The sequence below is a fragment of the Streptomyces sp. NBC_01003 genome, assembly GCF_045162695.1.
Lineage (GTDB): Bacteria > Actinomycetota > Actinomycetes > Streptomycetales > Streptomycetaceae > Streptomyces.
In genome coordinates, this window is record NZ_CP108707.1 from 1 (window position 1) to 57,671 (window position 57,671).

37 protein-coding genes, 8 pseudogenes and 1 riboswitch (1 of these 46 running past the window's edge) are annotated in these 57,671 nt (G+C 67.9%); of the genes and pseudogenes, 23 read left to right on the top strand and 22 right to left on the bottom strand.

Features of this window, described 5'->3' with window-relative positions:
• Positions 1 to 456: 456 nt before the first annotated feature.
• On the top strand, positions 457 to 3,000 hold the full coding sequence (locus OG698_RS00005; RefSeq protein ID WP_406100604.1) for a Helicase associated domain protein: 2,544 nt from the start codon (positions 457 to 459) through the stop codon (positions 2,998 to 3,000).
• 188 nt (positions 3,001 to 3,188) lie between these two features.
• Positions 3,189 to 4,742, top strand: a complete 1,554-nt coding sequence (locus OG698_RS00010; RefSeq protein WP_406100605.1) for an oxidoreductase — start codon at positions 3,189 to 3,191, stop codon at positions 4,740 to 4,742.
• Here OG698_RS00010 and OG698_RS00015 read toward each other — a convergent pair.
• Positions 4,739 to 5,008: pseudogene (locus OG698_RS00015) on the bottom strand (transposase); the annotation flags it as partial. The gene OG698_RS00010 and the pseudogene OG698_RS00015 sit on opposite strands and share 4 nt — an antisense overlap.
• A 343-nt stretch (positions 5,009 to 5,351) precedes the next feature.
• On the opposite strand from OG698_RS00015, the gene OG698_RS00020 reads away from it, so the two are divergent.
• Together OG698_RS00020 and OG698_RS00025 are read left to right on the top strand one after the other, a co-directional pair.
• Positions 5,352 to 6,764, top strand: coding sequence for a hypothetical protein (locus OG698_RS00020; protein ID WP_406100606.1), 1,413 nt, complete (start codon positions 5,352 to 5,354; stop codon positions 6,762 to 6,764).
• Between the two features lie 538 nt (positions 6,765 to 7,302).
• Entirely contained in the window at positions 7,303 to 7,965 is a 663-nt protein-coding gene (locus OG698_RS00025) for a hypothetical protein (protein ID WP_406100607.1), read from the top strand.
• 303 nt (positions 7,966 to 8,268) lie between these two features.
• On the opposite strand, the gene OG698_RS00030 is transcribed toward OG698_RS00025, so the two are convergent.
• On the bottom strand, positions 8,269 to 8,472 hold the full coding sequence (locus OG698_RS00030; protein ID WP_406100608.1) for a hypothetical protein: 204 nt from the start codon (positions 8,470 to 8,472) through the stop codon (positions 8,269 to 8,271).
• The gene (locus tag OG698_RS00035) at positions 8,469 to 8,831 is read right to left on the bottom strand and encodes a hypothetical protein (protein ID WP_406100610.1); all 363 of its coding nucleotides are present in this window, start codon (positions 8,829 to 8,831) and stop codon (positions 8,469 to 8,471) included. The genes OG698_RS00030 and OG698_RS00035 overlap by 4 nt, the downstream gene beginning before the upstream one ends.
• Positions 8,832 to 9,012: 181 nt before the next feature.
• Between OG698_RS00035 and OG698_RS00040 the strand changes: the two genes are divergently transcribed.
• The 4 genes and pseudogenes from OG698_RS00040 to OG698_RS00055 all read left to right on the top strand — a co-directional run bounded on the left by OG698_RS00040 (position 9,013) and on the right by OG698_RS00055 (position 14,272).
• Positions 9,013 to 9,753, top strand: a complete 741-nt coding sequence (locus OG698_RS00040) for an XRE family transcriptional regulator (RefSeq protein WP_406100611.1) — start codon at positions 9,013 to 9,015, stop codon at positions 9,751 to 9,753.
• A 3-nt stretch (positions 9,754 to 9,756) separates the two neighbouring features.
• Positions 9,757 to 10,227: an NUDIX domain-containing protein gene (locus OG698_RS00045; RefSeq protein ID WP_406100612.1), complete on the top strand. Its 471-nt coding sequence runs from the start codon at positions 9,757 to 9,759 to the stop codon at positions 10,225 to 10,227.
• Between the two features lie 1,423 nt (positions 10,228 to 11,650).
• Positions 11,651 to 13,125 (top strand): annotated as a pseudogene (locus tag OG698_RS00050) (ISAzo13 family transposase); the annotation flags it as partial.
• A 556-nt stretch (positions 13,126 to 13,681) separates the two neighbouring features.
• Positions 13,682 to 14,272, top strand: a complete 591-nt coding sequence (locus OG698_RS00055; RefSeq protein ID WP_406100613.1) for a recombinase family protein — start codon at positions 13,682 to 13,684, stop codon at positions 14,270 to 14,272.
• Positions 14,273 to 14,374: 102 nt separating this feature from the next.
• Here OG698_RS00055 and OG698_RS00060 read toward each other — a convergent pair whose 3' ends face one another.
• Genes OG698_RS00060 through OG698_RS00070 form a run of 3 tightly spaced genes read right to left on the bottom strand, consistent with a single transcriptional unit; the run spans position 14,375 to position 17,738 of the window.
• Positions 14,375 to 15,211, bottom strand: coding sequence for an ABC transporter permease subunit (locus OG698_RS00060; RefSeq protein WP_406100614.1), 837 nt, complete (start codon positions 15,209 to 15,211; stop codon positions 14,375 to 14,377).
• Positions 15,208 to 16,770 carry an ABC transporter permease subunit gene (locus tag OG698_RS00065; protein WP_406100616.1) on the bottom strand — a complete coding sequence of 521 codons (1,563 nt, stop codon included), beginning with the start codon at positions 16,768 to 16,770 and terminating at the stop codon, positions 15,208 to 15,210. Before OG698_RS00065 ends, OG698_RS00060 begins: the two co-directional genes overlap by 4 nt.
• Entirely contained in the window at positions 16,767 to 17,738 is a 972-nt protein-coding gene (locus OG698_RS00070) for an ABC transporter ATP-binding protein (protein WP_406100617.1), read from the bottom strand. Before OG698_RS00070 ends, OG698_RS00065 begins: the two co-directional genes overlap by 4 nt.
• A 139-nt stretch (positions 17,739 to 17,877) precedes the next feature.
• Between OG698_RS00070 and OG698_RS00075 the strand changes: the two genes are divergently transcribed.
• From OG698_RS00075 to OG698_RS00090, 4 genes are all read left to right on the top strand, one after another.
• Entirely contained in the window at positions 17,878 to 19,137 is a 1,260-nt protein-coding gene (locus OG698_RS00075) for a sensor histidine kinase (RefSeq protein ID WP_406100619.1), read from the top strand.
• The gene (locus tag OG698_RS00080; RefSeq protein ID WP_406100621.1) at positions 19,134 to 19,811 is read left to right on the top strand and encodes a response regulator transcription factor; all 678 of its coding nucleotides are present in this window, start codon (positions 19,134 to 19,136) and stop codon (positions 19,809 to 19,811) included. Before OG698_RS00075 ends, OG698_RS00080 begins: the two co-directional genes overlap by 4 nt.
• Before the next feature lie 228 nt (positions 19,812 to 20,039).
• Positions 20,040 to 20,693, top strand: a complete 654-nt coding sequence (locus OG698_RS00085) for a recombinase family protein (RefSeq protein ID WP_406110732.1) — start codon at positions 20,040 to 20,042, stop codon at positions 20,691 to 20,693.
• Positions 20,671 to 20,813: riboswitch (cobalamin riboswitch) on the top strand. (Overlaps the previous gene by 23 nt.)
• Before the next feature lie 175 nt (positions 20,814 to 20,988).
• The gene (locus tag OG698_RS00090) at positions 20,989 to 21,273 is read left to right on the top strand and encodes a hypothetical protein (protein WP_406100623.1); all 285 of its coding nucleotides are present in this window, start codon (positions 20,989 to 20,991) and stop codon (positions 21,271 to 21,273) included.
• Positions 21,274 to 21,529: 256 nt separating this feature from the next.
• Here OG698_RS00090 and OG698_RS00095 read toward each other — a convergent pair whose 3' ends face one another.
• On the bottom strand, positions 21,530 to 22,888 hold the full coding sequence (locus tag OG698_RS00095; protein ID WP_406100624.1) for an NAD(P)-binding domain-containing protein: 1,359 nt from the start codon (positions 22,886 to 22,888) through the stop codon (positions 21,530 to 21,532).
• Positions 22,889 to 22,989: 101 nt separating this feature from the next.
• Between OG698_RS00095 and OG698_RS00100 the strand changes: the two genes are divergently transcribed.
• On the top strand, positions 22,990 to 23,364 hold the full coding sequence (locus OG698_RS00100) for an ArsR/SmtB family transcription factor (RefSeq protein ID WP_406100625.1): 375 nt from the start codon (positions 22,990 to 22,992) through the stop codon (positions 23,362 to 23,364).
• A 66-nt stretch (positions 23,365 to 23,430) separates the two neighbouring features.
• On the opposite strand, the pseudogene arsB reads toward OG698_RS00100, so the two are convergent.
• Positions 23,431 to 24,523, bottom strand: a pseudogene (gene arsB / locus OG698_RS00105) (ACR3 family arsenite efflux transporter).
• Positions 24,523 to 24,801, bottom strand: a complete 279-nt coding sequence (locus OG698_RS00110; protein ID WP_406100627.1) for an ArsR/SmtB family transcription factor — start codon at positions 24,799 to 24,801, stop codon at positions 24,523 to 24,525. Before OG698_RS00110 ends, arsB begins: the two are co-directional and overlap by 1 nt.
• On the opposite strand from OG698_RS00110, the pseudogene OG698_RS00115 reads away from it, so the two are divergent.
• Positions 24,799 to 24,900: pseudogene (locus tag OG698_RS00115) on the top strand (IS5/IS1182 family transposase); the annotation flags it as partial. The gene OG698_RS00110 and the pseudogene OG698_RS00115 sit on opposite strands and share 3 nt — an antisense overlap.
• A 42-nt stretch (positions 24,901 to 24,942) precedes the next feature.
• Here OG698_RS00115 and OG698_RS00120 read toward each other — a convergent pair.
• Positions 24,943 to 25,629 carry an alpha/beta fold hydrolase gene (locus OG698_RS00120; protein ID WP_406100628.1) on the bottom strand — a complete coding sequence of 229 codons (687 nt, stop codon included), beginning with the start codon at positions 25,627 to 25,629 and terminating at the stop codon, positions 24,943 to 24,945.
• 218 nt (positions 25,630 to 25,847) lie between these two features.
• Between OG698_RS00120 and OG698_RS00125 the strand changes: the two genes are divergently transcribed.
• Positions 25,848 to 26,810 (top strand): helix-turn-helix transcriptional regulator, encoded by a 963-nt coding sequence (locus OG698_RS00125; RefSeq protein WP_406100629.1) that lies wholly within the window; start codon positions 25,848 to 25,850, stop codon positions 26,808 to 26,810.
• Positions 26,811 to 27,173: 363 nt separating this feature from the next.
• Here OG698_RS00125 and OG698_RS00130 read toward each other — a convergent pair whose 3' ends face one another.
• Positions 27,174 to 28,079: an RNA polymerase sigma-70 factor gene (locus OG698_RS00130; protein WP_406100630.1), complete on the bottom strand. Its 906-nt coding sequence runs from the start codon at positions 28,077 to 28,079 to the stop codon at positions 27,174 to 27,176.
• Positions 28,076 to 29,284, bottom strand: a complete 1,209-nt coding sequence (locus OG698_RS00135) for an NAD(P)/FAD-dependent oxidoreductase (RefSeq protein WP_406100631.1) — start codon at positions 29,282 to 29,284, stop codon at positions 28,076 to 28,078. The genes OG698_RS00130 and OG698_RS00135 overlap by 4 nt, the downstream gene beginning before the upstream one ends.
• A 153-nt stretch (positions 29,285 to 29,437) precedes the next feature.
• Here OG698_RS00135 and OG698_RS00140 point away from each other — a divergent pair, with 153 nt between their 5' ends.
• Positions 29,438 to 29,791, top strand: a complete 354-nt coding sequence (locus OG698_RS00140; protein WP_406100633.1) for a hypothetical protein — start codon at positions 29,438 to 29,440, stop codon at positions 29,789 to 29,791.
• Between the two features lie 136 nt (positions 29,792 to 29,927).
• Here the strand turns inward: OG698_RS00140 and OG698_RS00145 are convergent, their stop codons facing one another.
• The 4 genes and pseudogenes from OG698_RS00145 to OG698_RS00160 all read right to left on the bottom strand — a co-directional run bounded on the left by OG698_RS00145 (position 29,928) and on the right by OG698_RS00160 (position 35,680).
• A complete protein-coding gene (locus OG698_RS00145) occupies positions 29,928 to 32,087 on the bottom strand; it encodes a PQQ-binding-like beta-propeller repeat protein (RefSeq protein ID WP_406100634.1) in 2,160 nt (719 codons plus the stop codon).
• A 170-nt stretch (positions 32,088 to 32,257) separates the two neighbouring features.
• Positions 32,258 to 34,369 (bottom strand): serine/threonine-protein kinase, encoded by a 2,112-nt coding sequence (locus OG698_RS00150; RefSeq protein ID WP_406100635.1) that lies wholly within the window; start codon positions 34,367 to 34,369, stop codon positions 32,258 to 32,260.
• A gap of 275 nt (positions 34,370 to 34,644) precedes the next feature.
• Positions 34,645 to 34,959, bottom strand: a pseudogene (locus OG698_RS00155) (transposase); the annotation flags it as partial.
• 271 nt (positions 34,960 to 35,230) lie between these two features.
• The gene (locus tag OG698_RS00160) at positions 35,231 to 35,680 is read right to left on the bottom strand and encodes a hypothetical protein (RefSeq protein WP_406100636.1); all 450 of its coding nucleotides are present in this window, start codon (positions 35,678 to 35,680) and stop codon (positions 35,231 to 35,233) included.
• 971 nt (positions 35,681 to 36,651) lie between these two features.
• Between OG698_RS00160 and OG698_RS00165 the strand changes: the two genes are divergently transcribed.
• Together OG698_RS00165 and OG698_RS00170 are read left to right on the top strand one after the other, a co-directional pair.
• A complete protein-coding gene (locus OG698_RS00165; RefSeq protein WP_406110734.1) occupies positions 36,652 to 37,938 on the top strand; it encodes an IS110 family transposase in 1,287 nt (428 codons plus the stop codon).
• A gap of 51 nt (positions 37,939 to 37,989) precedes the next feature.
• Positions 37,990 to 38,391 (top strand): hypothetical protein, encoded by a 402-nt coding sequence (locus OG698_RS00170; RefSeq protein ID WP_406100638.1) that lies wholly within the window; start codon positions 37,990 to 37,992, stop codon positions 38,389 to 38,391.
• Here the strand turns inward: OG698_RS00170 and OG698_RS00175 are convergent.
• Positions 38,348 to 39,475, bottom strand: coding sequence for a hypothetical protein (locus OG698_RS00175; protein WP_406100639.1), 1,128 nt, complete (start codon positions 39,473 to 39,475; stop codon positions 38,348 to 38,350). The genes OG698_RS00170 and OG698_RS00175 overlap by 44 nt on opposite strands.
• Before the next feature lie 326 nt (positions 39,476 to 39,801).
• Between OG698_RS00175 and OG698_RS00180 the strand changes: the two genes are divergently transcribed.
• Positions 39,802 to 43,272, top strand: coding sequence for a DNA polymerase III subunit alpha (locus tag OG698_RS00180; protein WP_406100641.1), 3,471 nt, complete (start codon positions 39,802 to 39,804; stop codon positions 43,270 to 43,272).
• 143 nt (positions 43,273 to 43,415) lie between these two features.
• Here OG698_RS00180 and OG698_RS00185 read toward each other — a convergent pair whose 3' ends face one another.
• The 3 genes from OG698_RS00185 to OG698_RS00195 all read right to left on the bottom strand — a co-directional run bounded on the left by OG698_RS00185 (position 43,416) and on the right by OG698_RS00195 (position 45,545).
• The gene (locus OG698_RS00185) at positions 43,416 to 44,123 is read right to left on the bottom strand and encodes a cation transporter (protein WP_406100643.1); all 708 of its coding nucleotides are present in this window, start codon (positions 44,121 to 44,123) and stop codon (positions 43,416 to 43,418) included.
• Entirely contained in the window at positions 44,124 to 44,459 is a 336-nt protein-coding gene (locus OG698_RS00190; RefSeq protein ID WP_406100644.1) for an ArsR/SmtB family transcription factor, read from the bottom strand.
• Between the two features lie 183 nt (positions 44,460 to 44,642).
• Complete coding sequence (locus tag OG698_RS00195; RefSeq protein WP_406100646.1) at positions 44,643 to 45,545, bottom strand: hypothetical protein; 903 nt, start codon at positions 45,543 to 45,545, stop codon at positions 44,643 to 44,645.
• 294 nt (positions 45,546 to 45,839) lie between these two features.
• Between OG698_RS00195 and OG698_RS00200 the strand changes: the two are divergent.
• The 3 pseudogenes from OG698_RS00200 to OG698_RS00210 all read left to right on the top strand — a co-directional run.
• Positions 45,840 to 46,556 (top strand): annotated as a pseudogene (locus OG698_RS00200) (transposase); the annotation flags it as partial.
• A gap of 70 nt (positions 46,557 to 46,626) precedes the next feature.
• Positions 46,627 to 48,131 (top strand): annotated as a pseudogene (locus tag OG698_RS00205) (ISL3 family transposase).
• A 136-nt stretch (positions 48,132 to 48,267) separates the two neighbouring features.
• Positions 48,268 to 49,159, top strand: a pseudogene (locus OG698_RS00210) (IS5 family transposase).
• Here OG698_RS00210 and OG698_RS00215 read toward each other — a convergent pair.
• Together OG698_RS00215 and OG698_RS00220 are read right to left on the bottom strand one after the other, a co-directional pair.
• The gene (locus OG698_RS00215; RefSeq protein WP_406100648.1) at positions 49,156 to 50,022 is read right to left on the bottom strand and encodes a peptidoglycan-binding protein; all 867 of its coding nucleotides are present in this window, start codon (positions 50,020 to 50,022) and stop codon (positions 49,156 to 49,158) included. The pseudogene OG698_RS00210 and the gene OG698_RS00215 sit on opposite strands and share 4 nt — an antisense overlap.
• Before the next feature lie 389 nt (positions 50,023 to 50,411).
• Complete coding sequence (locus OG698_RS00220) at positions 50,412 to 50,915, bottom strand: hypothetical protein (protein WP_406100649.1); 504 nt, start codon at positions 50,913 to 50,915, stop codon at positions 50,412 to 50,414.
• Positions 50,916 to 52,125: 1,210 nt separating this feature from the next.
• On the opposite strand from OG698_RS00220, the gene OG698_RS00225 reads away from it, so the two are divergent.
• On the top strand, positions 52,126 to 57,671 hold the 5' portion of the coding sequence (locus OG698_RS00225) for a hypothetical protein (RefSeq protein WP_406100650.1). 2,431 nt of this gene lie beyond the right edge of the window; the window shows 5,546 of its 7,977 coding nt (coding positions 1–5,546); it begins with the start codon at positions 52,126 to 52,128; its stop codon lies beyond the right edge, outside the window.

The following is a 57,671-nucleotide window of genomic DNA, read 5'->3' on the forward strand; positions in this document are numbered from 1 at the left end:
GCAGACACGACGCGCCGCCGCTACGCGAGCGGTTCCCGCGCTTCGCGCGGAAGAACTCCCCGACTTCGTCGGGGAGTTGGCGTCACTCCGTGACGCCATGTCAGCACCGCTTCGCGCTGCTGACGGCTCGGATCGCTCCGCGATCCTGCCTGGCAGGCCCACGCTCCGCGCGGTCCCACCAAAAGCAGCTGGCTACGCGGGCGGATCGGTGGGTGTGACGGCGTCTGGTGGTGGTGCAGGCTCTTGACAATCCGTCATGCTTCTGGTCGGAATCGGACAGGGGGAATCTCCCAAGTCGCGTGTGTGTCATCATGGAGAGTGGGCTAAATTATGGCCTGGATGCTTACCACCGACTGCCCCTGCTGGCCCTGATATACGTCGCTAATTCTTCACTCATCGGCGACACCATTTCAGTGGCCTTGACCCCTACCGAACATATCTATCACGGAGCCCGTAATGGCGGCAATGAAACTGCTTCCGCATCAGGTTGAAGCTGTCGATGGGATTCTGAGGACCCTTCAGACCCCGGCCGATGGCTGTATGCCTGCGCACGGACTGCGGGCACAGGTCGTCTCTGCGACCGGGTCGGGCAAGACATTGATGGCGGTGGAGGCAGCTCGCCGTCTGAAGGCGCGGCGGGTGTTGGTGTTGGTGCCGACGTTGGATCTGCTGATGCAGACGGCGGCCGCGTGGCGGGCCGGCGGCCGTGGTGGGGCCATGGTGGGGGTGTGCTCGCTCAGTGCCGCGGACAGTCAGGGCGTGCCGTGCACGACCAGTCCGGATGAGCTGCGGTTGTGGCTGCGGGGCCTGGAGCAGGTCACCGTGTTCGCTACCTACGCCTCGCTGGGGCTGCGGACGCTGCAGCGGGCCCATGGAGCCGGAGTTGGGGTCTGGGACCTGGTCGTGGTCGACGAGGCGCACCGGACGTCCGGGGACGCGGGCAAGGCATGGGCGGCGGTGCATGACCAGCAACAGATTCCGGCTCTTCGGCGGTTGTATATGACGGCGACGCCGCGGGTGTGGGAGGCCGGTGGTGAGATGCCGCGCATGGTTGCTTCGATGGACCGGGACAGCGAGATCTTCGGCCCTGTCGCGTTCGAGTTGAAGCTGTCGGAGGCGATCCGGCGGGGCATCGTGGCCCCCTACCAGGTCGTATGCCTTGATATCCGTGATGAGGACGTCTACCGGGCGCTGCAGGATGCGCCGTTGGGTGCTGACCACGTACGGGGAGCGCGCCTGGCGGCGTTGCAGACCGGGCTGTTGACGGCGGCCGCTGAGGAGAAGCTGCGCAGGATCTTGACCTTTCACAGTCGAGTTGCGGAGGCGGAGGCGATGGCGGTGGGGTTGCCGGCCGTTGCAGAGGAGTTGCACGCCGATGACCCTGAGCGGTTCCCGACGGCGGGGCGGGTGTGGGCGCGGTGGCTGTATGGCGAGCATCCTCCTTCCCACCGGCAGGCCGTGCTGGGGGAGTTCGCGTCCGACTTCTTCTCGGGCGAGGACGGGCGGGGGGTGAAGGCGGCCGTGCAGGTTCTGGCGTCTGTGAAGGTGCTCGGGGAGGGTGTGGATACGGCCCGGTGTGATGCTGTGGCGTTTTGTGATGCGCGGGGTTCGATGGTGGAAATCGTGCAAATGGTCGGCCGGGCTTTGCGGATCAAGCCGGGTGGGGGAAAGCTCGCCACATTGGTGGTTCCGGTATTCCTCGGAGCTGGTGAAGAGAGCAGCGAAATACTGGTCTCGAATTCCTACGACACTCTCAGCAAGGTCCTCGGGGCCCTGCGGGCACACGACACGGAGACTATCGAAGCCCTCGCCGATCCCCGTGTACGCAGCGGGAGTTGGGAGCCCGATGACGCACCGGAGATGGTGGCCGACGCTGACATCGATGACGCACACGACGAGGTGGACTCGGAGAGCGCTGATGAGCGGGTGGTGAGTGCGCCGGCCGCGGAGCTCCTGCGGTTCAGCACACCACGCGATCCCGCGCTCATCGCACAGTTCATCCGCCTGCGGATCATCGATCCGGAGAACGCGTACTGGCGGCGCGGTATCCAGGCTGCGATCCAGTTCCTCAAGGAGACCGGCGCGCAGGCCCTGCAGGCGCCGCAGCGGTACGTGACGCCGGATGACTGGTCGCCTGCGCGGTTTCCGCTGGGGGTGTGGCTGGCGGACCAGCGCAAGTACTACAACGCGGAGCTGCTCGAGGGCGAGCGGGTGCGGCAGTTGGACAAGCTGGGCATGGTGTGGAGCGCGCACGACAATGCCTTCGATGAAGGCCTCGCCGTCGCCCGCGCGTGGGCGGAAGAACACGGGCACCTGCTGGCGCCGGTCAGTGCCGTCAGTGAGGGCGGGTTCCCGGTCGGAGTGTGGCTGAAGAACCAGCGAGCAGCCGCCCGGCAGGCCGTGGAGGCCGCTCTCGCGCACGAACAGGGTTTGCCGGTCCCACCGGGAGGGTGGGGGCTCTCCGAGAGCCGCCAGGACGCGTTGGACGCTATCGACCCGGGCTGGTGCCCGGCCTGGGATACGTCGTGGCAGCGCTGCTATCGCCTCGCCAAGAACCATCTCGACGCCGCCGGTACGCTCCCCCGTGAGGCGGGTGTCCTGGTCGTGCAGGGCGAAGACCTCGGCGCGTGGGTGCAGGCGCAGCGGTTGGGGTGGGTCAGGCTCGGGGCGGCTCAGCAGTGGCTGCTGGAGAGCGTGCTGGGCGTGGAAGAGGCGGCGGAGGCGGAGCGGGTGGTACGCCGGACACAGGACGATAAATGGAACCTCAACCTGGCGGCTGCCCGCCGCTTCCATGCCCGGGAGGGGCATCTGCAGGTGCCCCGCAAGCACGTCGAGCTCGTACCAGTCGCGGAAGCCGGCCGTGCGGCGGACGGCTCGGAGAGCGATGGTGACGGGGTGCCTGTGGTGCTGGGGATGTTCCTCGCCAACACCCGTCGCAGGGCTGACAAACTCACCCCCCAACGCCGGATGGATTTGGATGCCCTCGACATGCGCTGGTAGAGGCTACGAGGCAGCACGAACAGGGGGTCGGCCCCTTCCACAGTCCGTCGGTGCTGCCGCCTCACCCCAACCGTGCCGTGTTCAAGGCGGCTCGCCAGGCGCTTAGAACTCCTACCAGAATGGGCCGCCCTCCGGTCCTGTGGCGGCAGGGCAAGGCGAGCACGAAGGAAGATCACTACTCTGCATGAGTGCTCTCATACGACGAGTTGACTTCACCAGAGCGTGAGCTGTGGGATGCGTTCCCCGAGGGACGCTGCGTGGATCTGCGCACGGGTGTGCTTGAGGACGACCGTGTCGCCGAGGGTGGGCAGTGGGGTCCTGGGCGGACGGTTCGGGCCGCCGTGATCGTGGCGCTCCTCCAGGGAGCGAGCACCACACCGTCGGGCGCGGTCCCGTGCCTGAGGCTCGCAGGGGCGCGGATATCCGGGCACCTCTACCTGGCCAGCGCACAGATCGCTCACGCCTTCTGGCTTGAGGACTGCTGGTTCGAGGAGCGCGTGGACCTCTCCGGAGCGTCGACCCAGTCGATTGCGGTGGTGGGCAGCCGGGTCCCGGGCGTGGAAGCAGGTTTGATCCGCATCGAGGGACGCCTCGACCTGCGGCGCTCTCGCCTGGAAAGCGGCTCTGCCTCGTCCTTCCACCGCAGGGTCACCGCCTTGTCGCTCATCAACGCCCACGTGAGCGGGGCCGTGAACCTCAACGGCGCCGAGATCACCGCACCCGGGGAATGGGCAGTGTCCGCTGGCGGACTGGTCGCGGAGGGCGGCGTCTACTGCCAGGACGGGTTCGTTGCGCACGGTGAGGTCCGTCTCATGGGGGCACAGCTGCCAGGCGGACTGCACATGCGGGGCGCACTACTGGAACGCCCCGGCCAGCGCGGGGTGACGCTCGCCCTGGACAACGCCGTGGCCTCGACGCTCGACTTCTCCGACGGGTTCACCGCTCACGGGACCGTACGGCTGCGGGGTGCCCGGATCTCGGACCTGACCTTTGAAGGAGCCGTCCTGAATGGGCCGCCCGGCGGCCGCGGCCCGTCTTTGGTCGCCCTACTGATGCAGGCCGTCGACTTCGACTTCATCCTCGCCCGGCCACCGTCCGGCACCGTGGACCTGCGGGGCGCGCAGGTGTCCTACCTCCACGACAGCGAGCACAGTTGGCCGGATGTGGTGGAGCTGGACGGCTTCGTCTACGGCTCCATCAAGGTGGACGAGGCAGGCGAACGGCGGGAGGCAGTGGGGCGGCGGGACTCCGTGGCTCACCGGGTGGCGTGGATACGACGCAGCCCGGGCTACAACCCCCAGCCCTATGAGCAGTTGGCGAGCTGGTACAGGAAGGCCGGCCACGACGACGACGCCCGCCGCGTACTCCTGGCCAGACAGCGCCACCGGCGCCAAACTCTGCCCCCGGCCGCGCGTGCGTGGGGGCACCTGCTCGACGTGACCGTCGGCTACGGCTACCGCCCCTGGCTGGCCGGCATCTGGCTCCTCGTGCTGACCCTGCTGGGCACGCTGTCCTTCAGCACTCACGCCCCCACTCCGGTCCACCGAGGCGAAGGCGCCGCGTTCCAGCCCCTCGTCTACACGCTCGACCTCTTGATCCCCATCGGTGGTCTGGGACAGCGCACGGCCTGGTACTGGCCGAACGACAACCTCCAGTGGCTGGCCTACCTGCTGATCGCCTTCGGCTGGGTGCTGACGACCGCCGTCATCACGGGTGTCACCCGCACCCTGCAGAAAAACTAGCGGGCGACAGCTGAGCTCAGGCGTCGCCAGCAGATGAGTGCGCATCCGAGGGCGAAGAGGGCTTCGTGGATGTCGTCGCGTATCTCCCAGCGGATCCGCAGGCGGCGGAACCAGTGCAGGTGAGCGAACGCGCACTCGACGACCCAGCGTTGGGCGCCAAGTCCGGAGCCGTGCTCGGTGCCCCGGCGGGCGATCAGCGGCTCCACGCCGAGTTACCAGACCAGACGGCGGTACTTGTCGTGGTCGTAGCCGCGGTCGGCCAGGACCAGGGGCATCAGCGGCTCGATCACCGCCCACAGCTCGTCGTCGACTTCCCACGACTTCGGCCGAGCCACCCAGCACCCCCGGAGCATCAGTCCCGGAGTGATCCAACCACCTTGAAGATCATTTCGTTAGGAGTTCTGAGCCCAGTACGCAGTAGGCGGCACGTGTCCAGGGGCTTGCATCGCTGCCTTGACGCTTTGGCGAGTGTCGCGCGCAGCCGGGCGGGGCCTCAGAGGCGAAACGCCAGGTGTAGCCCAGCCCGGCCGGGTACTGTCCTGCCGGTATCGGTCGGTGAGGGCTCTCGACTCACCGCCAGGGTCCCCCATCTCTCGATGAGGAGGAGAATTGGCACGAAACGCCCGCCCTCCGGCCCGATGGAACAGAGCAGAACAAGCGCTGTGGCATGCATATCGTCGTGGTAGCGCGCTGGATCTCGCCGCTTCGGACCATCGGCAGATACGGGCGGGAACCATCGTCCAGCTCCTCTCGGAGACATCGCCGATCGAGCCCGGCCGTGCACCGAAGCTGTCGCTGTCCGGAGCCCGTATCAGCGGGTTTCTGGACCTCTCTGCAGCACACGTACAAGCGCCTTTGAGGTTTCACCGCTGTCACTTTGAAGAGCGGCTCGTACTCGACAGCGCCCGGTTCGCGTACCTGAGTCTGGGCGGGTGTCAGTTGCCTGAAATAAGCGGCTTATCCGTCCAGGTGGACCAATGGCTGGGCCTCCCCGACTCGCACGTGGCCGGCGAAGTACAGCTCTTCAATGCTCGGATCGGCGGCACTGCAGAATTCGATGGGACCACCATCGACGGCGCACTCACGCTCGGCCGCGTCGTGGTCGAAGGCAGCCTTCACCTTCGCCGACGGTGCGAGATCAACGGCAAGCTTCGACTCAAAGGAGCCAGGATCGGTGGAGCCCTCCTGGCCCACGGCCTCGCCGTGCACGGCGTCATCAACGCGATCGGCGCACACGTCGAAGATGGCCTCTCACTCATCGACGTCACCCTCGATCATCCCGGTGACTGGGGTCTTATCTTGACCGAAGCGCAGACCCCCAAAGCGGTGCTGCGACTGAATCGATCTTCTGCGGGTGCGGTCAGCCTCCGAGATGCACACGTCGGGCGATGGGACACCAACATCCGGGGGTGGCCTGAGGCGTGCCCGGTCGATCTCACCGGGTTCACCTATGACCGGCTGAGCGAACAAACTGGAGGTGACGCCCGGCCCACCGTCGAGGAGCGGCTGGCCTGGATTCAAAGTTACGGAGTCCTGGACGGCTATCCCCGTCCCACCCAGAGCCCCTCCTTCACGCCCCGCCCGTACGAACAGCTCGCCCGTGCCCTCCGAGCTGACGGCCATGAACAAGAAGCCCGAAGGGCCCTGAGGAGCAAGGAACGACTCCGGCACAGAGCCATGGGGCCCTTGGGATCCATCTGGGGGGTGATCCAAGACGTCACTGTCGGCTTCGGATATCGCCCTGGCCATGCGCTTGCATGGCTGGCTGCAGTTCTCACTGCCGCCACCGTGTACTTCGACCAAGTGGGGCCTCTCCCCCGTACAACGCCGAGTGCAGGTCCCACCTGGGATCCGTTCCTTTACACCCTCGATATCCTCATCCCCTTGCTGAGCCTGGGACACGACACCGCTTGGAACCCCAGCGGCTGGGCAAAGGCCGGCACCGTCTTGCTCATGGTGACCGGCTGGGTGCTGGTTACGACAGTGATTGCCGGAGTGGGGAGGGCGCTCAAACGGCAGTGAGCTCGGGTCGGTAACAGCATGGCCAGATAGCCAGACCTTCCCGTCAGGCCGTGTCAGCTCCTCGTGGATTGCGCGAGCCCACCAGTATCGAGGCCGGATCGCCGAACCAGACTTCGCCGTAGAAGGCCGCGTCACTGCGATACGTGCACACCGCCGGAGCCAAAGCCGCTGCGCCGCACTTCGCCCAGGCCACACGGGCCCCGTACAGCGCTAGGACGGCCTCTCGCTCATTATGCCCGCCGCGCCCCGGCCCTGCGGGTGGCGGCGCCAAACAGTGGCGGACTTGGCGCAAGCAGTTCAAGGCCCGATGCCATCCCGAGAGTTGAGCCCAACGTTGGTGGGTGGGTCGTACGCTTGGTCCGCTGCGGACTGCCTCACCTGCGACTTACGGCATCGCCGAGCACGCCAGCGTGTCCCGCGCCCTCTGGTCAGGCGATCTCGAACAGGCGGACTGCTGGTCGGGCAGGTCGGGAAGAGTTGCCGCCAAGGCCCGGTCATACCTTCGCCCTTCCCTCCCGACTGCCGATCGGAGCTGCACATGACCGAGTCTTCAGAAGATGGCCGCATAGCAGCCGTGCCCACCGAGTACGGTGGCATCACCTTTCGCTCCCGCCTCGAAGCCGACTGGGCTCAGACCCTGAACGGCGCCCGTATCAAGTGGCGGTACGAGCCGGTGACGATCACCCTTCCCTCCGAGTGTGTCTATATTCCCGACTTCTGGCTTCCGGAGATCGGCGTGTGGCTGGAGGTCAAGGGACCGAACGTGCCGCGGATCGAGAAGGCCGCCGAACTCGCCCGGGTGCGAACCTGCTGCTGTGAGCGCGAGTGCACGTGCCGCTGGCCCGGCGGGGAACTCGTGATCGCAGGACGGCAGTCCTTTCCCAGTGATGGCCTGGAACCCGGTCGGCGCCCGCCTGCCGGGTACGTCGCCTGGGACACTCCAGTCGGCCCGTCCGCCTACTACATGACGTGCCCCAGCTGCGACCGTGCCCAGTGGATCACCATGAGACGCCCCTGGCGCTGCCGAGCCTGCCGTGCCGTGGTGGAGGGGCGGACCGTCCTCTACCGCAGCGCGGACCGGCCACTGCGGTTCGTCGAGGGGCTGCCTACCGGCTGGGAACCTCCGCATATGTACGCCCAGCGCGATGTGGAGGAGGACCAGGAATACGACCCCGCGGGACCGGACGACTGGAGAGCCTAGGAGCCGTCGGCTGGTATAGGCCAATCCCTGAACTCGAGGACCTGCATGACGCCTTGGTGAACGCGGCGACGTTCCTCGCGGGTTGATCACCGCCGTTTGCGGCTGGTGACACGGGCACCGCCGGCGAACCCGCGGCGGTCGACCGCGGACTGACCTCAGTCCGCGTGCCGCATTTCGTCGGCTACCCACCGTTGGGCCGGACAGCTCGGCAAGCGTGTAGGGCGGGCCACCCCCACTGCTCGCCATCGGGCGGCCCGCCCTGTCCCGCCGCCGGCCACCTCCAAGCACCCAGCGGCGGGGGTCTCAGTCGGCTTGCGTCTCGCCCTCTCTGCGCGGCCAAGCCGTGCCGACGCGGAAGCCGTTGCGGAGTTCGCCGCTGTAGATGTGCTGGTGATCCCTGTAGTGACCGGCGGACAGGGTGCAGCGCAGCGCGCTCTCGGGCTGACGGATGAAGCAGATGCCGGGAATCTCCACGTGCTCCTGCAACGTCTTCCGCCTGGCGCTCATCGCCGTGCCTGCCGCATCACGAGTCGCAGCCACGTGCCGTGCGCGCAGACCGTCGGGTCGTCGGTGCACTGTTCGCAGTTCTGTGTGTGGTCGAGCTGTGCGGGATAGACGTGCCGGAGAGCGCAGGGCCGGCAGCCGCGGGGAAACCAGCGGGCCACCGTGCCGCGAAAGGAGGCCACGCGTTCACCGAGGTCGATGGCCGAGCCGGCGCCGAGGGTGACGGCGCACCATACGCAGTCCCGCCCCCGGATCTGGGGTTCGGTGAGCGCTTCGGTGTCGGGCAGCAGAGGCGAAAGCGGATCCTCGACGAGGACTGTTCCGCCTTTTGCCGAAAGGGTGTGGCCCGTACTCTCGTCCATGTCGACGCTCCCAGGGTGTCGGCCGACCCCGGGGCCGTTCGCGCGGCTGCCGGGGTGCTTTCTTCGCGTGGCTACGCGATCGTCACGCCGGTCCCCAGGACGTAGGAACCTCACGCAACGGGCACTTAGGGACGTCCCAAGAGGGGTAGAACGTCCCTTAGCGATTCGAGTTGGGGGCGGTATGGCGAACGAGAGACTACGAGCAGCCATGACGGCTGGAGGCTGGACCCACGAGACGCTCGCGGAGAAGGTCGAGGTCGACCCCAAGTCCGTTGAGCGGTGGGTCAACTTGGGGCGTGTTCCTCGCCAGGCGACCGCCCTGCGCGCGGCGGAGGCCGTGGGGGAAGACGTCTACGCCCTGTGGCCGGCGCTTCGGCAGCCCCGTAAGGCGCGCAGCATGAGCCCCGAACTCGTGGCTCTCTATCCTCAGCGCGCCGACCTCCCCGTGTCCGCGTTCGTGGACCTGTTCCGGCAGGCACGCGAGCGTATCGACGTCCTCGTGTACGCCGCGGTCTTCCTCCATGAGGCGTATCCCCGGTTCAACGAGCTGCTGGAGGAACGAGTGGCGGACGGCTGCCGAGTCCGGATCGCGCTTGGCGACACCGACAGTGCGAACGTTCAGGCGCGTGGCCGCGAGGAGAGGTTCGGCCACGGCATCGAGTCACGCTGCCGCCTCGCCCTCCTGCACTACCGCAGTTTGGCGAAGTCGCCGGGCGTTGAGCTCCGCACTCATGGCACGACGTTGTACAACTCGCTTTACCGGGCGGATGACCAGCTCCTTGTGAACGCGCACGTCTGGGGCATGAACGCCTACGGCGCCCCGGTGTGGCATCTTCGGCGCACCGAGAACGGCGGCATGTTCGACACCTACGCGGACAGCTTCAACGCCGTGTGGGACACGGCCCGCCCGGTGGAGGAGTAAGCGATGGCACGCACTGAGTACTACGACGATCCGGAAGCGCCCAAGCCCAACAGCCTTGTCGTTGCGGCCTCTGCCGTAGTGACCGATGCGCAGGGACGCATCCTGCTGCAGCGGCGCCGCGACAACGATCTGTGGGCGCTGCCGGGCGGCGGCATGGACATGAGCGACTCCCTGCCAGGCACCGCCGTGCGGGAGGTGAAGGAGGAGACCGGCCTCGACGTCGAGATCACGGGACTCGTCGGCACGTACACCGACCCGCGGCACGTGATCGCCTACTCGGACGGCGAAGTGCGCCGGCAGTTCAACGTCTGCTTCACGGCCCGCGTCACCGGCGGGCACCTGGCCATCTCCGACGAGTCGACAGAGCTGCGGTTCGTAGCCACCGGAGAACTGGAGTCGCTGCCGATGCACCACACCCAACGCCTCCGGCTGCAGCACTTCCTGGAGAAGCGGCCGACGCCATACCTCGGGTAGATCCGGACATGACGAAACGCTCCTGCAATGGCCGCGAGGACCACACAGGTGGCCATGTACACGAGAACGGGAGTTGGTTGTCGACTCCTTACGCCCGCAGCGGCCACCTGGCCTCTGGCGATGGGGCGGTCCGGCGGCGCACCTTCGCACCGCCACGCACGTGGCCAACAAGGAACGGGACGCTGCAGGGAACAGGCAACCCCGACCGCGTAGCTAAGGATTCACTGCGCGCCGCAGCATCCCAGGCACCGCCAACCCAACCGGCAAAGTAGCCCAGGCCCTGCGCCACGGCCGGTCAGGCTCCGGCCGCACGCAGGGCCAGCACGCTCGTGCGTATCCCTTGCCCGGCCAGCTACAGCAAGCAGCGCGAACGCGCCATGCACCATGCGCCAGCAGCGTGTGGCCAACGCAGGTGCGGACAGGGCGCCCCCAGACGACCACTCGTAGCTCGACCGGACGTTGAGAAATCACTCAAGTGTCCGTCCAGGCTCCACTCCGGTGGCGGCATCCCCTCACTCATCCAGACCCCCAAGACTGCGCCAGAAGCCGGGACTTCACCGGACAACGACCACTACGCCCCACCGGCCCCACCGGCCCCACCGGCCAGGACACAGCCAGCGCTTCGCGAGGAGGGGCTGCGCACCGGCCGTTCGAGGACCGCTGAGGAGAACCCAACCGCAGGTGGCGTCCGGGTGCCCAGAAGTACCAGGCCGCCGGACCCAGCTCGCACCCCGCACCCTCGTGGCAGAGCCCGCCCTGCCCACCTGAACACCGCACATGGCGCCAGGCGGGACAGCCACACATGGGCAGACCGCCCGCCATCACCCACACATCCCAGAACATCACGGCCCATCACCTTCGAAACGAAGACGCCAACCCGCACACAAGCCTTCATATCCCACGTCAGATACACAGGTGAGACCTCGCGCCGAATACGTAGTACAGCGGGGTGGGGGCATGGGCCGCGGTGAAAAGGAGGGCGTTGACGGGGTCAGTGCTGGACATACGTTCCTTGGCGTCGACAGTGACGAGGTCGGCCCCGCGGACGGCTATCAGGTCGGGGAACTCCCGCAGCGCGGTGCGGTTCGGCGCAAGGCATCCTGCACGGCGGGCGGGTAGCTGCCATGCCCGCAAAAGCGAACGCTCCAGCCACGCGCCCGCAGAGCGGCTGCCACCCGCCGCTCATGCGCGTCGCCCACTGCCTTGCGGTCCTGGCGCTGCATCACCATGGTGGAGTCGGCCTACGCGCCGCCCGTTGGTGACGCCGCCGTGAGGGCGAGGTGGACTTCGAAGCCGTCATCAGGCCGCCCGATGTCCTCGCGCACGGTACAAGGTCGCAGGCGGCTCTGACAGTGCCCGGTGCCGCGGGGGGCCTGTATTTCAATTACTGCTCGGTGCGCGGGTGTTGGCGGGACAATGAGCTGTGACTGCGCGTACGGCCGCTCGGGCTTCGGTTGTGGCTCTGCGGGTGAAGTTCGATCAGTTCCTTCCCCATCTCGATGAGCGGCGCCGTCGGATCTACCTGGCCAGCGAGGCCGCTGCGCTTGGTCACGGCGGGATCACGCTGGTGGCGGCCGCTTCTGGCGCCAGTGCGGCCACCATCGCACGCGGAATCGCCGAGCTGTCCAGGCACCCTTTGCCCGCCGGGCGGATCCGGGCTCCGGGAGCCGGCCGCAAGCCAGTGACGGTCACCGATCCCGGTCTGCTGCCCGCTCTCGAAGCCATGATCGAGCCACACACCCGGGGCGATCCGGTCTCACCGCTGCGCTGGACCACGCTCTCGCTGCGGTCCCTGGCCTTGGCACTGACCACTCAGGGCCACCCGGTCAGCGCGGCGACCGTCGGACGCCTGCTGCAGGCCCAGGGATACAGCCTGCAGGGCACCGCCAAGACAACGGAAGGCGCCAGTCATCCGGACCGGGATGCCCAGTTCACGCACATCAACTCCACTGCCGCGGCCTTCCTCAAAGACAACCAGCCGGTGATCAGCGTGGACACCAAGGCCAAGGAGTGGTTGGGCAACCGCGACCGTCCCGGCCGCACCTGGCGTCCGGGCAAGAACCCCATCCGTGTGGACTGCCACACCTTCATCACCGGCGACCAGCCCGTGGTCATCCCCTATGGGATCTACGACATCGCCCGCAACACCGGCTGGGTCAACGTCGGGACCGACCACGACACGGGCGAGTTCGCGGTGGAATCCATCCGCCGCTGGTGGCAGCAGCGCGGATGCGACGACCACCCGGACGCCCGCCGACTGCTGATCACCGCCGACTGCGGCGGTTCCAACGACCCCCGCCGCTGGACATGGAAGAAACACCTCGCCGCCTTCGCCCTGGAAAGCGGACTCGAGATCACCGTCAGCCACTTTCCACCCGGAACATCGAAGTGGAACAAGATCGAACACCGGATGTTCTGCCACATCACGGCAAACTGGCGCGGCAGGCCCCTGACCAGCTACCAGACCGTCATCGAGACCATCGCCGCCACGACCACCCGCACCGGGCTCACCATCGGCGCCGAACTCGACACCGGCCGATATGACCTGGGCATCACAGTCCCACCCGCCGAGTTCCACTCCCTGCCGATCACACACCACACCTTTCACGGCGACTGGAACTACACCCTGGCATCGGTCGCACCCCGGCTCCCCGACCCGGCACCGGGCCGGCGGCGGATCGATCCCGCCCTGACCACGATGCTCACCAACCCGGCCCTGACCGGCATGTCACGCTCCGCCTTCGAGCAGCTGGTCGCCGCCTCGGAACCATACTGGGACGCCCTGGCCGAGGCAGCATTCCAGCGGCGCTTCCACCGCCCACGCAGCTACCTCCACCCGCAGACCAGCAGCCTCGACCACTACCACCGCCTGCTGACCGCCCTGTTACGCCGCCGCAATGCCGTCACCAGCACACTTCTGGCTCAGCCCGGCTTGGCGACCACCACGCGGATCGGACCGGCTGCCACACCTGCGCCTGGTCGCCGATGGGACCATCATCGCTTTCGGCTGCCTCGCCTCCACGCTCCGGCCGGAGCACCGGCACATCTACGACGGCGACAGACACGCCCCTCACCGCAGCTCCTGGCAGGAGGCCATGGATCAGATCGAGGCGGCGCTCGCCCTGGCGCGTACCGACCGCGACGCCGCCCCGGCAGCTCCTGGTCCTGCTCACCCTCGGCTGCCGCACCCTCGACCGGTTCGAAGAAGAGCGCGCCTTCCTGTTCGGCGTCGGCGTCCCCGCCGACTTCCTGCCAGGCGCCCGCGATCTCGGCCGCGTCGATCTTGCCTGACCCCGTGTTCCACATCCTTGGAAGTGGAACGGGGCTCCCGACGCTCCGTCAGAAGACATGCGTCCTGGGGCGATCAATCCGCCGACCGTTCCACAAGTCGTTCCACAAGAAGCGTTCCGGAAAGCCCGCACAGAGGCGACTTCCGGTACGGTCCGGTCCGGTCATGGGAACCGACAACCACCCCGTCGGCGGACTCGAACTCGGGTACGCCCGGGTCTCCACCACCAAACAGAGCCTGGAACGCCAACTCGACGCCCTCGGCGGGGCGGGCATTCCCGAGAAGCAGATCTACGTGGACAAGAAGAGCGGAGCCACCGTCGAGCGCCCCGGCCTGACCGACCTGCTCGGCTACGCCCGCCCCGGCGACACCATCGTGGTGCACACCCTCGACCGGCTCGGTCGCAATCTGCGCGAAGTCCTCAACCTTGTCCACGACCTCAACGACAAGCAGATCGGCGTGCGCTCACTGGCCGACCCGCTGCCGATCAACACCGCCGAGGAGGGCATGGGCCACATCGCCTTCCTGCTGCTGGCCCTGTTCGCCGAGATGGAACGTACCTTTACCGCCGAGCGGGCCGCCCACGCCCGCGCTGTCGCAGAGGCAGCTGGCCGCCGCATCGGCCGGCCCGTCGCCCACCCCGCCGACAAGATTGAGTACGCGCGTCTACTCAAAGGCCAAGGCGCCAGCTACGGGGAGATCAGCACCAAGACCGGCATCCCGAAAACCTCCTTGCACCGCTATCTGCAGGGGTAGCGGCGCAAGGAGCCATATGGGTCGTCACGTGCCCTGCTATCGGTCCGTTCTCAGGACCGTTGGCTGGCCCGAAGCCACCGCGCTCGTGGCCGCTTGAGGCGGCTACGCGTCGCGCCTCTGCAGCAGCAGGCCGCCGACCAGCAGCGCGGCCGCGGCCCACGCGGCGAGCACGCCCAGGCCGTCCCACGGGCCAATGGGCATCCCGGGCAGATTGACGGTGGCCTGGACCGCGAGTCCGGCGGTCATCGGCGCGATCTGCTGGAGGTGGCGCTGCCATTCCGGATCGTGGACCACCTGGGTGACGACCGGGAAGAGGTAGAGCAGCCCGAACACGATCCCGATGGCGGTCGCCGCCTCGCGTACCGCCATCGCCACGCCGAGGCCGATCAGGGCGATCAGGGCGAAGTAGAGGACCGAGCCCGCAGCCGCGCGCAGGGTCGGGCCGTCAGCCAGGGACAGCGGGGCGTAGCCGTGCGCCTCGGTGAATCCGTTGCCGGGCAGGATGTAGCGGCCGGCGAGGAGGGAGGCCAGGACGGCGACCGTCCCGAAGGCCAGGACGACCGTGGTGAGGACCATCGCCTTGGCGATGAGGACGGTGAGCCGGTTTGGCACCGCCGTGAGCGTGGTGCGGATCATCCCGGTGCCGTACTCGCCGCTGACGGCCAGCACGGCGAAGACGGCGATGACCGCCTGCCCGACGGTGATGCCGGTCAGGGCGAGCTTGACGGCGTCCTGGCCGCACTCTGTGTCCGGGCACTTCACGGCCTTGGCGGTGCCGCAGCCGACGGCCACGGTCAGAGTGACGGCGAGCAGGAGCAGCCAGCCCGTTCCCCCTGCGGTGTGCAGCTTCGTCCACTCCGCGCGCAGGGCGCGACCGAAGCCCCCATGCCCCGTGCCGTCCGCCTTGCTCATGAGTCGTGCGTCGCTCAGGAGACTCATACATCCCTCCTGCGCAGCCGCACCACGGCCAGACCGAAGGCGAGCACGGCGTAGCCGCACAGCACGGCAAAGCCGGCCCACGGAGCCAGCGGGTAGTACCCGGTCGACGGCTCGTACACGCTGAGCACCTGCGCGTAGTACGGCAGGGTCTGCTGGACGGCGAAGCCCGCCGCCGGAGTCACCCGCAGCAGCCACTCCGAAACGCCCGGGGGCAACACGCCGGAGGTGGCAAGCAGGAAAGGCAGCACGATCGACGCGATGACCAGGGCAACCGCCGCGGCGCTGCGCCGCAGCAGGGTTCCGGCGCCGAGGGCGAGCACGGCGGCGGCCGCGCAGAGCAGTCCGGTGCCGGCCACGACGCGCAGTTCGGTCGCCGACGTGACGGGAAAGACATGGAAGCCTCTGCCGAGCGCGCCGCGTTCCCCGATGGGGATGGTGATCGCGGCGGCGACCAGGCCGATGGCGAACGCGACGCCCCCGGCCACCAGGGCCTTGGCGCCAAGTACCGGGCCCCGTAGCGGGATTGCCGTCATGGTCGTACGCAGCAGACCGTTCCGGTACTCGCCGGTGATGAACACCGTGCCCACAGCGATCACCACGATGAGCCCGGCGAACGTTCCGACAAGGAAGTTCTCGACGGAGTAGCCGCCGCCCATGACGGGCCCGCCGACGACCGGCGCGATGTCACCGGCCCCGGTCACGATGAACCCGCTGGCGGTCTGGGTGAAGCCGCCCTTGGTGGTGTTCGAGTAGCTGCCGGAGGTGCCCGCGTCGCCGCCCACCTGTGTGCCGCTCCACGCGCCCTGGGACCAGTCTCCCTTGAGGCCCGGGGCACCGAAGGTGCCGGTGGCCACGGCGGGGCTGAAGCCCGTGCCTGCTGCGGTGTCCTGCTTCGCCTCCGGTGACGCCGTGAAGAACCCGGCCTGCACGGTGTGCGTGAGGCTGGGCAGCTTCACGCTGTCGACCTTGGTCCAGCGGGAGCCGTCCGTGGAGGCGTAGCCGGTGAGACTGTCGCCGGAGCGGACCAGGCGCAGCCAGTGTGAGGAGTCCTTGGGGACCTTGCCGGAAGGGCCCGCCGTGTCGTGGGTGTAGTCGTACTGCATGCGCACGCCGTGGCCGCCGGTGGCCATGACCGCCGCATACGGGGATCCCTGGGTGAGGCTCTCCTTCATGATGATCCCGGCCTTTGCCCAGGGTTGGGCGCCCTTGGCCGGCTTGTCGCCGATCCCGGTGTCGGCCACTTCGGTCAGGGATCGCAGATCGACGGTGAGGCTGCCGTCGCCGGTCAGCTTCTTGTGGACGAGGTAGAAGTTGTCGTTGACGGCCTCGCCGCCGGGGCCCTTCGGGTAGGAGGCGGAGCCGGTGCCGGGGCCGGTGGAGCCCGGCGCGGCCGTGCCAAGCAGGCCGACCACGATTGTCACCAGGAGCGCCGCCGCCATGGCGAGGACCCAGCCCCGTACAGTACGGAACTTCGTCCACTCGGCGTGCAGCGTCGCGAGGAATCCACCTCGCTCAGCGCGTCGCGTGGCCGGGGGGCGTGGGGTGAGAGTGGTTGTCATCGCGTGGCCTCCCCCGCCGGAATGCCCCGGTATTCCACCGCGTCCCGGGTGAGCTCCATATACGCCTCTTCGAGCGTCGCCCGGTGTGCGGATACCTGCGAGAACGGCACCTCGTTCCGGGCGAGCAGGGCAACGATCTCCTCGTCGGGCAGGCCCGTGACGCCGAGGGTGTCGGGGCCGGTGGCGACCACGGTGGCGCCCGCACTGTGCAGCACCTGGGCGGCCTGCGGGGATGCGGAGGTACGCAGGATGACCCGGCCGCCGGACGCCTCGGCGAGCAGCTCGGACACGCTGGTGTCCGCGACGACCCGGCCGCGCCCGATCACCACGAGATGGTCCGCAGTGTCTTCCAGTTCGCTCATCAGGTGACTGGAGACCAGGACGGCGCGACCCTGCCGGGCAAGCGTGGCCAGGAAGCCGCGCATCCACACGATGCCGTCGGGGTCCAGGCCGTTGAACGGCTCGTCCAGCATGACGACCGGCGGGTCCCCGAGCAGCGCCGCCGCGATCCCCAGGCGCTGGCGCATACCCAAGGAGAAGCCGCCCGCCTTGCGCCGGGCCGCCGAGCCCAGACCCGCCTGCTCGATGACCTCGTCCACCCGCCCGGCGGGCAGCCCTTGTGAATGGGCCAGCCACAGCAGATGGTTGCGGGCGGTGCGGCTGGGCTGCAGTGCGGAGGCGTCGAGCAGTGCCCCCAGGTGCCGCAGCGGGCGACGCAGGCTCCGATACGGCACCCCGCCGACCAGTGCCTCCCCTTCCTCGGCCGCGTCCAGGCCCAGGATCACGCGCATGGTGGTGGACTTTCCCGCACCATTCGGGCCCACGAAGGCGGTCACCCGTCCCGGGCGCACGCTGAACGTCATCCCGTCCAGGGCCAGCTGCGGCCCGAAGCGTTTGCGTAGACCGATGACCTCGATTGTCGCCTTCGTGGCGTAGCTGCCGCCGTCGACAGCGCTCTCATTGCTCATAGGCCCCAACCCTGTGACGGCACGGGTTACAGGGGCCGAACGGGCGCTGTCATCTCGCTGTTAGGCGCCGCCGCTTAGCCTGGTCACGGAACCTTGGCCGGGAGGTCCCTGGTTCAGACCGTGAGAAGGGAGCAGGCGGATGAAGTGGGGTCCGCCCCGACGGCTCACGGGCCTGACCGCCCGGCTCGGACTGCGCCGTGGCACCGCCCGCGCCCGCTTCACCGCCTTGTACGTCACTCTCTTCCTGCTGTCCGGAACGGCACTGCTCGCCATCACTGCCGTGGTGGCATCCGGCGGATCGAGCGACAGCCAGGCCGCGCCCGACAACGGCATCGGTCAGCCCGCCACGGCGGCACAGGCCCAGGGCCGCATCGAGGACCTGGAACAGCAGCTGGCCCAGGCGCACGACACCCAGTCCCAGCAGATCCTGATCGGGTCCGCCATAGCGCTCGGCGTCATGGCGGTGATCTCGGTCGGCCTCGGCTGGCTCGTCGCCGGCCGGGTGCTGCGCCCGCTGCGCGTGATGACGGCGGCCACCCGCCGGATCACCGCCGACAGCCTGCACGAACGCCTGGCGATCGGTGGCCCCGGCGACGAAGTGAAGGACCTCGCCGACACCATCGACGACCTCCTCGGCCGCCTGGAAGGCTCCTTCGACGCCCAGCGCCTCTTCGTTGCCAACGCCTCCCACGAACTGCGCACCCCGCTCACCACGATGCGGGCCTCCCTGGACGTGGCCCTCGCCAAACCGGGTCCGGTACCTGAGACCACGGCCACCCTGGCGGCCCGGATGCGCGTCGAACTCGACCAGGTGGACCGGCTGTTGGAGAGCTTCCTTGTCCTGGCGCGCACCCAGCACGGCGAGTTCACCGACTCGGGATTGCTCGCCCTCGGCCAGCTCACACTGACCGCCCTGGCCGGACGGGCCGAGGACATCGCGGCCAAGGGCCTGACGGTGCGCGAGAACACGGTCGACGACTCCGCGTGGGTGTGGGGCAGTCAGACGCTGTTGCGCCGCGTGGCCGACAACGTGATCGACAACGCGATTACGCACAACGACTTTGGGGGCTGGATCGGCGTCGTGGTACTGGCCGAAGGAAGCAAAAGGGACGGCGGCGGCGCAGTGTCCCTTGTCGTCGAGTCCAGTGGACCGATCCTCGACCGGCGGCGGGTGGCGGACCTCGTGCAGCCCTTCCGCCGCCTCGGCGCCGACCGGACCGGCACCGGCCGGGGCAGCGGCCTTGGCCTCTCCATCGTCGCGGCCATCACCGAGGCCCACCACGGCACCCTGGACCTGCGCGCTCGCCCCGACGGCGGCCTGCGCGTCACCATCACCCTCCCCCACCCAGGCGACAGGGCGACAAAAGGCCCCAACACAGAGACGGACGTGGCGCGTTGAGGGTCCTGGTGGTCGAGGACGCCCGCCCGCTCGCCGAGGTCATAGCCGAGGGGCTGCGCGACCAGGGCATGGCCGTGGACGTGGCCCACGACGGGCTCGACGCCGCAGCCAAGCTGGACGTCAACGCGTACGACGTCGTCGTGCTCGACCGCGACCTGCCCGGCATCCACGGCGACACCCTCTGCCAGATGATCACCGAGCGGGACAGCCGCGTGATGGTCCTGATGCTGACCGCCGCCGACTCACCCAGCGACCGCGTCAGCGGCCTGACCCTGGGCGCCGACGACTATCTCGCCAAGCCCTTCCACTTCCCCGAACTCGTCCTGCGCATCCGCGCCCTGGCCCGCCGCCGCCCCGCCGCCCGGTCCCGCACCCTGCGCACGGCGGGCATCGAACTCGACCCGATGCGCCGCACCGCCAGCCGCGACGGCCGCCAACTCGACCTCTCCGTCAAGGAGTTCGCGCTACTCGAAGCCCTCCTGAACGCGAGCCCCGCCTTCCTCAGCACGGAGAACCTCCTCGAACAGGTCTGGGACGAGCACGCCGACCCGTTCACCAACACTGTCACGGTGACCATCAGTCGCCTGCGCCGCAAGCTTGGCGACCCGCCGGTCATCGCCACCACACCCGGCGTGGGGTATCGGATCATCGACCCAGCTGCCCCACCCGGCTGAGCAGCTAATAGGGGTTGGCGGCCCGCGAGCGGAGGCCGTGTTCAGTGCACCCGGCTCCAGTCATCTGTGCAGCCGACTTCGAAGACTGACACCGCGGGCGGGGAACAGGCTTGCAGCGTCCAAGAAGGGTGTTCATTAACTCGGCGTGTCCAAGAACCTGTTGAGACCCTTTTCTGTACGGTGCCGTGCATGACGACGACCGCAGAATGGGCTGACGCCGACAGCCCGATGGAGACCTTCCCCGCGAACGCGTCCGGAGCCCGGGTCGGGTACGGACGCGTATCCACCCAAGGGCAATTGCTCGACCGGCAGATCGCGGCCTTGGAGGCGGCCGGGTGCGTGCGGGTCTTCACGGACAAGAAGTCCGGGAAGAACGCGGAGCGCGAGGAACTGTGGAAGTGCCTCGACTACCTCCGGCCCGGTGACACGCTCGTGGTGCCCTCGCTCGATCGCTTGGGTCGTTCGATCCAAGATCTGATCTCCATTGTGGCCGGACTCCGCAAGCGCGGGATCGGCTTCCAGTCGCTGCACGAGTCCCTCGACACAACCACGCCCGGCGGGCGCCTGGTCTTCCACGTGTTCGCCGCCCTTGCGGAGTTCATCCGAGAACTGATCGTGCAGGGCACCCACGAGGGCCTTGCGGCCGCGCGAGCACGTGGCGAACGGACTGGTCGACCGCCCGCCATGACGGAGGAGCAGATCCGCCACGCTCGCGGGTTGCTGACAGACCCGGATAACACCATCACGTCGATCGCCAAGCTGCTGGGCGTCTCCCGGACGACGCTCTACAAGTACGTACCTGAGCTGGCGGCAGGGCGGGACTCGCTCGTACCGAACGCTCGACCGGGACAACTTCCGTCGGCAGAGCGACGCGTCAAGTAGAATCGATGCCAAGCAGCAGGGGAATCCGGTGCAATTCCGGAACTGTCCCGCAACGGTGTACGTGAAGCGCCTCCGCGCCCCACGTAAGTCCGAGGACCTGCCTGCCCGAAGACCCCGGCGACTCGTCGGGTCCTTCGGCAGGGCACCGGGACACTCCCAGCAGGACCCGATGCCCAACTCATCGAGTTGGGCATTCTTGCTGTCAGACCCCACGCATCCCGCCGAAGGTGTGGAGATCGCGCCCGCGGTCTTCTCATTCAGGGCCGTCACGCGGCCCGCGAGCGGGAGACTGACCTTGACTGTGCACATCGACGCCGTCGGCGGCGCCCTCATGATGGTGGCGTGCGTCGTGGGGTACTTCGTCTACAAGCACACTCGCCAGGGGCCGCTCGGCAAGGGCGACATTGTCGGGGCCATCGTCTGCGGCACCTCGGTACTGACGGCGCTGGTGCTCATCCTCGGGGGCGACCACTCCGAGGTTCAGCTGCCCGAACCGGGGCTGAGCGGAGTCCCCTCGACATCGTCGAGTCCCGCTTCCAGCTCTGGTCACCAGGGCGTCGACCCTTCCGCGTCGCCTTAATCAGTGACACTGATTGGGCGTCACAGTGCCGTGTGGATGCCGGACCTGACCTCCGCGACGTCGTCTTCGGGTAACAGTGCCCGCCTTCTCGCGCGGCGGCCCGACGCACTGAGTCCGGCCCCGGGTGCCCGACGACGAAGGCCCCGCCAGAAAAGACGGGGCCTTCGTCGTGCGCGTCGGAGGCTTACCGGTCTTGGCTCGCCGGGACCGATGTGGAGTGCGACCGGTTCGTACCGGCCGGTGGGTACATCGGCGGTCAGCAACCGCCTGACGCGGACGGTGCGCTGGTACCGATCTGCAGTGTGGTCGGGGCGGCGCAGCACCCGCCGCCCTGTTCGGCCTCGGGCTCGTCGAACAGGCCGGCTCCCCCGCACACCCCGGTCTCCGGCAGGGTCAGCTCGACGCGCTCGGCGGCGTCCTGGTCGCCGGCGAGGGCTGCGGTGATGGAGCGGACCTGCTCGTAGCCGGTCATGGCGAGGAAGGTGGGAGCGCGGCCGTAGGACTTCATGCCGACCAGGTAGACGTCCTTCTCGGGGTGGGAGAGCTCGTTGACGCCGTGCGGGTAGACGGTGCCGCAGGAGTGGACGTTGGGGTCGATGAGCGGGGCCAGCTCGGTGGGGGCCTGGAGGCGCTCGTCGAGGCCGAGACGCAGCTCGTTGAGGAAGGTGAGGTCGGGGCGGAAGCCGGTCAGGGCGATGACCTCGTCGACCTCATCGAGACGGCGGCCGTCCTCTGCGACCAGCGCCACCCGGTCGTTGTCGGTCCTCTCGATCGCGGTGGTGCGGAAGCCGGTGACGGCGTCGGCGTACCCGTTGTCGACCGCGGCCTTGGCCGCGAGGCCCAGGGCGCCGCGGGCGGGGAGCTGGTCGGCGTCCCCGCCGCCGAAGGTCGCCCCGGAGATGCCGCGGCGCAGAATCCACGTGGCGTGGGTGCCGGACTCGTCCTTGGCCAGCTCGGCCAGGTAGGCGAGCGCTGTGAAGGCGGAGGCGCCGGAGCCGATGACGGCGGTGCGCTTACCCGCGTAACGGGCCCGTACGGCTGGGTCCTTGAGGTCGGGGACGCGGTAGGAGATGCGGTCTGTGGCCGCCTTCTCGCCGAGGGCGGGCAGGCCGTCGCCGCCGAGCGGGCTGGGGGTGGACCAGGTGCCCGACGCGTCGATGACGGCGCGGGCGAAGAGGCGCTCCTCGCGGCCGTCGGCGTACTGGACGTGGACGGTGAAGGGCTGCTGCTCGCGGTCGGCGTCCACGACCCGGTCACGGCCGGCGCGGGAGACGCCGGTGACCGTGGCGCCGAAGCGGACCGTCTCGCCGAGGTTGTCGGCGAGCGGCTGCAGGTACTGCTCGGCCCAGTCGCCGCCGGTGGGGTAGGTGGCGCCGTCGGGCTTGACCCAGCCGGTGGGGGCCAGGAGCTTCTCGGCGGCGGGGTCGACGACCTCAGCCCAGGTGGAGAAGAGGCGGACGTGCGACCAGTCGCGTACCGCGCTGCCCGCGAAGCGTCCGGCTTCCAGGACGAGCGGTTCGATGCCGCGCTCGATGAGGTGGGCGGCAGCGGCCAGGCCGATGGGGCCGGCGCCGATGACCACGGTCGGCAGTGCGGCGGGCGTGCTCTCGCTCATCACGTTCTCCAGGGCAGGCAGTGGGAAATCGATCTGCTGCTTCGGCGTCTGTCGATATGGCGAGGTTGGCATGCGGCTTCGACGGATGTCAATATTGACGTATGTCGAATTCGAGTGTGGTGGAGCTGCCGGTCCTGAACCAGCCGGATGATGCGGTGGCGCCGTGCTGCCCGCCGCTGACCGAGCGGCCCTTGGATGCCGAGGAGGCCGAGCGGGCAGCGAGGATGTTCAAGGCGCTGGGGGATCCGGTGCGGCTGCGGCTGTTCTCCGCCGTGGCCTCGCACGAGGGCGGCGAGGCGTGCGTGTGCGACATCTCCGATGTCGGCGTCTCGCAGCCGACCGTCTCCCACCATCTGAAGAAGCTCAAGGACGCCGGCCTGCTCACCTCCGAGCGGCGCGGCACCTGGGTGTACTACCGGGTCGAGCCGAGCGTTCTCGCGGCGATGGGCCAGCTGCTGACCGCGGCGGCCCGCTGACTCGCTTACGCAGGCGGCCGGGGTGCCCTCACGGGCGCCCCGGCCGCTTCGCACTGTCGGTGCGAATCAGGCGGCGAGAAACTTCCGCCGCCAGGCCAGCGATACGTACACGAGCGCGACCAGGACCGGCACCTCGATGAGCGGGCCGACAACGCCGGACAGGGCCTGGCCGGAGGTGACGCCGAAAGTGGCGATGGCGACCGCGATGGCCAGCTCGAAGTTGTTGCCGGCCGCGGTGAAGGCGAGTGTCGCCGTGCGGTCGTACGGGAGGCCGATCGCCTTGCCGAGCGCGAACCTGCCGAACCACATCAGCGCGAAGTACACCAGCAGCGGCAGCGCGATCCGTGCGACGTCCAGCGGCTGCGAGGTGATCGTCTTGCCCTGCAGGGCGAAGAGGATGACGATCGTGAACAGCAGCCCGTACAGCGCCCAAGGGCCGATCTTCGGCAGGAAGTTGGCCTCGTAGCGCTCGCGGCCCAGCTTCTGCTCGCCGATGCGGCGGGTGAGGAATCCGGCGAGCAGCGGGACGCCGAGGAAGATGACGACGTTCAAGGCGATCTTCCACATGGAGATGTCGAGGTGCTCGCCGTCGCCCAAGCCGAGCCAACCGGGCAGCAGGTCGAGGTAGAACCAGCCCAGCAAGCCGAACGCCAGGACCTGGAAGACGGAGTTCAGGGCGACGAGGACGGCGGTGGCTTCGCGGTCGCCGCAGGCGAGGTCGTTCCAGATGATGACCATGGCGATGCAGCGGGCTCAGGCCGACGATGATCAGGCCGGTGCGGTACTCGGGCAGGTCCGCCAGGAAGATCCAGGCGAGGGCGAACATCACGGCCGGGCCGACGATCCAGTTGATGACCAGCGACGACACCATGAGCTTCTTGTCGCCGGTGACGGCGTCGAGCTTGTCGTAGCGGACTTTGGCCAGCACCGGATACATCATCACCAGCAGGCCGACCGCGATCGGCAGGGAGATCCCGCCGATCTCGACCTTGGCGAGGGCGTCGTTCAGGCCCGGAATCAGCCGTCCGAGGCCGAGGCCGAGGGCCATGGCGGCGAGGATCCACACGGCGAGGAAGCGGTCCAGGGTGGAGAGCTTGGCGACGACGCGCGCCTCTTCGCTGTTCGTGCTGCCGGTGGTGGCGGGTTCGGTGGACGTCATCAGCAGGCCCGCTTCCGGCCGGTCTCCACGGTCTCCCGCGCGGTGGCCGCCAGCTCACCGAAGGAGCTGGCTAGGGCGTCGATGACTTCGGGCTTCAGCCGGTAGTAGATGAACCGGCCGCACGGCTCGGTGTCCACCACGCCCGCCTCGCGCAGCACCTTCATGTGGTTGGAGAGGTTCGTCTGCTTGGCACCGGTCTCCTCCACCAGGTGCGTGGTGCAGAGCGTCTCGCGGGCGAGCAGGGTCACGATCTGGAGCCTGAGCGGGTCGGCCAGCATCGCCTCAAGCGTCACCGCGCCGTGGCCACCAGATACGACAAACTCGCGGTGCGCTACGAGGCGACGGTTCTGGTGGCGGCCATCAACGAGTGGCTGTGACCAGCACACCCAGGGTCTTGCTCGTGCCCGGTAATTCCCCCGTCAGGCCGCGTTGGCTGCCGCAGCCAGGATCCGGGCCAGCTCGGCAGGCTGCGTGATCATCGGCCAGTGGCCGGAGTCGATGTCGGCAAAGTCGACGTGCTTGGCCCGGGCGAGCTCCGGGACGTCGCCGGCGTTGATCGAGTCCTGCGCTTGCGCGGGCGTGAACTCCGGACATACGACCACGACCGGGATGTCGAACCTCCGTTCGTCTGCCAGCCGTACCACTCCTTCGGCCACGCCTGCGGGCACGGGGATCGCGGCAGCCGCCAACTCTCGCCTGGCCCCGTCGTCGAGGTCGGCGGCGTCCGGCCCCTCGAACGGGCCCCAGCCAGGGAAGGGCATGACGTCGTCTCGCACCTCGAAAAAGTCGGCGTACGGCTGGCCGTCGGCAGTCGGGAAACCGCCGATGAGGGCGACCTTGGCCAGCCGCTCCGGCCGCAGATCGGCGGCCAGCCAGGCCAGCGTGCAGGCGGCGGAATGCCCCACCACCATGGGCTTGCCGGACGCCACGTCCACAGCGGCGAGCACCGCCTCCAACTGGTCGTCGAGCGTGGCGGATACGGAGCCGTCCCCCTGGCCCGGGAGGGTGAGCGGCACGGGGCGATGGCCGAGCGGCTCCAGCGCGGACGCGACGCGGCCCCACACGGATCCGTTCAGCCACAGGCCACCAATGAGCAGGATGTCCATGGTCAGTTCCCCTTCTCCAGCTTCATGGATGTCACCGTAGGAGGAGATCCGGACAATCTGCTGCCGGTTTATCTGGCGATCACCCGAGCGTCCTGGGCGAAGTCCGGTGGCGGTCCACGTATGGAAACCAGACCCGGTCGCCCTCGCCCCACGGGTCCGGGGCGAAGCCTCGGACTCCTTTGACCGTGGAGCTCAGCGGAGCGGATTAGCCTGCTCCCGTGTCGAACGATCTCAGCCCCACCGCACGTGCGCTGCGCGCCCTGGAGATCCTCCAGACCCGCCCCGGTACGACGGCCGGCGAACTCGCTGTGCGGCTGGGTGTCACGGAGCGAGCCGCGCGCCGGTACATCGGGATCCTCCGAGAGGCCGGCATCCCCGTAGAGTCGGCCCGGGGGCCGCATGGCGGGTACCGGCTGGGGCGCGGGACGAGGCTGCCCCCTGTGCACTTCACGCAGTCCGAGGCCCTCGGCCTGGTGATGGCGGTACTCAGCGGCCAGCCGACCGCGGCCGACACCGACGACCTGGTCGGTACCGCCCTGGGCAAGGTCGTCAAGGCGCTTCCGGAGAATGTCGGCCAACAGGCGGCAATGCTGCGGGAGTACGCGTCGGCCGCAGCGGACCCGTACTCGGCCCGCCCCGATCCGGCCATCACCAGCGAACTCGTCGACGCCGTCGCGACCCGGCGCCGCGTGTTGGTCACGTACCGCAGCGAGGCCGGCAACGAGTGGGAGGCGGAGGTGGATCCCTGGTCCATCGTCGTCCGCTACGGGCGCTGGTACTTGCTGTGCCATTCCCATCGTGTGGACGCAATCCGCACCTACCGGGTCGACCGGGTCCGCGGGGTCCGGCCGACCGAGCACGGTTTCGAGCCGCCCAAGGGCCTCGACCCGGTCGCGGTGCTCGAGGAGAACCTGGGCATCGGATGGGAGTTCGCCACCCGCGTGGTGTTCGACGCTCCCCTGACCGAGGTGGCCCCGTGGATCCGGCCGCCCATGGGGCGGCTCGAGCCCTTGGGGGACGGATGCGTGCTGGTTGGCAGCACCCGCAACCCGGACATGTACGCGCAGGAATGGCTGGCGAGGGTGCCGTTCGCCTTCCGCGTCGAAGGCGGGGAGGAACTGCGTGCCGCGGTTGCGGCGGTCGTGGCGCGTTTCACCGCCGCCGTGGCGGACCAGTCCTGACCGTGCCCTTGGGAACTGGCCATCTGCACAGGCTTGCGATCCCGCTACGAGGCAACGTCCTCTTCAGGGCCATCGACGAGTGGCCGTGACCAACACATTCGACACAGGCCCTAGGCCGTTCCCTTCGGATCATCTGATCGTTGGTCTGGTGTGTCGATGACTGACGCTGATGGGGCTTCTTGAAATTCCCCGCCCCCGCTCACCTCGTCGGCCAGACCTGCTCGTGTTCCTCACTCCGCGAGCCACCTGTTGCCGGAAGCGGGTCCGACCGGCCACCCAGCGGTCGCGACCATGACCGGTCAAAGGGTGAGCGGACCCTTTGAGGCCCTCGGTCGTCATCCGAGGGTAGTTCTCGTCCAACGGTCACCACGTCGCGACGTCGTGGGCGGTGCCGTCCGTGATGGCCTGGAGTTTGTCAGGGTTGGCGACGTTGTGGACGGCGATGATACGACCGTCGGCGTCGAAGTCGAAGGTGATGGTGGCGATCACCCGGTCCGGGGCGCTGAACACCATGCCCGGGCCGCCGTTGATCTCGACGAGTTCGGCGCGCATGTCGGCGGGCTGGACGCTCTGGTAGGTGACCGTCCTGATGGCCGCGAACCACGAGGCCACCGTTTGCGCTCCTACGACCGGCTTGAGCGCCTGACGGACCTTGCCGCCGCCGTCGGTCCACAGGATGACGTCCGGAGACAACAGCTCCATGAGGGTGTTGATGTCACCACCGGTCGCGGCGGCGAGGAACCGCTCCGTGACCTCGCGCTGCCGCGAGCGGTCGGCGGTAAACCGGGGCCTGCGGGCGCGTACGTGCTCACGCGCACGGTGCGCGGCCTGTCGTACCGCCGCCTCGGACCGTTCCACCGCCTCCGCGATCTCGGCGTGGCTGAAGCCGAAGACCTCCTTCAGCACGAAGACGGCGCGCTCCAGCGGGCTCAGCGTCTCCAGCACCACCAGCATCGCCATCGACACCGACTCGGCGTCCATGACGGCATCGGCGGTGTCACCGCTGGTGAGGATGGGCTCGGGCAGCCACGGGCCGACGTAGGTCTCGCGCTTGTGCCGGGTGGAACGCAGGCGTTCCAGCGCCAGGTTGGACACGATCCGCGTCAAGTACGCCTTGGGATCGGCGACTTGGGAACGGTCGGCGGACGACCACTTTATCCAGGCGTCCTGCACCGCGTCCTCGGCGTCGGCCGCGGAGCCGAGGACACGGTAGGCCACGGAGAACAGCAGCTTGCGGTACGTGTGAAAGACCTGCTGGCCGGCGCTCACTCGGCACCTTCGGCGACGCGGGTGAAGCGACCGCCGTGCGGCCAGAACGCGCCCGAGGCGGGCATCTTCTTCATACGGCCGAAGGTCGGCCAGGGCGAGGCAGTCACCGTCTCCTTATACCGGGCCGCCATCCGGCCGGTCAGATGAATTCGTCGCGGGCTGTCGTCGGGGCGGGTGAACTGCACGACCGCGTCGTGCCGGCCCAGGCTCACCGGCGTGTGGTAGTAGCCGAAGCGGAACGGCTTGGGCCGCTTGCCCTTCAGCGTGCGGACGATCGACACCGCGGCGTGCACACCGGTCGGCATCCCGCCCTGGCAGGTGCCGTGCATGACGCCGTAGCCCTGGCGGATTGCCGCGGCGTCACCGATGGCGTACACCTCCGGGTGCGACACCGAACGCAGCGCGGCGTCGGTGACGATGCGGCCGCGCTCGTCGACGGCCAGTCCGGCGGCGGCTGCCAGCGGCGACACCCGCGTGCCGCTCGTCCACAGGACGACATCGGCGGCGATGCTCTCACCGCCCGCCAGCTCGACCGCCCCGGGCAGCGCCTTCACCACCTCGACGCCGCTGCGCACCCGGACGCCGAGGCGGTCGAGCGCCGACTGCAGATACGTCCTGGCCTTTGGGTTCATCGCCGCACCGGGTTCGTCCCGGCCCAGCAGCACGACGTTCAGTTCCGGGTGCCGCTCGGCGATCTCCGCGGCCGACTCGACGCCGGTCAGCCCGCTGCCGGTGACCACCACCGTGCCGCCGCCGAGCCGCGCCAGCCGGTCGGCCAGCACCTCGGCGTCCTGGGGCCTGTTGAGGCTGTACGTGTGGTCGTCGACGCCCGGCACCGCAGTCGTGTCGGCCACGCTGCCCAATCCGTACACCAGCGTGTCGTAGTGCAGGACCCGGTCGTCGTCGATCCGCACCGTCTTCGTGTCCGCGTCCACCGCCGTCACCCAGCCACGCACGAACTGTGCGCCCGTCCCCTCCAGCAGCTCCGGAATGCTCAGCTCGGCAAGCTGCTGCCCGGTCGCCGTCATGTGCAGCCGCAGCCGCTCGGTGAACCGCTCCTGCGCATTCACGAGGGTCACCTGCACGTCCTCGCGCCGCTTGACCCGCGCCGCGAGCTGGATGACGGCGGACATGCCCGCGTAACCCGCCCCCACGATCAGAACCCGGTGGGTGGTCGCCCTGCCGACTTCGTGCTGTGCACTCATCGCTTTGCCTTCCTCCGCTCGCTGTTGACGACCAGTGGATGGAAGCTGCGAGCCAGTCCGTGACATGAAGTCGATGTGATGCGCGCCACAGTTGGCTTGGTAGGGGTGCCGCCTCCTGGTTGAGCCCGCAATCAACTGGGGCGAAGAGCGAGGGTGGGGATTTTCAAGGAGTCCCAACACCATCAGGCCCCGGCGGGCGGTGACCGGCGTGGCGATGTACCCAGCGAGCTGATCGAGCTGCCGGGCAACGGCGTCAGCGCCCTTGATACCGCTCGCGCCGAACCGGCCGAACTGGAGGTTCTTCTGCGGCATCTACTTCCCCTTGCCCGCAGCGGCATGACCGTGCCGTTCGATTTAACCAGGCCAGATTTGGTGCCCCGGTCCGGGCAGGGTGCAGGGCTCTGCCTGTGGATAGATCAGCTGGCCGTCAACTCACCACTGTCCGCCGGCTGGTTCACTCACCACGGCACTCACCACATCGGTCACCAGCACTGCCGTGACCGGTGACCGGTGATGTCCGCACTCACCATGTAGGACACCGTCTTAGGCTGGACTGGAAGGCCGCGCCTCCCGCCGGTAACCCGTCGGAAGCGCTCATGGGGTGCAACGGCCTGCTCACTGACCTCAGCTGGGGCGAGGGCGCTCAGCCTCCGGTGCGGGAGATCCTCCCCGCGTGCAGGCGGCCGTCCGCGCCGTCGAAGTAGGCGCGATCGCCGGAGACGGTGAGGCGAGGGTCCGCGCCGGTGGTCAGGGCGGTACTGCCCAGAGATTTGCCTGTGCGGGAGTTGAGGGCCCGCAGGGTGCCGGCGTCGCTGAAGTGGATCGCGCCACCGGTGAGTACGGGCGGCGAGACTGCGCCGGCCCCTCTGTATTCCCACAGCGGTTTGCCGGAGTTGGCGGCGAACGCGTACGCGTGGCCAGGGCCGTCTTCGGTGACGCCGCGCTTATTGACGCCGGCGTAGACGACGCCGTCGGCGACGAAGGGCGGGTCGATCCATTCCGCGTCCTTGATTTCAGACTGGTACGTCCAGCGCACTGCGCCTTTTGCGGTGTCTGCGGCGTAGAAAGTGCCGCTCCGGTTGCCGAAGTAGACGGTGCTTCCGGCGACCGCGATAGAGGTCACTGTGCCGGGGATGATGTCGCCAGTTTTGATCCGCCACAGTCGGTCGCCGGTGTCCGCATCCAGGGCGTAGAGATAGTTCTTGTAGTCCACCAGAAGGCCGCAGTAGATCTTTCCGTCTGCCACGACGAGTGGCGACACGCCGTTGCCGACAGTGCGGTTCCACAGCTCTTTTCCGCTCTGGGCGTCCAGCGCGTACAGCACGTGGTCCCCTTGGAGGAGTTTACTGAACACGTAGACAGTTCCTTTGGCCACGGCGAAAGAGAGCAAGCCTCCTTTGAGGAACTCTCTGTCAACCTCGAAGCTCCACAGCTTTTCTCCGGTGTCCGAGTCCACGGAATGCAACGTGCCCGTTTCGTCGTTGGAGCCGTAGACAGCCCCGTCGACAACGGCGAGCTGCCCCACCCCTTTCAGTCCGTCGTAGCTCCATACCGGGGTGCCGTTGTCGGTGTTGAGCGCGTGCAGAGTGCCGCCGTGGTCGCCGAAGTAGACCTTCCCGTCGGAGACCGCGGGCGGGTAAACGGGGTCCTTCTCGTAGGTCCACAGTTCCTCGAAGGCCAGTTTCCTTGCCGGAGCGGCGGTTTCCTTGTCCTGGGCGTTGCTCCGGTCCCTGTTGAGGAGGCCGTCGGGCAACAACAGTGTGGCGGCGAGGACCGCCAGGGCCGCGGCGAGGGCGAGGCTGATCCGAGCGTGGCGCCGGGGCAGGCCCCAAGGCCGGCTGGCGGGTACGACGCCGACAGGGGGCGCTTTGAGGGGCATGGTGCCGGTGGTCGTCTCCGGCAGCGGCGTGTTCTGAATGCGGGTGATCTCGGTGGCCACCGGCGTGGGCAGCCAGTCCGAACGGGTGAACACTCCAGCTGTCCGGCCGTCTGCCGAGAACTGGCCCAGTTCCTCGACCAGTTCCGGCACCGAGGGGCGCTGCCGCGGATCCTTGGCAAGGCACCGGGCCACCACATCCGCGAGCCGGGCCGGGACGTGGCTGAGGTTGGGTTCCTCGTGGACCACCCGGTAGTTCACGCCGTGGGCGGAGCCCCCTGCGAAGGGGCCGGTCCCGGTCGCCGCGTACGTCAGGACCGCGCCGAGGGCGAACACGTCGCAGGCGGGCCCGACGTCCGAGCCGACGAGTTGCTCGGGCGACATGTAGCCGGGGGTGCCGATGGCGGTGCCGGCCAGGGTGAGTCTCGTGTCGTCAGCGGCCACCGAGATCCCGAAGTCGATCAGCCGGGGTCCGTCGTCGGCGAGCAGCACGTTCGAGGGTTTCAGGTCGCGGTGCACCACCTCTTCGCCGTGGATGCTCTCCAGTGCCTCGGCCAGCGCGGTGCCGAGCGCCAGCACCGGTTTCTCCGGCCAGGGGCCGTGTGCGGCGACCGCTTCGGCCAGGGACAGGCCGGGCACGTATGCGGTGGCCAGCCACGGCGGGTCGGCCTTCGGGTCGGCGTCGACCACGGCGGCGGTGAAGAAGCCGGTAACGCGCCGTGCGGCGCTGACCTCTCGGGCAAACCGTTGCCGGAACCTGGGGTCGCCCGCGAACTCCTCCCGGACGACTTTCACCGCGATCGTCCGGCCGCCCGGCGACCGGGCCAGGTACACCCGGCCCATGCCGCCCGAGCCGAGTCGGCCGACGAGTTGGTACGGCCCGGCCCGGCCGGGGTCTCCTGCCTCCAGCGGTGCGAACCCCGCCACTCGTCACTCCCCTTGCTGTCCCGTGCACGGCACGGATCGTTGTGCCCGATTTCACTGGTACGTGCGCGGCTTCGCGCTCGGCCCCGCAGGTGCGCGTTCCGCCTGGAGTCCGGTCAACGGGGCGCTTCGCTCCACAGCACCGTCGCCCCCTGAGACACAGGCTCTGAGTGCTAGTTCACCACCGAGACGGCGCGCAGCCGGTCGCCGTCCTCGTAATAGACGACGCCGTCGACGAGGTAGGGGCGCCACTCGATGCGGGACGCCAGATTCTCCGTCCACTTCGGCAGACCGCTGCGGGCGTCCAGGGCGTGCAGATTCCCCGCGGCCAGATCGAGGAAGTAGACGGTGCCGGCGGCCACCGACAACATCTTGGTCTCGTCCGCGGCCGGACGGTGACGCCACAACGGCTTTCCGGTGCCGGCGTCGAAGGCCGACACATAGCCGTCGTTCTCGAAGTAGACGACCCCGCCGGCCACGACGGGGGCGTCAGCCCCGTCCGCGGTCCGAGGGTCCCGCAGCTTCCCGTCGAAGCCCTGCCGCCACACCTCCTTGCCGGTCCGGGTGTCGACGGCGTACAGGGTGCCGTCCCGGCCACCTGCGTAGACCGTGCCGCTCGCCACGACCGGAGCCGTGACCAGGGCACTGCCGGCCTCGAACGTCCACTCCCTTGTGCCGGTGCCGGTGTTCACGGCATGCAGCACCCGGTCGGCAAGGGCGTAGACCCGGCTGCCGACAATGGCGACATCGTCCTTTGCCCCGTTCCCAAGCGGGTAGGTCCAGCGCAGCTTGCCGGTGCCGACGTCCTGGGCCAACAGATGGCCGGCGAGGTTGGAGTACGCAGCGTCGTCGACGGTAACGGGTGCGAAGCGGAGGCGATATTCCTTGTTCTCCCAGCGTGTCTCGCCATTGTCCGCGCCCGCTGCGTACAGGGATTCGCCGCTGGCGTAGTAGAGCATCCCGCCGGAGGCGGACATAACACTCGTGTTGGCCCCTGTTGTCTGCCGCTGCCACAGCCGACTGCCGTCCCTGGCATTCAGGGCCTGCACGGTATGTTGTTCCGCGCTGCTGAGATAGACCGCGCCGTCCGACACCACATCCAGCGACAGTCCGCCGTCCAACGGGCGGGACCACAGCTGTTTCACCTTCGGCGTGCTGCGAGGCTTCTCGTCCTGGCCGGGCCCGAAGCCGTCCAGGAGTGCTGTCGTGGCGACGACGGCGACGACTGCGGTGGCGGCGAGACCCGCCAGCAGACGGCGCCGGGTCAGGTGATTCCGGCCGCCGGGGGCAGGCAGCACAGCGGCAGGCGCGTCATCGGGCTCCGCCACAGGCGGGGCAGGCCCAGGAGAAAGCTCCAGGGTGTCCTTCTCCTCAAAGGTGAGCCTGGCGGCTTCGGCGTGGATGCGCGCGATCGAAGCAGCCACCGGTCCTGGCAGCCAGTCGGTCTGTGCGATCCGGCCGTCCGGCAGGTTGCCCGGGACCTGTCCGAGCTCCTTCAGCAACTCCGGTATCGCGGGCCGTTTCTCCGGGTTCTTCGCCAGGCACCGGGCCGTCACCTCGGCGAGGGCGGACGGCAGGCCGCCCAGGTCGGGTTTCTCGTGCATGACCCGGTAGTTCACCGCGTGCCCCGCGCCGTTTCCGAACGGGCCGGTGCCCGACCCCGTGTACGCCAGCACCGCACCCAGAGCGAATACGTCAGCGGCCGGGCCTGTCCTCTCGCCACGCAGCTGCTCGGGCGGAATGAACCCGGGGGTGCCGATCACCACGCCCGTCTCCGTGAGCAGGGTGTCCTTGGCCGCCACCGAGATCCCGAAGTCGATCACTCGGGGGCCGTCCGCCGCCAGCAGTACGTTCGACGGTTTGAGATCCCGGTGCACCACGCCTGCACGGTGGATGACTCCCAGCGCCTCGGCCAGCGCAGCCCCCAGCTGTCGCACCGCGTGCTCCGGCCAGGCCCCGTACTCGGCCAGCGCGTCTCCCAGGGACAACCCCGGGACGTACTCGGTGGCCAGCCAGGCCGGGCGGCCCTCCGGGTCGGCGTCGACCACGGCGGCGGTGAAGACGCCCTTGACCAGGCGCGCCGCCGCCACCTCCCGGACGAACCGCCGCCGGAACCCCGGGTCGTCCGCCAGGACGGCTCGTACCACCTTCACGGCGACCGTGCGTCCGCTCGGCGACTGGGCCAGGTACACCCGGCCCATGCCCCCCTGGCCCAGTCGTCCCACCAGCCGGTAACGGCCGACCTGTTCGGGGTCCCCCGAAGCCAACGGTGTGAACGCCGCCACCAGACCCCTCCTGCCATCTAGTCAGTGTGAGGATCCATCCCCCTTGCACACCATAGGACTTGAGCAACACGACCATGGTTCCGGGCCCGAGGACCCAGCACGCCACACCTCGGGAAACTTTCCAGAACCTCACACCTCGAGACCCGCCAGTTCCACCCCACCTGGCCCTCCCCAATTCGGTCCACCCACCACTGGGCATGCGCGCGGCCAGGGCCACGGGGGGACTGTAAGAAGAACGGGTCTGGCCCGTAGTCGGTGGTGACACCGGGTGTCTGTCAGGGCAGGAGGATGCGGTGGCGGAGGAGGTCGAATCCGGCGCGTCCGTGCATCTGTCTCATGATCCTCTTGGTGCGGGTGTTGACTCCTTCGGTCCGGCCGTTGTGGTAGGGCAAGGTGAGGCCGGCGTTGACGGCGGGCCGGTCGATTTCCAGGCCGTTGGTGAAACTGCGCAGGTGGGACAGACCGACAGCACGGGCCGCTGTGATCCACTCGGCGAGTTTCACATCGTTGCCCTTGGCCGGTTTCAGCAGGGCGGCGAAGCCTCGTATGAGATCGGCGAGTGCGCTCATCTCCGGGCAGGCCGCGGCGACTCCAACGGGCGGAGCCGAGGTCGTCTTGGCAGTGCCGGTAGAAGGAGAGGACGGCGGAGACGGCGCGGGCGCGGGAGGCGGGCGCCATGAGGGTGCCCTGCAGGTTGGCCTCCCATTCGCCTTGGTGCTGCGAGATCTGTCCTGTCCCAGAAAACCGTGGGCACATCAAGCCTGTGACCTGCAGTGCCCACAGTTCCGCAGGACGTCGGGCGGAGCGACGTCTCGAAGAATTGTGGACAAGTCACTGTGCCTAGGCCGGGCAGGCCTAGGGTCAGGAGAACCAGACGATGAGCCGTACGTTGGATGCGCCGTGCAGGTCGCTCAGCGCGCGCATCACGCTCCACGCAGGCCCCCAGTGCGAGGCATCGCCGGCCGCCTGCTCCCGGCTCCGCTTGCCGGAGGCGTTGGTCTCCTGCCAGTCGGCGGCAAGCAGCTCGGCCCAGGTGATCCACGTAGTGCCGTGGACGCTGTCGAGCCCCCAGGCAGCGTGCTCGCCCGCCACGGTCTCGGAGGCATCCATAGGGAGCCCGCGGTCCGCGGCGAGGGGCTGAAAGCCGTAGGTGTTGCGAATGCCGAAGAGGCAGGCCAGCGCGTCGTAGGCGTTGCCGATGTTCAGCAGCCACAGCTCCATGGCGGCGTGCCAGACGGAGTCCTCGTCGTCAGGCCCCCACAAGCGAGCGCCTGGACGGCACTCGATTACCCCGTCGATCTCGGTAGCCATGCCGAGATCCTGCCTCCTCGCTGGCCGTGAAGCATCCGCCTTTTCCAGAACCTGCCTGAAATCACTTGGCGTCGATTGGTTGCCTCGCAGACCGAGCTCGTCTGAGTCGCGGCCCGCCGGGATGCCCACAGGTAGCCGGACACCACGGCCCTTGCCCAGACTTTCGCGAGACGGACGCCCTGTCGCCCAGAGAACTCTGAGACTGCCCACACATAGCTGAGACACGACATAGGCGGGAGCCATGACGGCCGCACGGCTCATGAACAGCACGGATTCCGAGTCCGTACCCGCACTTGCGTGAGACGCCGGGGCGGTGCCCGGACTTCACAGAGTCCGGACACGAGCGTTGCCGATGTTGAGCTGTGACTGAGCGTCGTAGTTGGCCAGTCTGAGCATTACGGTTGACCACCCGCCCTGGCCTGCGCATACGTCGGTTCTGAACGTCCCAGGCAGACGCGATGTCGGGTACTCCGGTGCACAGCCGCAGCGCGAGGAGAACCCTCTGACCTGCACGGATGGACTGCGCAGCTAAGGGCTGTCCCGTAAGTGATCTTGCCCTGCGATGATCTTGACCGTGTCAGGTGTGATCACGGCGTCCGAGCCGTCCTAATCCGGTACTAACGGCTCTCAGGACTGATGTGAGTTCTGAGTGCCGTTCGAGCAGCGAGCGGTGCTCGCCGTGGTGATCGCGTGGGTGTCGGACTGACGCCTTGAGCCGTCCGGGCACTTGATGCCTCTATCCAGAGCGGCAGCGTCCGGCGCCGTCGCGGCCGGCGTCAACACCACTCGCTTGATCGCTCGTTGGTGTTTGTGGTGCGAGCCCGCCCCACGGTGACCCCTCGTAATGCCCGAGCATCCCGAGCTCCAACGCAGATCGGGGCCCGTGGGGTGAGCTGGTGCCACGAACGGCTACTGAGGTGGCGGACCGGCCTTCGCGTCGAGTCCTGGGATTAGGTCGCTGCGTGGACCGCATGCGCTCGCAACCAGCGCAAACACCGAACACTGGGAGGGGAAAGATCGTGATCTATTGCGGCATCGACTGGGCGGAGAAGACGCACGACGTCGCCCTGGTCGACGACAGCGGCCAGTTACTGGCCAAGCGGCACATCACCGACGACGCGGGCGGCTACAAGATCCTGCTGGACCTGCTCGCCGAGTACGGCGACACGGAAGAGGGCCCGATCCCGGTCGCGATCGAGACCTCCCGCGGTCTGCTGGTCGCCGTGCTGAGGGCCAGCAAACGGCAGGTATTCGCGATCAACCCGATGGCCGCCGCCCGCTACCGCGACCGCCATTCGGTCTCACGCAAGAAGTCCGACCCCGGCGACGCCCTGGTCCTCGCCAACATCCTCCGCACCGATATGCACGCCCACCGACCGCTTCCCCAGGACAGCGACCTGGCTCGCGCCGTCGCCGTCCTCGCCCGGGCCCAGCAGGACGCCACCTGGAACCGTCAGCAGATCTCCAACCAGCTCCGCTCCCTGCTGCGCGAGTACTACCCGGCCGCCCTCGCGGCCGTCGAACCATGGAAGAACGGGCTCTGCCGGCCCGAGGCTCGCGAGTTCCTGAAGGTGGCCCCGACTCCGACTAGGGCCGCTCGCCTGACTTGTACGCAGTTACAGGCTGTGCTCAAACGGGCTGGTCGCCAACGGGGCATCGCAGCTGAGGCTGTGCGGCTCCGCGAGGTCTTCCGGACCGACTGGGCGCATCAGCCGCCGCTGGTCGAGGATGCGCTCGGCAAGCAGATGCTCGCCCTCCTCGTCCAGCTGGAGGCCGCCTGCGCCGCCGCTGACAACCTCGCCGAGGCGGTCGAAGAGGTGTTCCCTCAGCATCCGGACGCTGAGATCATCCTCAGCTTCCCCGGCCTGGGCACCCAGCTCGGCGCCCGGGTGCTCGCCGAGATCGGCGACGACCGACAACGGTTCGCCGACGCCCGCGGCCTCAAGGCATACGCTGGCGCCTCACCCATCACACGGGCCTCCGGCAAGAAGTCCAGCATCACCCGACGCTGGGTGAAGAACGACCGCCTGAACCACGCCGGATACCTCTGGGCGTTCTCCGCAATCACCGCCTCGCCCGGCGCTAAAGCCCACTACCGGCGACGACGCGACAACCGCGCAGACTGGCATGCCGCCGCCCAGCGCAACCTGTTCAACCGCATGATCGGCCAGCTCTACCACTGCCTCCAGCAGGGTCAGTACTACGACGAAGCTGTGGCTTTCCCGGCGGCGACTGAGGCATCGCTGCAAGCCGCGTAGGACATCTCCCAGGGAGTCACACGGGGTGTCTCCCAAGTTAGGCTCCCGCCCATGAACAGCGACAACGCCGACCGTTTCCTCGGCGAGTTCCAGGAGCTCGAACACGGCCGGCCTGACGGCCCTTCGCTCCGCGCTGCCGTGCGTGCCCACGCAGACCCCGTCGAGCTCCGCCTCGTGGAATATCTGCGCTCGGGAACAACCCTTGCCGCCACCGCATCTCCGGTTCACGACATCCTGAGTCCGGGCCGTGAGCTGATCGACGGACTGCATCTACTCACCGACGGACAGTGGTTTTGGTACTCGGACCTCGCGCACTACGTCGAGCGGTACCACGTCGCCTTGGACGAGCGCTTCGTTCAGCATGCACAAGCCCGGAACTGGACTGCACCCCCGTTGACCCATGCTGAACTCAGCGAAATCGAAGAGACTCTGTTCGATGACGACAGCGCTTGACCCAGCGCCTCAGTATCTTGACTTGACGAGTTAGGACCCTGAGGTGTCTAATCCGGGCCTCCCGTTCGGCCTTCAGCTTCTGCGTGGCATCCTCGCGCTCGGCCTGCTCGGCAGCCTCGCGCTCAGTTCGGAGGGAGGGGTCAAGCGCTTCCGCGTAGTTCTGTTCGGTCGCGCGCACACGCATCACGTGCATATAGGCGCGGAAGCGGTCATAGTCGACGCCCGGCTCGAACCGCACGATCGCCTCGGCGATGTGAGCCGGGTTCAGTGTGTACTCGCCGTCCTGGTGATTGGGATCCTCCCAGCTCGCCTGGACGACGCCCCAGAGTCGCGACGTCTCGATGCCCCGCAGGCCTGCCAGGTGATAGTTGGCCTGGATGAGGTATCTGCCGACAGGGTCATCCCAGAAGGGATCGTAGATGTCGGGGGCGGGAATCGAACGGTCGGTGTATTGCGGAACAGCGCGACGGACGCCCGTCAGTCGGTGCCGTGAAGCGGCATACGTGTCGACCCCTACCTCACTCGCAGCAGCCCGCAGAGCCGCCACGGCGTGCGACAGGGCGATTCCTGCAGAAGTGACTGCCTCCATACAGGCAATCACCTCGGCCGATTCGTAGACCTCGCTCCCGTGCCCCTCGATCGCACCTGGGTCTGGCCGCGACTCTCCCGCCGGAACGATCGGCGCCACTCCTGCAAGGGCGGCCAACAGGTGATCAGCATCTGCCCACGGGACTGTGATGTGCACGAACCCGGAGTTGGGGCGTGGGTAGAAGCCGTGTCTATTGCCGTAGTTGGTGTGCTCGCCGTGACAGTTCAGGTCGATGCCGACCCGCTCGGCGAGGAGCCGGATCCCTCGGACTGCTTCCTCCGCCCAGCCGTTTCGTATCTTGATGGGGGCGCGACCGTAGCGGTCGAGGTCTCCTTGGTATGGCGGGGCAGGAACCTCAATGAGTACCCCTCCATCGCCCTCGGCGAGAAATGCCTCCGCGTCCGGAGCATCACCTTCTCTGAGAACCGTTTCGAGTCCCCGCGCGAGACGCTGCTTCTCGTCCTTCGTGTACGTGGACCACATGCGCACGCGCACGCCGACTCCCCTCTCAACGGCAAGGCCACCCCGGCCAGGACGGCGACTCTATTCCGCTGGTCTGACACGTCCGCCGAGCCGGGCGTACCAGGACTTCGTCGAGCAGGGCGGGTCTGTCCGCGCCGTCGGCGTGCGCGCACCGGCGGGGCACTGCCGGAGCCGCGGCCAACTCAAGTGCTCACTGGCCAACTAAAAGACTCAGTCACAGCTCCGTCACAGCGACATGCCGGGTAGAAGACTCGCGTTGTTCGATTTTTGTTCGATACATTAGTGACAGAACAAGCCATGCGGCTTGAATCGTGGCTCGTGTGATCGGAGGTGTCGATGTGAAGGCCTCCGAGTTCTCCCACCTGCACGTCGCCTCCGGGTACTCGGCCCGCTACGGCGCCTCACTCCCCCACAACTTGGTCCGCCGGGCAGCCGAGCGCGGCCTCACCAGCCTCGCGCTGACCGACCGCGACACGGTCGCCGGAACGGTGCGGTTCGCCAAGGCTGCGGCCGCCGCCGGTGTGCGTCCGGTCTTCGGCGTCGACCTCGCCGTCGCCCCCGCCGCTGAGCCCGACCCTGCTGCGGGACGGCGCCGCACGCCGGTGCGTGGCGGTGCGCATGTGGTGGAGGCGCGGTGGCGGGTGACGCTGCTGGCGCAGGATGTGGGCGGGTGGGCGCGGCTGTGCCGGATCGTGTCGGCCGCGCACGCCGCGCCCGTCGACGGGGTGCCGGTGGCGGTCTGGCCGGTGCTGCAGGAGCACCTTGGTGAGGGTCTGGTGGTGCTGCTCGGTCCTTCGTCCGAGCCGGTGGCTGCGCTGATGGCCGGGCGGCCGGATCTGGCGGAGCAGTTGCTCGCGCCGTGGCAGTCGATCGCCGGGCCGGGCTTGCGTCTGGAGGCCGTTTATCTGGGCGGGTCGGGGACTGGGGCGGGGTCGCTGCGGTTGGCGGCGCGGACGGTGCAGCTCGGTGACGAGCTGGGTGTGCCGGTGGTGGTCTCCAACGCCGTTCGGTACGCCGATCCGGCGCAGCACCGCCTTGCGGATGTGCTGGATGCTGCCCGGCTGCTGCGGCCGATCGACCGGCGTCACGTCGACAGTGGCGAGGGGTGGCTCAAGGACGGCGGCGAGATGGCGGCGGTCGCCGCGCGGATCGCCGAGGCTGCGGGCCAGCGGCCCGATCGGGCGGCTGTGCTGCTTGCCGAGACCGAGGACACGGCGGCCTCCTGCACGTTGACCGCTCAGGATTTGGGGATGGGGCGGCCGCACTTTCCCGAGCCGCACGTGGTCGGCGCCGACCGGGGACGGGGCGGTGCGATGCGGCTGCTGCGCCAGCGCTGCGAGGCCGGCATGGTCGCCCGCGGCCTGGACTCCGATGCGGCAGCGGTGCGGCAGCTGGACTACGAACTCGACGTCATCGGCCGACTCGGTTTCGAGGGCTATTTCCTCGCGGTCGCCCAGGTCGTCGCGGACGTGCGGGCGATGGGTATCCGGGTCGCCGCGCGCGGCTCCGGTGCCGGGTCCATGGTCAACCACTCACTGTTCGTGGCGACCGCGAATCCGCTGACACATCGCCTGCTGTTCGAACGGTTCCTGTCAGAGCGGCGCACGTCGCTGCCGGACATCGACCTCGACGTGGAGTCCGCACGACGCCTCGAGGTCTACGACAAGATCATCAAGCGGTTCGGGCTCGAGCGGGTCGCGGTCACCGGCATGCCCGAGACCTACCGCGCCCGTCACGCCCTCAGAGATACGGGGCTCGCCCTCGGTATCGCCCCGCAGACCGTCGACATGATCGCCAAAAGCTTTCCGCACATCCGGGCCTGTGACATCCGCTCCGCGCTCGCCGAGCTGCCCGAACTGCGCCAGCTCGCCGCCCGCGCAGACGAGTTCGGACCCTTGTGGGAGCTGGCCGAGGGCCTGGACGCACTCGTGCGCGGCTATGCCATGCACCCGTGCGGAGTGATCATCTCGAACGTGTCCCTGCTGGACCGGCTGCCGGTGCAGCCCACCCCGGGCGGCGACTATCCGATGCTGCAGGCCGACAAGGAGGACGTCGAGGACCTGGGGCTCCTCAAGCTCGACGTGCTCGGAGTACGGATGCAGTCCGCGATGGCGCACGCCGTCGACGAGATCCGCCGCACCACCGGCAGACTCCTCGACCTCGACAACCCCGACCACGTCCCCCTCGACGATGGGGCCACGTTCGAGATGATCCGCCGCAGCGACACCCTCGGGTGTTTTCAGATCGAATCCCCTGGCCAGATGGACCTGGTCGGGCGTCTGCAACCGCGGCACATGCAGGACGTCATCGCCGACATCAGCCTGTTCCGGCCCGGACCGGTCAAGGGCGGCATGCCCGCGAAATTCATCGCCGCCCGGCACGGCGCAGCACCGCACTACCCCCACCCCGACCTTCAGGCGATCCTGAACGACACCTACGGCGTCGTGATCTGGCACGAACAGATCATCGCGATCCTCGCGAAGATGACCGGCTGCGACCGTGCCGCCGGCGACGTCGCCCGCCGCGCCCTCGCCGACCCCGAGCGCCTGCCCGCCGTGGAGACGTGGTTCAAGAAGGCAGCCGCCGAGCGCGACTACGCCGACTCGGTCGTCGGCGAAGTCTGGGACGTCATCAAGGAGTTCGGGGCCTACGGGTTCTGCAGGGCGCATGCCGTCGCGTTCGCGGTGCCGGCCGTGCAGTCCGCGTGGCTCAAGGCTCACCACCCTGCCGCTCTGTATGCGGGGCTGCTGGAGCACGATCCGGGAATGTGGCCGATGCGGGTGATCGTCGCCGACGCCCGCCGCCACGACGTGCCCATCCTCCCCGTCGATGTGAACCGCTCTCAGGTGGCGCACCGGGTCGAGGCCACAGGCCAGGGGTGGGGGGTTCGGCTCGCGCTGTCCACAGTGAAGGGAATCAGTGACGCGGAGTCGGCCCGGATCGCCGCTCACCAGCCCTACACGTCCCTGCAGGACTTCTGGCAGCGGGCCAGACCCTCTCTGCCGATCGCCGAGCGGCTCATCCAGATCGGCGCCCTCGACGAGGTCAAGGGCGCGCTGACGCGGCGGGACCTGCTGCTGCAGGTCGGTGAGCTGCACCGGCATGCCCGCAACCGCGCCACCGCCGACGGGCAGCTCGCGCTCGGTGGCGACCTGGTGAGCGCGGAGCCGAGCGGCCTGAAGGAAATGTCGAGCCGGGAGCGGATGAGTGCCGAGCTCGAGGTCCTGTCGATCGACGTCTCCCAGCACCTGATGGAGCACCACCACCGGCTACTGCGCGAGCTCGGCGCCACCGACGCCGCCCACCTCCAGCGCATGATCCCCGGCCAGAAGGTCCTCGTCGCGGGCGTGCGCGCTTCCACCCAGACCCCGCCCATCCCGTCCGGGAAACGGATCATCTTCGTGACGCTGGAGGACGGGGCCGGGCTCGTCGACCTCGCCTTCTTCGAAAACACCCACGCCGACTGCGCCCACACGATCTTCCACTCGGGCCTGCTCCTCGTCCGCGGCACCGTCGAGGCCCGCGGCCCTCGCCGCACCGTGGTCGGCGAGATGGCGTGGGACCTCGAAACAGTCGCGGCCGCACGCCGTGACCACGGCCCGCAGGCCGCACTCGACCTTCTCGGCCACACCACACCGGCACCGACGCCGGCCCAGGCGGACACATCCCCCGCTCCCGCGGCCGCACGAACACTCGCCGACGGAACTGCAGGCTCGGAACTGCACCCGTGGGCCGACCTCCAGCCCGCCGGGAGCCGCTCCGCAGACCTGCGCCGCCTGGGCCACCGCTCCCCCGGATCGGCAGGATGAGCACCGTGCCGGCGCCCGAGCCCCTGCGCGTGGAAGAGCGGGAATCAGCACGCCGCGGCCTCCGCCCTACTGGTAACCCCGGGTATTCGAAGATGCGGAATTCCTCCGCTCCATCGGGCCGCATAGCGTCCGGTTGGCTCAAGTCAGCAGCAGGCGCAGCCGGAGGCACAACCGCACTGGTCCGCCTCGGACTTGACGCCGAGCGAGCCGGTCGAGCTGGGGGCGCAGCAGCCCTTGCCCTGCCAAGCATCGCGGCCCTCTTTGAGTGCGATGGCGGCGATGACCAGGGCGGCGATCGGATCTGCCCAGCTCCAACCGAGCAGCAGGTTGGCAAGCAGGCCCATCAGGAGGACGGCGGAGAGGTAGGTGCACAGCAGGGTCTGCTTGGAGTCGGCGACGGCGGTGGCGGAGCCGAGTTCGCGGCCCGCGCGGCGTTGGGCCGCGGACAGAAACGGCATGACCGCGAGGGACAGGGCGGCAAGGACGATGCCGGTGACGGAGTGATCGGCTTCGCCCGTACCGGTCAGCGCGCGGATCGAGTCAACGGTGACGTAGAGCGCGAGCACGAAGAAGGAGGCGGCGATGATCCGCAAGGTGCGCTGTTCGCGGGCCTCGCGGACAGCGTGGTCGCGGGCGGAGAACTGCCAGGCGACCGCTGCAGCAGAGGAGACCTCGATAACGGAGTCGAGTCCGAAGCCGATCAGGGCGGTGGAGGACGCGAGGGTGCCAGCCGTGAGGGCGACGATCGCCTCGATGACGTTGTAGGCGATGGTGGCCGCGACCAGCACGCGTATGCGACGGGTCAGCGCGTCACGGCGAGCAGGGCTGGGGCCCAGGGATATCGCGGTCATTCAGCAGCAGCCCTTCTCGTCGGCGTCGGGACAGGTGCGGTCGGCTTCGACAGCGACGACCGCGGTGCGCAGGTCGTCGAGGGCGTGGCCGAGGCGGTCGTCGGCGAGTTCGTAACGGGTACGGCGGCCGTCGGGGACGGTGACGACCAGGCCGCAGTCGCGCAGGCACGCGAGGTGGTTCGACAGCCGGGTGCGGGAGATGTCGAGGGCGTCGGCGAGGTCGGCCGGGTAGGCCGGGGCCTCGCGCAGGGCGAGCAGGATGCGGCAGCGGATGGGGTCGGCGAGGGCGCGACCGAACCGCGCCAGCACTTCGATGTCGGCGGCGAGTGTCAGCACCCACCGAGAGTACATCCTATCCTGAATTCACGGAAACCTGGACCCTTGCTTGAAGGTGTGTGCGGCTGCCTCGGTTCCGGTGGAGGGCCTGAAGGATCCGGCCTCGCTGTCACCGCGACGTCCGGATCAGCGGCGGGTGAGATCGGCGGCGTAGCTGTTCCGGTGGGCGCCTGCCATGTGGCTTCATCGGGTTGCCCCGTCGATGTGCAAGCCGAGCAAGCGGCTGAAGACCACGGCAGGCAGCTCCGCGGCCAGGGTCATCAAGGCGGTGTTCCGGGCGGGCTTCACGCGAATACCGAGTGCGGTCATGTGCCGCCCGAGCTGGCCGACCGAAATGGGGCGCCCAGGCATGCGTCCGGGGAACAGCCACTGTGTGCTCGCCCGGCCCAAGGCGCCGCTCTGCGGGCGAGGCTGGGCAAGTTCGAGCGCGAGGGTATCGAGGGGTGGCGGAAGTTCGAGCGGCACGGGTCCCAGCGCCAGCGTCGCCCCGTCATCAGAAGGCACGACGTCTTGGCAGGAAAGCGATGCGATGCGGCTGACGGGCTGGGCAAAGAGGAGGACCAGGAGCCCGGCGAGGCGCTGAGTCGCAGGGATGTCAGTGTCGTGCATGAGGCGGCGGACGAGGTCCCACCGCTGATCGTGCTCGATGAAGTGCTCGGGATCGCTCGGCTGTCGCCGTGGGACGTTGATGTTGTGAGCGTGGCCATTGCGAACGGCCCAGGTGACGAAGGTGCGACTGTACTGGGTCAGCCAGTGGTCTTCAGTCAGCCAGTCGTCGACGTCACGCTGGGTGGCGGTGGCCAGCGCGCGGCCGCGCTGGTGCAGCCAGTTGACGAGGTGAATGGCGGCGCTGATCTGCCGCCTGACAACGGAGGCCTGTCCCGCTCCAACCGGTTTCCGTGCGGCCTGTTCACGCAGTCGGCGCAGGTGGTACCAGGTGGCGAAGCCCTCGATGACGCGGCGCTCCGCTGGCGCTTTCACGGTACCGAGGGCCTCGGCGATCCATCGTTCGAGGTCGGCGAGGCGAGCGTCGCGCGGGGGCAGCACGCCGCCGTCCACCAGCGCGAAGCGCAGGCGCTGCACCACAGGGCGCGGCACCATGCCGTCCAGATGCTCGTGGGTCAGTGGACCGCTCGCTGCGACAAGGTCGTGAAAAAGCCGTCGGGTGGAGGGCCTGCGCAGCCAGAGAAGGGTGCTGAAGGGGTCGCTGCTCTGCCTGAGGCAGTCGAAGGCCGGAATCAGGTCCGCACGGATGGAGCCCGAGGCATCGCTCAGCAGGCGGCGCAGGGACTCCGGGAGGGCGCATGCGTTGCAGAGACCAAAGTGGAAGAGGCGTTCTGTGACACCACAGGTTTGGCATTCGCGATGACCGGCGGGGTCGGACAGCCTGACACCTGGTGCACCCCGGACACCGAAACCGTCACCGACACACGCCTCTACGGCACCGCCAGGGCCCGTTCCTGGGACCGACTCCACCCCAAACTGACCCACCGCTCCTCCTGGGCCACAACCGACGGCACCCTCCCCATCGTCGAGGGCACCGTGATCCGCCTGGACATCCACCACCTGCCCAGCGGAGCAACACCGAAGCCGGTCTGGCTGTGGTGGTCAGGCACCCACGCCACACCAGCAGACGCCGATCGCCTCTGGCAGGCATACCTGCGGCGCTTCGACATCGAGCACACCTTCCGCCTCTTCAAGCAAACCCTCGGCTGGACCTCACCGAAGATCCGCACCCCCGAGGCAGCCGACCGATGGACCTGGCTGATCCTCGCCGCCTACACACAACTCCGTCTCGCCCGCCCGCTCGCAGCCGACCTACGACGCCCCTGGGAGAAACCCAGTTCCCCGGACAGACTCACTCCTGCCCGCGTCCGCCGCGGCTTTCGGCACATCCGCCCACAAGCCGCCTGCCCGGCCCAAGCGCCGAAACCCGCTCGCCCTGGCCCAGGACGACCACCGGGCCGAAAGAACACTCGGCCCACACCGCGCCACGATGTGCACACACCCCGCAAAACACCGTCGACGAAACAGCAAACCCAGAAGTCAACCACCCCACGACCCCGGGACTGTCCAATCAACGGGTCTGGCCCGTAGTCGGTGGTGACACCGGGTAGCCGCCCGCGATCATGATCTTGTGATGGATGTCAACTCCCTTGTGAGAACGGTGTTTTCCGGGCTATCGGTGCTGGTCGTCGAGGACGTGGTGGACGGCGGTGACGCGGTAGTGATCACGGCCAGCACCCGGAAGGAGGCGGTGCCGTGTCCGGCGTGCGGGACGCCGACGGCGAAGGTCCACGGGTACCACGGGCGGCGGTGGCGGACGTGCCAGTTGACGGCCGTCAGGTCGTTGTACGCCTGCAAGTTAGGCGGCTGGTCTGTCCGGTTCTGGGCTGCCGACGGCAGACCTTCCGCGAGCAGATTCCCGGGCTGCTGGAGCGTCATCAGCGCCGCACGGTACGGCTGGCCGGGCAGATTTCCCAGGTGGCGCGGGAGTTATGCGGCCGGGCGGCCGCGCGTCTGGCCAGCCTGCTGGCCGTGCCCATGTCCCGCAGCACCGCGCTGCGCCATCTGCGGCGCCTGCCGCTGCCTCAGCAGGCGATCCCACGAGTGATCGGCGTGGACGATTTCGCCCTGCGCCGCCGCCACCGTTACGCCACGATCATCACGGATGCCGAGACCGGCCGACGCGTCGCGGTGCTGCCCGACCGCGAGGCCGCCACTCTGGAGTCCTGGCTGCGCGAACATCCCGGTGCCGAGGTTGTATGCCGGGACGGCTCGGCCACCTACGCCGAGGCTGTCCGCCGCGCCCTGCCCGACGCGGTGCAGGTCAGCGACCGATGGCACCTCTGGCGAAATCTCTGCGACAAAGTCCAGCTCGAGGTCCGCGCGCACGCCGAATGCTGGGCCACCATCAACCCGCCCCGCCCCGGCGGAGTACGCGAGCAGACCACCCGCGAACGCTGGATCAAGGTCCACGAGCTCCTCGGCCAGGGCGTCGGACTGCTCGACTGCGCCCGCCGCCTGGGCGTGGCCCTGAACACCGTCAAACGCTACGCCCGCATGCCCGAACCCCAGACCCTGCGCATGGCCCCCGCCTACCGGCCTACCCTCGTCGACCCCTACCGCGAGCACCTGCGCCGACGCCGCGCCGAGGAACCGGCCGTCCCGGTCACCCACCTCCTCGAAGAGATCCGGAAGTTGGGCTACACCGGCAGCGCGAATCTCTTGGTCCGCTACCTCAATCAGGGCCGCGCCGAAGGCGACCGCCCCGTCACCACCCCGCGCCACGCCAGTCGCCTCCTGCTCACCGACCCCGAAAACCTACGCCCGAAGGAAACAACCCTGCTGGAGAAGATCGCCGCGGCCTGCCCGGAGATGAGCGCACTCGCCGATCTCATACGAGGCTTCGCCGCCCTGCTGAAACCGGCCAAGGGCAACGATGTGAAACTCGCCGAGTGGATCACAGCGGCCCGTGCTGTCGGTCTGTCCCACCTGCGCAGTTTCACCAACGGCCTGGAAATCGACCGGCCCGCCGTCAACGCCGGCCTCACCTTGCCCTACCACAACGGCCGGACCGAAGGAGTCAACACCCGCACCAAGAGGATCATGAGACAGATGCACGGACGCGCCGGATTCGACCTCCTCCGCCACCGCATCCTCCTGCCCTGACAGACACCCGGTGTCACCACCGACTACGGGCCAGACCCGTTCTTCTTACAGTCCCACGACCCCGCCGCACAGGTTAAAGATCAAGCTAGGGCGTGTCCTGTAAGGGTTCTGGCCTGGTATCGGTGATCATGCGTTGGTGGTGGGACGTGGTGAGTTGACCGAGAACGCTTGGGCCCGGATCGAGCCGTTGCTGCCGCCGGTCAACAGTGGCGGCCGGCGGTGGCGTGATCACCGTCAGGTGATCAACGCGATCTTGTGGAAGCTTCGAACCGGCGCTCCGTGACGAGACCTGCCCGAGCGCTACGGGCCCTGGAAGACCGCGCATGAGCGGCTGAGGATGTGGACCGCGGACGGCACCTGGGAACGCATCCTCGCCGAGGTCATCGTCAAAGACGATGCTGTCGGGAACGTGGAATGGACCTTCAGCATCGACTCCAGCTCCGTGCGGGCCCACCAGCATTCTGCCGGGGCCCGGAAAAAGGGGGCTGTAGCACCGGATGGGTCGAAGACCTCGCCGTCGACGGCGAAGCCCTCGGACGGTCCCGCGGCGGACTGACCAGCAAGATCCACCTCGCTGTCGACGGACGTGGACTACCGATGTCGGTCATCCTGACCCCGGGCCAGGCCGGCGACAACCCGCAACTACTGCCACTGCTGGACCAGGTCGCGGTCGGCCGTGACGGACCGGGCCGCCCTCGCGCACGCCCCGACCGGGTCCTGGCCGACAAGGCCTACTCGCACCCGTCAACCCGGGGGCGATGCGAGCTCGGGGGATCGCGTTCACCAGCCCGCAGCGCGGCGACCAGATCGCCCACCGCAAAGCTAAAGGCTCCCGTGGTGGACGCCCACCCGTCTTCGATCCTGACCGCTACGCCGGCCGCAACGTCGTCGAACGCTGCTTCAACCGACTCAAACAGTTCCGCGGACTCGCCACCCGCTACACCAAACGCGCCGCCTACTACCGCTCAGAAATCATCATCGCCGCCATCGTGTTGTGGCTGCGTGCCGACCTACAAGACACGGCCTAGCAGCCATTCCGCTGGAGGCAATCAACGACGTCTGCCTGGGCCGCGACAATCTGCTCCAGAAGACGGGCGAGTTGGAACTGCAGCTGTTTCATCGCGTTGGGGTCGTTGTCGTTGGCGGGCATGCTGTCCAGCAGCTCGTTGATCTTCTGCTGCAGGTCCTTGACCTTGTTAATCTCGTTCGCGCATAGCTCCGCACATCGTGTGCCGCCAATAACACCCTCGATGGCGTCGACTATGTCTTGAACGGCATCACGGATCTTCTGCGACAACAATCGCATGCGATCCTTGAGACCTTTCAGCGTCTCTTTGGCTGCTCGCTGCCAGATCGGGTTGGAGGTGATGACGATGAGCAACGCCAGTATGAAGATGAGAACAATGATCAAGGGAACCACTTGCACCGCCCCGAGCAGGGTCAAGCGGATGCGGTCGACCGGGGCGATGAGGTTCGGAACCGGGTTGGCAAAGCGACTGGCGCCGGCAACGCGTTCAGTGGGAGCAAGCGCGGAGAAGTCGCTGCGAATATCATCGAAATCGGCAGCCAGGTCGCCCGGCGTCCCGGGAGGCGTCGGCGCAGTCAGAATGGGGAAGCCTTGCTCCTGCACGATCGTCGCATAGAGACTGCTGCTGACTTCATCGAGCCGGGTGAAGCTTGGCCCTGTCGGGTCGATCCTGCCATCGACCAGTAGGCCAGGATTCTGCTGCTGGAATTCCGAGATTGCCGCGATGGTCTTGGGACCGACCAGCCCGTCAACGTCAAGCGGAACGTGGCCTGCTGCGATCTGCAGATCGCTCAGCAGACGCTGCACCGCCATGACGTCGTCTGGACCGTTGATACCGCCCTGTCCGACAGATCCGCTGATCACAGTGACCTCCCGAGTATGGGACGCAAAGCAATTTCACCATCGGCTGCGAAAGACCAGTGGCTAATACCCCCTCGCCACCCCGCTGTTCGCCCACGGGGCGCTGTAGCGGGCCGCAGGAGGTGAGAGACTTGCCGTTTGCAGCAGGGACGGAGTTGATGGCCGCCCTGAACCGACCCGGTGATCTTGGAGACTCGAATCATTGTGTTCTGTCTGGGACATAGTGCTGGTCGTAGTTGATGGCCTCGTATTCTGCGGTCGGGTCGATGGCCACGGCCAATGACATGTGCGTGCTTGTTCGGCGATTTTATCTCGGGTGGTCGGCTGGCTGCCACAGCTCACGCGAGTGGACCTTCCTACGTGCCCAGGGGCTCGCCGGCTCGCGACCTCCATCATTCGGGTTGCCAATCGCTAAGCGTGTCGCACGCCGCGACGACATCACCATCGACCAGCGCAGCTATTACGTGTCGTACCTCGGGCGGGATGCCGTGCCGAACGAACTCGTCGAGGAACCGCGGCAACGCGCTTGGATCGAGACTGAAGTAGCTTACCGCCATCAGCGCGCATGCAAGTACCATGCCCAAGGCGTAGAAATCATCCTCAGGCACCAGTGTTTTACGGATATCTCGAGCCGGGTGCTTGAAGCCTGGCGTCGCCCACATTGCCGCGAACCGCTTCTGCTCACAGGAGTCCGTGTCCACGGCGGCGCTCTCGAAGTCGATCATCCACATCCGGCCATCTTCGGGATTCTTGAGCACGTTGTCCGCCGAAAGATCACCGATGAGAACACCGCGCTCGTGGACACGAAGAACCATGTCGATCAATGCAACAGCGGTCGTTTTGAACCTGGTCGACCAGGAACGCACCCTGGCACTGTTGCGGACATACGGAGACACGATCACCTCGTCCCTCGCCCAGTCGGTCCGGATCCGCCGTCCGTCCACCCGCGCTTGAACGAGGAATAGGTGCCCCCTCGCCTTCCCACTGCCGGGCGTCGCGGTCGGTCTCGGCTTTGTTGTAGCCGGTTCGCCCGGTGATCAAGTGAATCTTCGAGATCCACGGGACTCGGGCCCGTCAGCACCCTTTATGAAGTCGAGTGCACCGCGCTCGGCGGCATTGATCCGTGTTGCGGCCAGAGGTCGCCGTGACATCCTAGAATGTGAAGACATGAGCAGATCGGCGCGTGCAGTCACCGCCTCGGCTGGGTGCAACGCCCAAAACCCGGCTCTGTGCTCCCGTTCCTTTGGCGCGACACGGAGTTGTCGGGACGTCTTCCAGGATGTTCAGAGCCACAGGGAAGCGACATGGCCGAGATCAGAATTGACAGCAGTGGTCTGACCTTCACCAAGTTTTCTGTCTCGGGGCACAGCCCACATCTCGTCGACGGCGCGGGCACGCCGGTGCCCTCCCTCGTCCCCGGGGTCTACGGCATCGAGCAGCTCCCCCGGACGGCCGGCGAGCTTCGAATTCCAGGTCACGCAAGAGGGGTTCGTCGAGTACGACACCGCCCAGGTCGGGTAAGGCCCCGGGAGCTGCGCATTTTATATCCGGCTAACCTGAAGGAAAGGTGCCCAATAGGCAGAACACTGCCCGACCATTAGGCAAGGCCGTTTCCATTTGAGAGGCCCAACGGCGCGCCTAGCGGGCGTCTCCGAGCCAACCCACTGGCTCACCTGGGCCAGATCGTCAGGAAGGCCGAGACATATGGCAACACTTCCCCTGCTCCCGCCGGCACTTTTGTGGCGCACGAACAACCACCCCAGCAGTGGAACTGATGGGCGGTCACCAAGGGCGCGATGATATGCACCCGGTCGCGTTTCATCATGATCCTGCCTAGCCGGGCGCAAGCCAGGAGCGCTCCCCATTCGTGGGGCTGAACGAATTACTCCACTCAGCCTTGCCTTCGGAGGAGATCTGGCTCATAGCCAGTTGGTGACCCCCGCCCGCCGGCACCCGCGGGACCGGTCACCCCAGGTCGGGTAAGGCCCCGGGGACCGCGCATCTCATAAAGGTGCCCAATAGGCAGAACACTGCCCGGCCATGAGGCAAGGCCGTTCCTCTTGCCACTGGCTCACCTGGGCCAGATCGTCAGGAAGGCCGAGACATATGGCAACACTCCGGCTCGCGTTCGTCGACTGGACGTTCCGCAACGTCGAGCAGAGCGAGGCCATCGGAACCCTGGGCGGCCATCAGGTGAAGCTCACCGGGCAGCGCACCGTGGCCACGGATGAGGCCCCCCTGGGCACCGCCATCCTCAACGGGACGTTCACAGACTTTCAGACGGCGTCCTTCACCCCGCCCCTGCCCGCCTCGGACCTCATGGAAATCGTCGGTCTCAGGGGCGGGAGTTCGTTCAGAGTGGAATTCGATGCCGAGGTGAAGGATCCCGTCTTTCATCTGGGATCGCTCGCCTCGACCCTGGAATTTCTGGATCTTCCGGTGGGTACGGAGGTCACCCGGCTCAGCGGCGACACCGACAATTTCAAGGTCGACGGCAACAAGGTCACGGGCGAGGCGCGTCAACCACCCCCAGGCGAGCCCACTGATTCCAACGGCAGCGTCCGCCTGAACGGGCTCTTCCGGTCGATTGCGTTCACCCTGAAGCCGAGGTTCAAGGGCGGCTCAGGGAAAGACGGCGTACACTTCCAGATCGGCGGGATGGTAGAAGCGGGAAGCGACACGGCCGAGATCAGAATCGACAGCAGTGGTCTGACCTTCACCGAGTTTTCCGTCTCAGGTCACAGCCCAGATCTCGTCGACGGCGCGGACGCGCCGGTACTCTCTCTCGCTCCCGGGGTCTACGGCATCGAGCAGGTCCCCGGCCAACCGGCGAGCTTCGAATTCCAGGTCACGCAAGAGGGGTTCGTCGAGTACGACGCCGCCAACGACGCCTTCCTCGGAGGACGCGGCACCAGCACGCTGATTCTTCGCGGCTTCCCCGTCTCGCTCGACGGGCGGGCGCTGTCGCACGACTTGGAGGCATTCCTCAAGGGCAGCGCGGCACGGTTCGCGAGGAGCTCGGCCCACGAGCTGACGCTCCTGCCAGCCGAGGGGTACGGATTCGTCCCCGGCCCGAGGGTAGTGGTGCCGCTGTTCGACGTAGGTGTCGACGGAGCGGTGCACCTGACCGACACCGTGGCGCAGTGCGGCTCGGTCGGCGTCTCCGCTGACGGCACACCCCTCGTCACCATCCACGGAATCACCGTCACCATCGACGGCCGAGCCCTATCCCACGACCTTCGGCCGTTCCTCAACGGAAACGACGCAGTGCTTTCGCGCGCCACCGTCCATGAACTGGTTCTGATCCCTGCCGAGGGCTACGGATTGGTCCTGTCGCGAGGCTTCGCGGACTTCCGTTTCGCGGTGACGACCGACGGACGGATCAGTATCGGCCCGGAACATGCCGCGTTTGCCGAGGTCGCTGAACGAACCCTCACGCTGCGCGGGTTCAAGGTAACCATCGACGCGACAGCTCTGTCCCATGATCTGAACCCTGAGCTTCTCGGGTGGTCAGCGGGGCCTCTTTCGCGGACGACCACCCATGAGCTGACCCTGATGCCGGGCCAGAGCTACATGTTCATCCTCGCCAGGGGCATGGCCGACTTCCACTTCGCAGTGACGACCGACGGACGGATCAGTATCGGCCCGGAACATGCCGCGTTTGCCGAGGTCGCTGAACGAACCCTCACGCTGCGCGGGTTCAAGGTAACCATCGACGCGACAGCTCTGTCCCATGATCTGAACCCTGAGCTTCTCGGGTGGTCAGCGGGGCCTCTTTCGCGGACGACCACCCATGAGCTGACCCTGATGCCGGGCCAGAGCTACATGTTCATCCTCGCCAGGGGCATGGCCGACTTCCACTTCGCAGTGACCACCGACGGACGGATCAGTATCGGCCCGGAACATGCCGCGTTTGCCGAGGTCGCTGAACGAACCCTCACGCTGCGCGGGTTCAAGGTAACCATCGACGCGACAGCTCTGTCCCATGATCTGAACCCTGAGCTTCTCGGGTGGTCAGCGGGGCCTCTTTCGCGGACGACCACCCATGAGCTGACCCTGATGCCGGGCCAGAGCTACATGTTCATCCTCGCCAGGGGCATGGCCGACTTCCACTTCGCAGTGACGACCGACGGACGGATCAGTATCGGCCCGGAACATGCCGCGTTTGCCGAGGTCGCTGAACGAACCCTCACGCTGCGCGGGTTCAAGGTAACCATCGACGCGACAGCTCTGTCCCATGATCTGAACCCTGAGCTTCTCGGGTGGTCAGCGGGGCCTCTTTCGCGGACGACCACCCATGAGCTGACCCTGATGCCGGGCCAGAGCTACATGTTCATCCTCGCCAGGGGCATGGCCGACTTCCACTTCGCAGTGACCACCGACGGACGGATCAGTATCGGCCCGGAACATGCCGCGTTTGCCGAGGTCGCTGAACGAACCCTCACGCTGCGCGGGTTCAAGGTAACCATCGACGCGACAGCTCTGTCCCATGATCTGAACCCTGAGCTTCTCGGGTGGTCAGCGGGGCCTCTTTCGCGGACGACCACCCATGAGCTGACCCTGATGCCGGGCCAGAGCTACATGTTCATCCTCGCCAGGGGCATGGCCGACTTCCACTTCGCAGTGACGACCGACGGACGGATCAGTATCGGCCCGGAACATGCCGCGTTTGCCGAGGTCGCTGAACGAACCCTCACGCTGCGCGGGTTCAAGGTAACCATCGACGCGACAGCTCTGTCCCATGATCTGAACCCTGAGCTTCTCGGGTGGTCAGCGGGGCCTCTTTCGCGGACGACCACCCATGAGCTGACCCTGATGCCGGGCCAGAGCTACATGTTCATCCTCGCCAGGGGCATGGCCGACTTCCACTTCGCAGTGACCACCGACGGACGGATCAGTATCGGCCCGGAACATGCCGCGTTTGCCGAGGTCGCTGAACGAACCCTCACGCTGCGCGGGTTCAAGGTAACCATCGACGCGACAGCTCTGTCCCATGATCTGAACCCTGAGCTTCTCGGGTGGTCAGCGGGGCCTCTTTCGCGGACGACCACCCATGAGCTGACCCTGATGCCGGGCCAGAGCTACATGTTCATCCTCGCCAGGGGCATGGCCGACTTCCACTTCGCAGTGACGACCGACGGACGGATCAGTATCGGCCCGGAACATGCCGCGTTTGCCGAGGTCGCTGAACGAACCCTCACGCTGCGCGGGTTCAAGGTAACCATCGACGCGACAGCTCTGTCCCATGATCTGAACCCTGAGCTTCTCGGGTGGTCAGCGGGGCCTCTTTCGCGGACGACCACCCATGAGCTGACCCTGATGCCGGGCCAGAGCTACATGTTCATCCTCGCCAGGGGCATGGCCGACTTCCACTTCGCAGTGACCACCGACGGACGGATCGTGCTGGATCCGCGGTACTCCCGTTTCGCCGTGGCTTCCTGGCGCACACTGACCATTTCCGGCTTCGCGGTCACCGTGGACGGGCGGGCTTTGCCGCATGATCTGATGCCGGAGTTGCTGGGCTGGTCCGCCGGCGCCCTGTCACGCAGCGTCGCCCATCAGGTCACGCTCATTCCGGCGGCTGTCTACGTGCTGACAGCGGTCGGAGTGCAGGGCGTTCGCTTCCAGTTCAGTCTCGGTGTCGACGGGGTGATTGCAAGGCTCGACGGGCCTGACGCGTTGATACTTTCCCTGGCGGCGCCACTGGCGCCCCGGGGCAGCCCGTTCGCACTGCGCCGCGCGCTCGACGTGGTTCGCCTGGAGCACGACACCAAGGTGATCGACGTGGACGCCAGGGAGGTGACGCTGGGCAGGATCCACGAGTGGGAGCGCATGGGGGCCCCGACGCATCATCCGAACTTCGGTGGCACTATCCACGCGTTCGTGCGCGGGGCCGAGAAGAATCAGGACCGGCGGCGCGAAGAACTCGCCGCCCTGCGCACCCGGCTCGACGGCGCCGCTCAGCAGCTCACCACCGTGCTCGACGCCGAGGCCCCCCTGTTCGGCGAGCGGACCAACGTGCCGATCGCACTACTGCCCGTGCGCATCGAGACGAAGTGGGCCGCCGACAAACGCAGCATCAAGGTGCGGGTGTACCCCGACGACATACATGTCGACGCGTTCGAGCCGGCTCTGACTCGCCACGAGCTCGAAGCGGCCCGCGCCTACTGGGCAGATCCGGGCGACCGGGCGTGGCGGACACTCCTCGGTACCGTGTCCGCACCGCGCGCGGCATGGGCCACGCGTGCCACACGCCCTGGCGCGCCCGCCCCTCGACTGCGGGATCCGGCGCGCAGGCAGGCTCCCGAGGTGTCCACGCTGCCCGCCCAGTGGCGCTTCCTCGGGTTTGTCGGCGGGCAGGCGGTCGTCGACCAGACCGGCACGGCCATCCCCGACCCGCTCCCGCTCGGCCTGCTCGCCGCCGACGAGTCCGCGCCCGATCACGGGCATGCACAGTGGGCGATCGACTTTGACGCCGCGGTGGCCGCCGGCATGGGGGCCGTACTGGCCCTGCCCGCGGGTTGCGACCACCTGGACGAGCTTTTCGTCATCGGGGTCAGCGACCTGCCACCGGAAGCCGGGGCGGAACGGCTGCGCCGGAACCTGCACGGTCACGCGTTCACCGACGGGCTGGGCTTCCTCTCGCCCGGCATGCCGACGAACAACACGCCGGAGACTCGCTCCGTGTGGTCTTCCCGTCCGGTACCGATGCCGCCCGGCCCGCTGCCCGCTCTGGCGGACCGTACCGACGCCGCCCGCCTGGCACGGGCACTCGGACTGGGCCCCGTAAGCGGAGCTGGACCCGGTCCGGGAACCGGTGACGCGGCGTTCCTCGCCGAGTGCCCGGGTGCCGGGCACGACGGCGACGGACCCATCGCCGCGCTGTCGCAGCTGAGCTGGTGGGCGCTGGCATTCGCGTTCCAAACGGAATCGCTCATGCTCGACAGCGGCACCGCGCTGTCGGAAGAGCAGCGCGAGCAGGCCAACGCCCGGTGGCAGAAGGTGCGGGCTCATCTGGCCGAGCACGTCCGCAGCCGCGGACCCCTTCCGACCGTCCGGCTCGGGCGGCAACCGTACGGGTTCCTCCCGGTGACGGCCGTCGACGAGTGGGTTCCGGACCGCCCGGACGGCGCCGACGCGCTGATCCTGCCCTGGCTGCAGCGGCTGCGCCATCACTGGAGGGGCGCGCTCGCGCCGGGCTGGATCCCGCGCGTGACCGACGGCACGCCGGCCGACCGGATCGCCGCGGACATCCTGTCGAGGCTTCCGGTGTCGAACGACTTCGTGATCCGTCGCGAAACGACGTCCCGGGGCGGACACGAGAAGTGGGACGGCGTCAGCAAACGCGCGCCCAGTCCCACCGTGGCGGTTCCCGGCGTCCGGTCGGGCGTGCGATGGACCATTCCGTCCGAGCTGATCAGCAACCTGTCCTGGACTTCCGACACCACGGAACCGGACTACTCCCTCGTACCGAAACGCCTTGCACCGAACGCCGACAAATATCCAGACCTCTTCGACGCCAGCCACCGGCATCTCGCTGACGCCGTGGCGGTACTCCGCAACCAGCTCACCGACGAACAGTACGTGGAACGTTGGCCGTTGACCGGTGAGGGCTTGCCTTCCCCTGACCGCAAGCCGACCGTCTTCGGGCA

Coding starts and splice junctions, on each gene's coding strand:
- OG698_RS00005 (WP_406100604.1), top strand. CDS start 457: ATGGCGGCAATGAAACTGCTTCCGCATCAGGTTGAAGCTGTCGATGGG.
- OG698_RS00025 (WP_406100607.1), top strand. CDS start 7,303: ATGACCGAGTCTTCAGAAGATGGCCGCATAGCAGCCGTGCCCACCGAG.
- OG698_RS00030 (WP_406100608.1), bottom strand. CDS start 8,472: ATGAGCGCCAGGCGGAAGACGTTGCAGGAGCACGTGGAGATTCCCGGC.
- OG698_RS00035 (WP_406100610.1), bottom strand. CDS start 8,831: ATGGACGAGAGTACGGGCCACACCCTTTCGGCAAAAGGCGGAACAGTC.
- OG698_RS00040 (WP_406100611.1), top strand. CDS start 9,013: ATGGCGAACGAGAGACTACGAGCAGCCATGACGGCTGGAGGCTGGACC.
- OG698_RS00045 (WP_406100612.1), top strand. CDS start 9,757: ATGGCACGCACTGAGTACTACGACGATCCGGAAGCGCCCAAGCCCAAC.
- OG698_RS00055 (WP_406100613.1), top strand. CDS start 13,682: ATGGGAACCGACAACCACCCCGTCGGCGGACTCGAACTCGGGTACGCC.
- OG698_RS00060 (WP_406100614.1), bottom strand. CDS start 15,211: ATGAGTCTCCTGAGCGACGCACGACTCATGAGCAAGGCGGACGGCACG.
- OG698_RS00065 (WP_406100616.1), bottom strand. CDS start 16,770: ATGACAACCACTCTCACCCCACGCCCCCCGGCCACGCGACGCGCTGAG.
- OG698_RS00070 (WP_406100617.1), bottom strand. CDS start 17,738: ATGAGCAATGAGAGCGCTGTCGACGGCGGCAGCTACGCCACGAAGGCG.
- OG698_RS00075 (WP_406100619.1), top strand. CDS start 17,878: ATGAAGTGGGGTCCGCCCCGACGGCTCACGGGCCTGACCGCCCGGCTC.
- OG698_RS00085 (WP_406110732.1), top strand. CDS start 20,040: ATGGAGACCTTCCCCGCGAACGCGTCCGGAGCCCGGGTCGGGTACGGA.
- OG698_RS00095 (WP_406100624.1), bottom strand. CDS start 22,888: ATGAGCGAGAGCACGCCCGCCGCACTGCCGACCGTGGTCATCGGCGCC.
- OG698_RS00100 (WP_406100625.1), top strand. CDS start 22,990: ATGTCGAATTCGAGTGTGGTGGAGCTGCCGGTCCTGAACCAGCCGGAT.
- OG698_RS00110 (WP_406100627.1), bottom strand. CDS start 24,801: ATGCTGGCCGACCCGCTCAGGCTCCAGATCGTGACCCTGCTCGCCCGC.
- OG698_RS00120 (WP_406100628.1), bottom strand. CDS start 25,629: ATGGACATCCTGCTCATTGGTGGCCTGTGGCTGAACGGATCCGTGTGG.
- OG698_RS00135 (WP_406100631.1), bottom strand. CDS start 29,284: ATGAGTGCACAGCACGAAGTCGGCAGGGCGACCACCCACCGGGTTCTG.
- OG698_RS00160 (WP_406100636.1), bottom strand. CDS start 35,680: ATGGCTACCGAGATCGACGGGGTAATCGAGTGCCGTCCAGGCGCTCGC.
- OG698_RS00165 (WP_406110734.1), top strand. CDS start 36,652: ATGCGCTCGCAACCAGCGCAAACACCGAACACTGGGAGGGGAAAGATC.
- OG698_RS00170 (WP_406100638.1), top strand. CDS start 37,990: ATGAACAGCGACAACGCCGACCGTTTCCTCGGCGAGTTCCAGGAGCTC.
- OG698_RS00185 (WP_406100643.1), bottom strand. CDS start 44,123: ATGACCGCGATATCCCTGGGCCCCAGCCCTGCTCGCCGTGACGCGCTG.